The 57671-nt window shown below is 71.4% G+C and carries 46 protein-coding genes, 2 tRNA genes, 1 pseudogene and 1 riboswitch (1 of these 50 running past the window's edge); of the genes and pseudogenes, 31 read left to right on the top strand and 18 right to left on the bottom strand.

The genetic code is table 11. The annotated features are described in order from the left end of the window. The 5 genes from crcB to A6A29_RS21505 form a co-directional block, all read left to right on the top strand. Positions 1-99, top strand: the 3' end of a protein-coding gene (gene crcB / locus A6A29_RS21525) for a fluoride efflux transporter CrcB (RefSeq protein WP_073722068.1). The gene continues 276 nt to the left of window position 1, outside the view; the window shows 99 of its 375 coding nt (coding positions 277-375); the start codon falls outside the window, past its left edge; it ends in the stop codon at positions 97-99. A gap of 288 nt (positions 100-387) precedes the next feature. Further along, entirely contained in the window at positions 388-960 is a 573-nt protein-coding gene (locus A6A29_RS21520; protein ID WP_073722066.1) for a hypothetical protein, read from the top strand. 209 nt (positions 961-1169) lie between these two features. Then, positions 1170-3587, top strand: coding sequence for a DEAD/DEAH box helicase (locus tag A6A29_RS21515; protein WP_385731860.1), 2418 nt, complete (start codon positions 1170-1172; stop codon positions 3585-3587). A 260-nt stretch (positions 3588-3847) separates the two neighbouring features. Further along, positions 3848-5461, top strand: coding sequence for an amino acid permease (locus tag A6A29_RS21510; RefSeq protein WP_241838592.1), 1614 nt, complete (start codon positions 3848-3850; stop codon positions 5459-5461). Between the two features lie 123 nt (positions 5462-5584). Next, positions 5585-5658: transfer RNA gene (locus A6A29_RS21505), tRNA-Lys, on the top strand. 201 nt (positions 5659-5859) lie between these two features. On the opposite strand, the gene A6A29_RS21500 is transcribed toward A6A29_RS21505, so the two are convergent. Then, positions 5860-6174, bottom strand: coding sequence for a 4a-hydroxytetrahydrobiopterin dehydratase (locus A6A29_RS21500; protein ID WP_073722062.1), 315 nt, complete (start codon positions 6172-6174; stop codon positions 5860-5862). Between the two features lie 24 nt (positions 6175-6198). Further along, positions 6199-7452, bottom strand: coding sequence for a helix-turn-helix transcriptional regulator (locus A6A29_RS21495; RefSeq protein ID WP_073722060.1), 1254 nt, complete (start codon positions 7450-7452; stop codon positions 6199-6201). Between the two features lie 290 nt (positions 7453-7742). Here A6A29_RS21495 and tgmA point away from each other — a divergent pair, with 290 nt between their 5' ends. From tgmA to A6A29_RS21470, 5 genes and pseudogenes are all read left to right on the top strand, one after another. Next, positions 7743-8033 (top strand): putative ATP-grasp-modified RiPP, encoded by a 291-nt coding sequence (gene tgmA / locus A6A29_RS21490; RefSeq protein ID WP_073722058.1) that lies wholly within the window; start codon positions 7743-7745, stop codon positions 8031-8033. Next, the gene (locus tag A6A29_RS21485) at positions 8033-9034 is read left to right on the top strand and encodes an MvdC/MvdD family ATP grasp protein (protein ID WP_073722056.1); all 1002 of its coding nucleotides are present in this window, start codon (positions 8033-8035) and stop codon (positions 9032-9034) included. The genes tgmA and A6A29_RS21485 overlap by 1 nt, the downstream gene beginning before the upstream one ends. After that, positions 9034-10122 carry a methyltransferase domain-containing protein gene (locus tag A6A29_RS21480; RefSeq protein ID WP_107468278.1) on the top strand — a complete coding sequence of 363 codons (1089 nt, stop codon included), beginning with the start codon at positions 9034-9036 and terminating at the stop codon, positions 10120-10122. Before A6A29_RS21485 ends, A6A29_RS21480 begins: the two co-directional genes overlap by 1 nt. An 873-nt stretch (positions 10123-10995) precedes the next feature. Next, positions 10996-11154 (top strand): annotated as a pseudogene (locus A6A29_RS46765) (transcriptional regulator); the annotation flags it as partial. Between the two features lie 12 nt (positions 11155-11166). Beyond that, on the top strand, positions 11167-11748 hold the full coding sequence (locus A6A29_RS21470) for an HD domain-containing protein (RefSeq protein WP_073722054.1): 582 nt from the start codon (positions 11167-11169) through the stop codon (positions 11746-11748). Between the two features lie 78 nt (positions 11749-11826). Here the strand turns inward: A6A29_RS21470 and A6A29_RS21465 are convergent, their stop codons facing one another. Then, on the bottom strand, positions 11827-12138 hold the full coding sequence (locus A6A29_RS21465; RefSeq protein WP_073722052.1) for an immunity protein TriTu family protein: 312 nt from the start codon (positions 12136-12138) through the stop codon (positions 11827-11829). A 179-nt stretch (positions 12139-12317) separates the two neighbouring features. On the opposite strand from A6A29_RS21465, the gene A6A29_RS21460 reads away from it, so the two are divergent. Beyond that, complete coding sequence (locus tag A6A29_RS21460) at positions 12318-12785, top strand: NUDIX hydrolase (protein WP_073722050.1); 468 nt, start codon at positions 12318-12320, stop codon at positions 12783-12785. A 40-nt stretch (positions 12786-12825) separates the two neighbouring features. Continuing rightward, positions 12826-13047 carry a superinfection immunity protein gene (locus A6A29_RS48105; RefSeq protein WP_079182929.1) on the top strand — a complete coding sequence of 74 codons (222 nt, stop codon included), beginning with the start codon at positions 12826-12828 and terminating at the stop codon, positions 13045-13047. A 130-nt stretch (positions 13048-13177) separates the two neighbouring features. Here A6A29_RS48105 and A6A29_RS21450 read toward each other — a convergent pair whose 3' ends face one another. From A6A29_RS21450 to A6A29_RS44850, 3 genes are read right to left on the bottom strand one after another with little or no spacing between them, the layout of a single operon-like run. After that, complete coding sequence (locus A6A29_RS21450) at positions 13178-14197, bottom strand: hemolysin family protein (RefSeq protein ID WP_073722048.1); 1020 nt, start codon at positions 14195-14197, stop codon at positions 13178-13180. Next, the gene (locus tag A6A29_RS21445) at positions 14194-15510 is read right to left on the bottom strand and encodes a hemolysin family protein (RefSeq protein WP_073722047.1); all 1317 of its coding nucleotides are present in this window, start codon (positions 15508-15510) and stop codon (positions 14194-14196) included. Before A6A29_RS21445 ends, A6A29_RS21450 begins: the two co-directional genes overlap by 4 nt. 42 nt (positions 15511-15552) lie before the next feature. Then, complete coding sequence (locus A6A29_RS44850; RefSeq protein ID WP_143197022.1) at positions 15553-15879, bottom strand: hypothetical protein; 327 nt, start codon at positions 15877-15879, stop codon at positions 15553-15555. Between the two features lie 437 nt (positions 15880-16316). On the opposite strand from A6A29_RS44850, the gene A6A29_RS21440 reads away from it, so the two are divergent. Next, a complete protein-coding gene (locus A6A29_RS21440; RefSeq protein ID WP_073722046.1) occupies positions 16317-16538 on the top strand; it encodes a hypothetical protein in 222 nt (73 codons plus the stop codon). Positions 16539-16631: 93 nt separating this feature from the next. Continuing rightward, a complete protein-coding gene (locus tag A6A29_RS21435) occupies positions 16632-17714 on the top strand; it encodes a sporulation protein (RefSeq protein WP_073722045.1) in 1083 nt (360 codons plus the stop codon). A 52-nt stretch (positions 17715-17766) separates the two neighbouring features. On the opposite strand, the gene A6A29_RS21430 is transcribed toward A6A29_RS21435, so the two are convergent. Together A6A29_RS21430 and A6A29_RS21425 are read right to left on the bottom strand one after the other, a co-directional pair. Continuing rightward, on the bottom strand, positions 17767-18699 hold the full coding sequence (locus A6A29_RS21430) for a M56 family metallopeptidase (protein WP_073722044.1): 933 nt from the start codon (positions 18697-18699) through the stop codon (positions 17767-17769). A gap of 4 nt (positions 18700-18703) precedes the next feature. Then, positions 18704-19108, bottom strand: a complete 405-nt coding sequence (locus tag A6A29_RS21425; RefSeq protein WP_073722043.1) for a BlaI/MecI/CopY family transcriptional regulator — start codon at positions 19106-19108, stop codon at positions 18704-18706. Between the two features lie 258 nt (positions 19109-19366). Here A6A29_RS21425 and A6A29_RS21420 point away from each other — a divergent pair, with 258 nt between their 5' ends. The 3 genes from A6A29_RS21420 to A6A29_RS21410 all read left to right on the top strand — a co-directional run bounded on the left by A6A29_RS21420 (position 19367) and on the right by A6A29_RS21410 (position 21036). Further along, positions 19367-19942, top strand: coding sequence for a TerD family protein (locus A6A29_RS21420; protein ID WP_073722042.1), 576 nt, complete (start codon positions 19367-19369; stop codon positions 19940-19942). A 181-nt stretch (positions 19943-20123) separates the two neighbouring features. After that, positions 20124-20390, top strand: a complete 267-nt coding sequence (locus tag A6A29_RS21415) for a twin-arginine translocase TatA/TatE family subunit (protein WP_073722041.1) — start codon at positions 20124-20126, stop codon at positions 20388-20390. A gap of 64 nt (positions 20391-20454) precedes the next feature. Then, positions 20455-21036 (top strand): TerD family protein, encoded by a 582-nt coding sequence (locus A6A29_RS21410; RefSeq protein WP_073722040.1) that lies wholly within the window; start codon positions 20455-20457, stop codon positions 21034-21036. A 971-nt stretch (positions 21037-22007) separates the two neighbouring features. Here A6A29_RS21410 and A6A29_RS21405 read toward each other — a convergent pair. Next, positions 22008-22877 (bottom strand): fumarylacetoacetate hydrolase family protein, encoded by an 870-nt coding sequence (locus tag A6A29_RS21405; RefSeq protein WP_073722039.1) that lies wholly within the window; start codon positions 22875-22877, stop codon positions 22008-22010. Between the two features lie 216 nt (positions 22878-23093). On the opposite strand from A6A29_RS21405, the gene A6A29_RS21400 reads away from it, so the two are divergent. The 4 genes from A6A29_RS21400 to A6A29_RS21385 all read left to right on the top strand — a co-directional run bounded on the left by A6A29_RS21400 (position 23094) and on the right by A6A29_RS21385 (position 30071). After that, entirely contained in the window at positions 23094-23660 is a 567-nt protein-coding gene (locus A6A29_RS21400) for a TetR/AcrR family transcriptional regulator (protein WP_079182928.1), read from the top strand. Positions 23661-24063: 403 nt separating this feature from the next. Next, the gene (locus A6A29_RS21395) at positions 24064-24579 is read left to right on the top strand and encodes a VOC family protein (protein ID WP_073722037.1); all 516 of its coding nucleotides are present in this window, start codon (positions 24064-24066) and stop codon (positions 24577-24579) included. A 2-nt stretch (positions 24580-24581) separates the two neighbouring features. Continuing rightward, positions 24582-26249, top strand: coding sequence for an FAD-dependent monooxygenase (locus A6A29_RS21390; protein WP_158074433.1), 1668 nt, complete (start codon positions 24582-24584; stop codon positions 26247-26249). A gap of 102 nt (positions 26250-26351) precedes the next feature. Next, positions 26352-30071 carry an indolepyruvate ferredoxin oxidoreductase family protein gene (locus A6A29_RS21385; RefSeq protein WP_241838591.1) on the top strand — a complete coding sequence of 1240 codons (3720 nt, stop codon included), beginning with the start codon at positions 26352-26354 and terminating at the stop codon, positions 30069-30071. Positions 30072-30194: 123 nt separating this feature from the next. Here A6A29_RS21385 and A6A29_RS21380 read toward each other — a convergent pair whose 3' ends face one another. Both A6A29_RS21380 and A6A29_RS21375 read right to left on the bottom strand, forming a co-directional pair. Continuing rightward, the gene (locus A6A29_RS21380; RefSeq protein ID WP_073722144.1) at positions 30195-31574 is read right to left on the bottom strand and encodes an FAD-binding oxidoreductase; all 1380 of its coding nucleotides are present in this window, start codon (positions 31572-31574) and stop codon (positions 30195-30197) included. A 265-nt stretch (positions 31575-31839) separates the two neighbouring features. Next, positions 31840-32823 (bottom strand): TetR/AcrR family transcriptional regulator C-terminal domain-containing protein, encoded by a 984-nt coding sequence (locus A6A29_RS21375; RefSeq protein ID WP_073722035.1) that lies wholly within the window; start codon positions 32821-32823, stop codon positions 31840-31842. Positions 32824-33093: 270 nt separating this feature from the next. Here A6A29_RS21375 and A6A29_RS21370 point away from each other — a divergent pair, with 270 nt between their 5' ends. From A6A29_RS21370 to A6A29_RS21345, 6 genes are all read left to right on the top strand, one after another. Continuing rightward, entirely contained in the window at positions 33094-34212 is a 1119-nt protein-coding gene (locus tag A6A29_RS21370) for an FAD-dependent monooxygenase (RefSeq protein ID WP_073722034.1), read from the top strand. A 118-nt stretch (positions 34213-34330) separates the two neighbouring features. Continuing rightward, a tRNA-Met gene (locus A6A29_RS21365) sits at positions 34331-34404 on the top strand. 139 nt (positions 34405-34543) lie between these two features. Then, entirely contained in the window at positions 34544-35290 is a 747-nt protein-coding gene (locus A6A29_RS21360) for a MerR family transcriptional regulator (RefSeq protein WP_073722033.1), read from the top strand. A 134-nt stretch (positions 35291-35424) separates the two neighbouring features. Then, entirely contained in the window at positions 35425-36684 is a 1260-nt protein-coding gene (locus A6A29_RS21355; RefSeq protein ID WP_385731172.1) for a PP2C family protein-serine/threonine phosphatase, read from the top strand. A 241-nt stretch (positions 36685-36925) separates the two neighbouring features. After that, a riboswitch (cyclic di-AMP (ydaO/yuaA leader) is annotated at positions 36926-37078 on the top strand. A gap of 11 nt (positions 37079-37089) precedes the next feature. Further along, positions 37090-38121 carry a M23 family metallopeptidase gene (locus tag A6A29_RS21350; RefSeq protein ID WP_073722032.1) on the top strand — a complete coding sequence of 344 codons (1032 nt, stop codon included), beginning with the start codon at positions 37090-37092 and terminating at the stop codon, positions 38119-38121. A 274-nt stretch (positions 38122-38395) separates the two neighbouring features. Continuing rightward, entirely contained in the window at positions 38396-39349 is a 954-nt protein-coding gene (locus A6A29_RS21345) for an aldo/keto reductase (RefSeq protein ID WP_073722031.1), read from the top strand. Between the two features lie 40 nt (positions 39350-39389). Here the strand turns inward: A6A29_RS21345 and A6A29_RS21340 are convergent, their stop codons facing one another. The 4 genes from A6A29_RS21340 to A6A29_RS21325 form a co-directional block, all read right to left on the bottom strand. Continuing rightward, positions 39390-41012, bottom strand: a complete 1623-nt coding sequence (locus A6A29_RS21340; protein WP_079182927.1) for a PrsW family intramembrane metalloprotease — start codon at positions 41010-41012, stop codon at positions 39390-39392. Between the two features lie 210 nt (positions 41013-41222). After that, positions 41223-42146, bottom strand: a complete 924-nt coding sequence (trmB, locus tag A6A29_RS21335; protein ID WP_073722030.1) for a tRNA (guanosine(46)-N7)-methyltransferase TrmB — start codon at positions 42144-42146, stop codon at positions 41223-41225. Then, positions 42139-43395, bottom strand: a complete 1257-nt coding sequence (gene lhgO / locus A6A29_RS21330) for an L-2-hydroxyglutarate oxidase (protein WP_073722029.1) — start codon at positions 43393-43395, stop codon at positions 42139-42141. The genes trmB and lhgO overlap by 8 nt, the downstream gene beginning before the upstream one ends. A gap of 112 nt (positions 43396-43507) precedes the next feature. Beyond that, positions 43508-45103: a sporulation protein gene (locus A6A29_RS21325; protein ID WP_073722028.1), complete on the bottom strand. Its 1596-nt coding sequence runs from the start codon at positions 45101-45103 to the stop codon at positions 43508-43510. A gap of 859 nt (positions 45104-45962) precedes the next feature. On the opposite strand from A6A29_RS21325, the gene A6A29_RS21320 reads away from it, so the two are divergent. Beyond that, positions 45963-48074 (top strand): asparagine synthase-related protein, encoded by a 2112-nt coding sequence (locus tag A6A29_RS21320; RefSeq protein ID WP_107468277.1) that lies wholly within the window; start codon positions 45963-45965, stop codon positions 48072-48074. Between the two features lie 136 nt (positions 48075-48210). On the opposite strand, the gene A6A29_RS21315 is transcribed toward A6A29_RS21320, so the two are convergent. Continuing rightward, positions 48211-50235 carry a sigma-70 family RNA polymerase sigma factor gene (locus A6A29_RS21315; RefSeq protein ID WP_073722026.1) on the bottom strand — a complete coding sequence of 675 codons (2025 nt, stop codon included), beginning with the start codon at positions 50233-50235 and terminating at the stop codon, positions 48211-48213. Positions 50236-50571: 336 nt separating this feature from the next. Continuing rightward, positions 50572-51447 carry a TetR/AcrR family transcriptional regulator gene (locus A6A29_RS21310; RefSeq protein WP_073722025.1) on the bottom strand — a complete coding sequence of 292 codons (876 nt, stop codon included), beginning with the start codon at positions 51445-51447 and terminating at the stop codon, positions 50572-50574. Between the two features lie 344 nt (positions 51448-51791). Here A6A29_RS21310 and A6A29_RS21305 point away from each other — a divergent pair, with 344 nt between their 5' ends. Next, on the top strand, positions 51792-53279 hold the full coding sequence (locus A6A29_RS21305) for an NAD(P)/FAD-dependent oxidoreductase (RefSeq protein WP_241838589.1): 1488 nt from the start codon (positions 51792-51794) through the stop codon (positions 53277-53279). Positions 53280-53507: 228 nt separating this feature from the next. After that, complete coding sequence (locus A6A29_RS21300) at positions 53508-55289, top strand: ATP-binding SpoIIE family protein phosphatase (protein WP_073722023.1); 1782 nt, start codon at positions 53508-53510, stop codon at positions 55287-55289. On the opposite strand, the gene A6A29_RS21295 is transcribed toward A6A29_RS21300, so the two are convergent. Next, complete coding sequence (locus A6A29_RS21295) at positions 55283-56578, bottom strand: MFS transporter (protein ID WP_073722022.1); 1296 nt, start codon at positions 56576-56578, stop codon at positions 55283-55285. The genes A6A29_RS21300 and A6A29_RS21295 overlap by 7 nt on opposite strands. A gap of 133 nt (positions 56579-56711) precedes the next feature. Here A6A29_RS21295 and A6A29_RS21290 point away from each other — a divergent pair, with 133 nt between their 5' ends. Beyond that, the gene (locus A6A29_RS21290; RefSeq protein WP_073722021.1) at positions 56712-57269 is read left to right on the top strand and encodes a MarR family winged helix-turn-helix transcriptional regulator; all 558 of its coding nucleotides are present in this window, start codon (positions 56712-56714) and stop codon (positions 57267-57269) included. Positions 57270-57671: the final 402 nt, after the last annotated feature.

Genomic DNA, 57671 nt, shown 5'->3' with positions numbered 1-57671 from the left:
CGGGCCTTCCTTGCCGCGGCCAATGTGGTGGTGTCCCTGCTGGTGGGACTGGGGGCGGTCTTTCTGGGCGCGGAGCTGGCGGGCGGGTTCGGGACGTAACGCGGCCGGGCGGGCGGCGTGTCGGGCGTGTCTCCGGCGGGGGTTGGGGAGTTGGGCACGGCGCCGCTCCCGTACGGCCCCGTCGGCGTAGGTCCTCGCGGACCCACGGAGCTGTCCCGCCCCCGCCACCCGATGTGGCCGCCCCGAGCGGCCGTTCGGGGCGGCTGTTCTGCGCGGCCGTCGTGTGCGGTCGTGCCGTTCGGTCGCCGTTCCGCTCCGCCGTTCGCTCCGCCGTTTCCTCGCTCCGCCGTTCCGCTCCGCCGTTTCCTCGCTCCGGAGGTCCCACCCGTGCGCCAGTTTTCCGCTCCCGTCCGATGGGCAGCCGTCACCGCGCTGACGATCGCCGCGTCCACAGGCTGTATGAGCGTCGGTGACGACGACGCGAGGCCGGGGCCCTCGCGGTCCGCGGACGAGAAGGGCGGGGATGCCGAGCCGGACGGCACCGTGCCGGACTCCGGCACGGCCGGCGCCGGCCGTGGCCTCGCCCGCACGCACTCCGACCGGGAGATCCCGGGGGAGCCGGACCCGGACGCCTCGGGGGCCACCCCGTCGACCGCCCCGCAGGGCCCGCGCCGGACCCCGGGCACCCCGCCGCCCACCCTGGGAGGCCGGCCGCCGACTCCGACCCTTTCCGCGCCGGGGCCCGCGGAGCCGTCGCCGGTCACCCCGGAGCCGCCGAGCCCGTCGGCTCCCGGCCCCGATCCCGACCCCGATCCGAAGCCCCCGCAGCCCTCGGAACCGCCCACGCCACCCCCCTCGGCCTCGCCCGCCGCGCAGCTCCGTGCCGGTGCGATGACCGCACCGCGGCGGCCGGAGATGCTGCGGACTCCGGAGGCATCACCGCAGGTGGGGCCGGTGTAGGGACGCGAGGGGAGGGGATGGTTTGCGCAATGTGGGTGAGAGTGCGTATGGTGGTAGATCGTTTGATCCCATTGCCCGGCGCCGACACAGAAGAGCGCCGTGTGGCGCGTACTCTCCCTTGCCGTGGCTGGACCGCATTGAGGCGGTCGAAATTGCGAATCACGGAGTTACGGGCGCGTGCCGAGACTCCGGAAGGTTTCGCATTTCGCATGTCAATTTCCAGTTCTGACCACACCGTCATGCCCGAGAACGTCGACAACGCAGAGCTCGCTGAGCTCGCCGAGGCCGTAGTGGCCCAGGCTTCCCAGGCACCTCAGGCTTCCCAGGCCGACGAGATCGTCGCCGACACCATCACCGTCACCGCCGAGGTCGCTGAGACCGCTGCGGTTTCCGAGGTCGTCGAGGCCGCCGAGGTCGCTGAGGTCTCCGAGACGCAGACGGCCGCCGCCGAGGTCTCCGAGACCGTGGACGCGCAGCCCGTCGACGAGGCCGACGCCGAGCCGACCGTCACCTTCAGCTCGCTCGGACTGCCCGACGGCATCGTCCGCAAGCTCGCGCAGAACGGTGTGACCTCGCCCTTCCCGATCCAGGCAGCGACCATCCCGGACGCCCTGGCCGGAAAGGACATCCTCGGCCGTGGCCGTACCGGCTCCGGCAAGACCCTCTCCTTCGGTCTGCCGACCCTGGCCGCGCTGGCCGGTGGCTTCACCGAGAAGAAGAAGCCCCGCGCCGTCATCCTCACCCCGACGCGTGAGCTCGCGATGCAGGTCGCGGACGCGCTCCAGCCCTACGGCGACGTGCTCGGCCTGAAGATGAAGGTCGTCTGCGGCGGTACGTCGATGGGCAACCAGATCTACGCGCTGGAGCGCGGTGTCGACGTCCTCGTCGCCACCCCGGGCCGCCTGCGCGACATCATCAACCGGGGCGCCTGCTCCCTGGAGAACGTCCAGGTCGCCGTCCTCGACGAGGCCGACCAGATGTCCGACCTGGGCTTCCTGCCCGAGGTCACCGAGCTGCTCGACCAGATCCCCGGCGGCGGCCAGCGCATGCTCTTCTCCGCCACCATGGAGAACGAGATCGGCACCCTGGTCAAGCGTTACCTGACCAACCCGGTGAGCCACGAGGTCGACAGCGCCCAGGGCAACGTCTCGACCATGTCGCACCACGTCCTCGTCGTGAAGCCGAAGGACAAGGCGCCGGTCACGGCCGCCATCGCCGCCCGCAAGGGCCGCACGATCATCTTCGTCCGCACCCAGCTGGGTGCCGACCGCATCGCCGAGCAGCTCATCGAGTCCGGCGTGAAGGCGGACGCGCTGCACGGCGGCATGACCCAGGGCGCCCGTACCCGCGTTCTTGAGGACTTCAAGAAGGGTTACGTCCACGCGCTGGTCGCGACCGACGTCGCCGCGCGCGGTATCCACGTCGACGGCATCGACCTGGTCCTGAACGTGGACCCGGCCGGTGACCACAAGGACTACCTGCACCGTTCGGGCCGTACCGCCCGCGCCGGCAAGTCCGGTGTCGTCGTCTCCCTGGCGCTTCCGCACCAGCGCCGCCAGATCTTCCGCCTGATGGAGGACGCGGGCGTCGACGCCTCCCGCCACCTCGTCCAGGGCGCGGGCGTCTTCGAGCCGGAGGTCGCCGAGATCACCGGTGCCCGTTCGCTGACCGAGGTCCAGGCCGACTCCGCGAACAACGCCGCCAAGCAGGCCGAGCGCGAGGTCGCCGACCTGACCAAGCAGCTGGAGCGCGTCCAGCGCCGCGCCGGTGAGCTGCGCGAGGAGGCCGACCGCCTGGTCGCCCGCGCCGCGCGCGAGCGGGGCGACGACCCCGAGGCAGCGGTGGCCGAGGCCGCCGCCGAGGCGGAGGCCGCGATCGAGGCCGCCGTGTCCGTACCGGAGCAGCCGGCCGTGCGCGAGGAGCGCCGTGACGAGCGCGGCAACTACGAGCGCCGCGACAACCGCCGTGACGACCGCGGTGGCGACCGTGGCGGTTACCGCGGTGGCAACGACCGGGGCGGCTTCCGTTCCGGTGGTGGCGACCGTCGCGATGACCGCGGTGGCGACCGTGGTGGCCGTTCGTTCGAGCGTCGTGACAATGACCGTCCGTCGTTCAACCGTGACCGTGGTGGCGACCGTCCCACCGGTGGCTTCCGTTCCGGTGGTGGCGACCGTCGCGACGACCGTGGCGGCGACCGTGGTGGCCGTTCGTTCGAGCGTCGTGACAACGACCGTCCGTCGTTCAACCGTGACCGTGGTGGCGACCGTCCCACCGGTGGCTTCCGCTCCGGCGGTGGCGACCGTCGCGACGACCGTGGCGGCGAACGCCGTGATGACCGTGGCGGCGACCGTGGTGGCCGTTCGTTCGAGCGTCGTGACAACGACCGTCCGTCGTTCAACCGCGACCGTGGCGGCGACCGCCCCACCAGTGGCTTCCGCGCCGGCGGCAGCGACCGTCCGTTCAACCGTGACCGCCGTGACGACCGTCCCTCGGGCGGCTTCCGCGCCGGTGGCGCCGGCGACCGTCCGACCGGCCGCCGTGATGACCACCGTGGTGCCAACACCGGCACCAACACCGGTTCCTTCGGCCGCCGCGACGACAAGCCGCGCTGGAAGCGCAACGGCTGATCGCGCTCCGCTGAACTGTTGAGCTGCCGCGAGGCAGCTCGGCCGACCTGCTGAAGCGGGCCCGTCCTTCACGGACGGGCCCGCTTTGTTGTGTCTCCGGCGCTGCGCCCCCGGCGTTCGCCGCTGGCCGCTGGCCGCTGGCCGCTGGTCGCTCGTCGCTCGTCTTCGTGCTCGGCTCCGGCGGGGTCGCGGGGTCGCGGGGTCGTTTCCGGGCCACCCGGTACGCATGTCGGCTGCCCGGCAAGGGAATCGCTGGGGGCATGACAAACGACTCACCCGCGCCACACGCGGGACCCCCCGGCCCACCGGCATCGTCCGCCCCGCCCACCGACCGGCCCGCGTCCTCCGGTCCGTCCGCGTCCCCCGACCGGTCCGCGGCGCCCGGATCGGACGAGGCGCGGCTGGCCGAACTCGGCTACACCCAGGTCCTCGCCCGCCGTATGTCGGCCTTCTCCAACTACGCCGTCTCGTTCACGATCATCTCGGTGCTCTCCGGCTGTCTGACGCTGTATCTGTTCGGGATGAACACCGGCGGCCCCGCCGTCATCACCTGGGGATGGGTCGGGGTCGGCCTGATGACGCTGTTCGTCGGGCTGGCGATGGCGGAGATCTGTTCGGCGTACCCGACCTCTGCGGGCCTGTACTTCTGGGCCCACCGTCTCGCCCCGCCGCGCTCGGCGGCCGCCTGGGCGTGGTTCACGGGCTGGTTCAACGTACTGGGCCAGGTCGCCGTCACCGCCGGGATCGACTTCGGGGCGGCGTCCTGCCTCGGGGCGTATCTGAACCTCCAGTTCGGCTTCGAGGTCACGCCCGGCCGGACGATCCTGCTCTTCGCCGCGATCCTGGTGCTGCACGGTCTCCTCAACACCTTCGGCGTCGGCATCGTCGCGGTCCTCAACAGCGTCAGCGTCTGGTGGCACGTGTTCGGCGTGGCCGTCATCGTCGGCGCCCTGACCTTAGTACCGGACTCGCACCAGTCGGCGTCGTACGTGTTCACCGAGTTCGTCAACAACACGGGGTGGGGCAGCGGCTTCTACGTGGTGATGATCGGCCTGCTGATGGCGCAGTACACCTTCACCGGCTACGACGCCTCGGCGCACATGACGGAGGAGACGCACGACGCCGCGGTGGCGGGGCCGCGCGGCATCGTGCAGTCGATCTGGACCTCCTGGATCGCCGGTTTCGTCCTTCTGCTCGGCTTCACCTTCGCCATCCAGTCGTACGAGGGCGCCCTCACGTCCCCGACCGGCGCCCCGCCCGCCCAGATCCTCCTGGACGCCCTCGGCGCGACGACGGGCAAGCTCCTGCTGCTGGTGGTGATCGGCGCCCAGCTCTTCTGCGGCATGGCCTCGGTCACGGCCAACAGCCGCATGATCTACGCCTTCTCCCGCGACGGCGCCCTGCCGTTCTCCCACATCTGGCACACGGTCAGCCCCCGCACCCGCACCCCCGTCGCGGCGGTCTGGCTCGCCGCCCTGAGCGCCCTCGCCCTCGGCCTCCCGTACCTGATCAATGTCACCGCGTACGCCGCCGTCACGTCCATCGCGGTGATCGGCCTCTACATCGCGTACGTGATCCCGACCCTGCTCCGCCTCCTGCGCGGCGACGACTTCGCCCGCGGCCCCTGGCACCTCGGCCGCTGGTCGCGCCCGATCGGCATCGTGGCGGTGACGTGGGTCGTGATCATCACGGTGCTGTTCATGCTGCCCCAGGTGTCGCCGGTCACCTGGGAGACCTTCAACTACGCCCCGATCGCGGTCCTGGTGGTGCTCGGCTTCGCGGCGACCTGGTGGCTGGTCTCGGCCCGGCACTGGTTCCTGAAGCCGGACAACCCGGATCACAAGCGCACGATCTCCCCCGAACCCCCGCACTGACCCCTCCCCGCCCACACCCCGCACGCCCTCCGATCACCCTCCGACCGGGACGACAGGCCCCGGCACCCGATACCGGATCGGCTGCCGGGCTCGGGCGGGCTATGCTCGGGGGTGATTCGCCAGGGGCCGTTAGCTCAATTGGTCAGAGCAGCGGACTTTTAATCCGTTGGTTGTGGGTTCGAGTCCCACACGGCCTACGCGATGCAGGGACGGTCGCAAGCCCGTGACCTGTGAAGGAGCGCCCCGTCCGGCTGATGCCGGGCGGGGCGCTTCGGTGTTGCGGCGCTTGTGCGGTCCTGTACCCGCTGGTGTCGGCTGCCCGCCACCGAGGCCGAGACCGGCCGGCCATCGTGCCCGCCGCCACGGCGGTACGACCGTGCGGACGCTGAACCCGTCCGTCAGCCGTCCGACGAGCGGGCTCCGTGCTCGGTGGCGAGGGCGGTGAGGCGGGCGGCCATAGCAGTGTCGAGGGCGGTGATCGCGTCCCCGGCGTCGTGGGTGTTGAGGGCGAAGCCGATCGTCCCGTAGAGGATGGTGACCTCGGCGTGGTGGTTGGCCTCGTCCTCGGCGGTGGCGACGGCGCTGTAGAGGGCTGGGACGGCGGAGCGGTCGGCCTTGAAGGTCGCGGTGAGTTTCCCGTCCCGGACGCTCCAGTCGGGGAGGCCGGTGAGGGCCAGGTCGAGTTCGGCGTCGGACAGCGGGGTGGCGGTCAAAGGGGGCTCCTTCGTTCAATGGTTCTAAGCGGCGAGTGGCTCAAGGGCCTTGACCAGGCGGTCGCCGATGGGGTCATTGCGCCAGCGGCTCATGCTCTGGCGGAGGGCTTCCAACTCCTTGCGATGGCGGGCGGAGCGCGTCTGGGCGGCGATCTCGGCGGATTGGGCGGCCAGGGTGACGGCGTGTTCGGGTTCGCCGGTGGCGGCGTACGCGGCGGCCTGGCGGGCGAGGTACACGCCGGTGTCGCGGCGGGCGGCCGGAGGCATGTCGGCGTTGATCCGGTCCCAGATGTGCTGGGCCTCGGAGTGCAGCCCCATCCGCCCGTAGCAGGTGGCGCGCTGGACCTCGAAGAAGTACGCGTTGTGGTGGACCGCGCCCCAGGGTATGGACGGATCCACCACCTCGACCACTGCGGACGCTTCGTCCAGGAGCTGGTCCACAGCGGTCCGTTCTCCGAGCAACGAGTGGCCGTGGGCCTGTTGGTGCATGAGGTTGACGCGGATGCGGTGGGAGAGCCGGTGCCGCTCGCTCAGCCCTTGTCGGCACAGGTCGACAGCGGCCCGTCCGTCACCCAGGTCGGATCGGAGGCGGGCCATGTTGGAGAGGATGTACGCGGTCAGGTCGGTGTTCGCGAGCATCTGCGCGTCCATCTGGGCGATGCCGTGCCAGTACGCGGTCGAGTCCCACAGGCCGGCGTCCTGGTGGAGCCATCCGGCCAGCGCGGCGTAGGTCACCCCGACCTGGATCAGGTCTTCCCGCACGGTGCCCCTGGCCGCCCGGGTGAGATCGCTGATCAGCCGGTACTGCTCGGTGACGGTCCCTATGAGATCGCGAGGACCGAGCATCATGTCGGCGGTGTAGTGGCCACCGAGCTGCTGGTAGAAGTAGCCGACCAGGGCCGGGTCGATGTCCCGGGGCCTGAGGTCGGCAGGGCTCACCATGCCGAGCGCGGCCACCGATCCGGCAGCCAGGAAACTGCGGCGTTCCATGGACGATGCCTCCTCCGCGTGGCGCAGACGGGCGGGGTGGCCGGGTGGGGGAGTGAAGCCGAGATGTTCGGGGCCGAGACCGAAGGCCGCGCGCAGGGCGGCGGCGGTATCCGGCCGGGGCCAGCCCGGCCCGTCCGATTCCCAGCGCCGGTAGGTACGCACACTGACGGTGAAGTACGGGTCCCCGAGCGCGAGCCGGCCCGCCGTGCTGATCTCTTCGGCCGCCTTCTCCTGGGACAGCCAGCCACGGTCGAGCCGTGCCGCCCGCAGTCTGCCGTTGGTCCTCACCGTGTCCCCTTGCGTTCGACCTCTCCAACGTAGCGCCCAACTGATCGACTCATACCCGGCGTTACGGGTGTTCGGTGCGTCTGTTCGAAGTGGCCGGTGAATGGCCGCTCTGTGGCCGCCGGGCTTCCTGGCCGTCCGGCGGGGTCCAGCGGTTTCCTGGAACGGTTCCGCACCTCCTGAGACTGCCCCGGCAAGGGGCGGACCCACCCTCGGCCCGTCCGGAGCGCATGACTCCCTGGTCATCGATCCAGGGACCGCCTGAGCACCTTTACGACGGAAGGGAAACCCTGATGTCCTTGCTGCTGGAACGCGTCCCGTCCCTCTCCCACGAGATCGCCGCCGAGCCCGCCGGACCGGCCGAGACTCGTCCGTTCGGTCTGGACAGCCTGACCAACCCGGTGCCGCTCCACGGTCACCGTCCGGTGCTGACCGTGGACCCGGTCACCCAGCTCTCCCTGGTCGATGGTCTCCCGGTCGGCGCCCACCCCACCATGAGCAAGACCTCGTGCAACACCGAGTCCGACGGCAGGGACGCCATCGCCGTCGACACGGACCAGAACGACGACGAGTACGACGACTGATGGCGTTCCACGCCTGTCAGAGCACGCGCGGCGGGCTGCCGCCGCGCGTGCTCGTCGTGACACATGCCCTGGACCCCACCGCGGACTTCGTTCTACGGGAGCTGAACGAGCGGCGGGTGCCGTTCTGGCGTACGGACCTCGCCGACTTCCCCACCCGCACCACTCTCCGTACGGAGCTGGGGGCGGACGGCCGCTGGACCGGATCCCTCCACGACGACGCCCGGGGCATCGACCTATCGGAGCTGCGGGCGGTGTGGTGGCGCAAGCCCACCGTCCACGAGCTGCCGGAATCGATGGGTGGCCCAGAGCGCCGCTTCGCGGTCGGGCAGGCCAAGCGGGCGATCACCGTTCTCGGCTCGCTGCCCGGAGTGCTGTGGGTGAACCGGCCGCAGGCGAACGTCGACTGCACCAAGCCGGTGCACCTGGCCGCCGCCGTGGCCAGTGGACTCCAGGTGCCGGAGACGCTGATCACCAACGACCCGGCCGCCGTGCCGCCCTTCGCCCGGCGGTGCGGCGGGCGGATCGTGACCAAGGTGCTGGGCGGGATCGTCCACACCGAGGGCGGCACCCGGGGCCAGCTCTACACCTGCCGCGTTCCCGAGGAGCGCTGGGCCGATCCTCGGATTGCGCTGACCGCGCACCTGTTCCAGCGGGAGATCACAGACCGGGCGTACGAGGTCCGTGTCGCGGTCGTCGCCGGGAGGCTGTTCGCTGCGGCCATCCACGCCCCGGTCGGTCACCGCGGCCCGGACTGGCGCCAGGATTCCGATGCCTTCACCCACACCGCCATCCGCCTGCCCGCCTCGATCGGGGACGCGGTACGCGAGATGATGCGCCGCCTCGGCCTGGTCTTCGCCGCCATCGACTTCATCGTGGATGCCCAGGGCGTGCACTACCTGGTCGACGTCAACGCGGGCGGCCAGTGGGCCTGGATCGAGCCCACCCGCGAACCGATCACCCACGCCATCGCCGATCTCCTTCAGAAAGGCACCACCCGCTGATGACCGACGACCTCACGAATCGGGCCGCCAAGGCCCGCCGCGCCCTCGCCCAAGCTCTCACCGACGCGGGCGACCTCACCGACCCCCAGTGGCGCCGTGCCTTCGAAGAGGTCCCCCGCCATGTCTTCGTCCCGTACTTCTACGCACCCTGCGGTGACCGGATCTCCGGTGACGACCAGTGGTTCACCGCTGTCCACGAGGACCGCAGCCTGGTCACACACCGCACGGACGGGGCGGCGACCTCGTCCAGCTCACAGCCGTCCCTCATGGCGACCATGCTCGAAGCCGTCGCCGTGCAGGACGGGATGAGCGTGCTGGAGATCGGCGCCGGCACCGGCTACAACGCCGCCCTCCTCTCCCACCGCCTCGGCGACGACCATGTCACCACAGTCGACATCGCCGAGGACATCACCGGTCCCGCCCGCGAACGCTTGGCCGCCGCCGGATACCGACCGACCGTGATCACCGGAGACGGCTCCCTCGGCGTCCCCGATCGCGCCCCCTACGACCGCATCATCGTCACCTGTGGCCTCTCCTCTGTCCCCCTGGCCTTGCCCCAGCAGCTCACGGACGACGGCTTCCTTCTCGCCCCGCTCGGCAACGCCCTCGCCCGTATCCACCCCACAGGCCCGGACACCGCCACCGGCCGCTTCCTCCCCCACGGCGCCTTCTTCATGCCGCTGCGCCAGACCCCATCCGACGGCGTCCCCACCCGCCGCCCGCCGCTGCCCACCGGCCTTGGCCGTCCTTCCGCCCTCCCCGCCGAGGCCATCGCCGACAACCACTTCCGCTTCCTTGCCAGCATCGCCGTGCCCGGCCTCACCTGGCAGTACGACCTGAACGACAACAGGGAGATCACCGGCGCCCGCGTCTGGCACCCGGACGGCTTCATTGCACAACTCCGCTCCGATGGAACGGTCGTTGAGGCAGGCCCCCGATCCCTTTGGGCCTGTCTTGAAGACGCTCACCGCAGCTACCAAATCGCGGGCCGCCCCACCCCAGACCGTTACGGCATCACCACCGGCCCGGAGGGACAGGTCGTCTGGCTCGACGACCCGGACGGGCCGAGTTGGACGCTGGGCGAATGACTGGTCAAAAGCATCCCTCGCAGGCTTGAGGGCCTGCGAGGGATGCGCTGTCAGAACACAGCGGCGACAGCCACGCTGACGATGAGGTTCCACCACCCCGGATTGGACCACCAAGGATCCCGCCTCTTCAGTGTGATCACGAACATGTTCGCCCCCTACGGATATTTATTGGGCCACTCGCCTGGCGGCCTGTTCCGGGGTCAACGGGCGTCCGTATCTGGGGTTACGGGGAAGCGCGGAACAGTCTTCTTAGGTGTAGGTGAACATCATGGGCGGGTCGGGCTGGCAATCGAGAACCGCTCGCGCGTGTGCATCCGATGTCGGGGCAAGACGCACGTGGTCGCCAACCGAGGTTTCGGTATGGCGACCACGTATCGATAAACATCCCCGCGTGCGCGGGGACCAATCTGTGTCTTGGCCTGTCCAACTAAGCAGACTGGGACCATCCCCGCGTGTGCGGGGACGACTGCGCCAGCATCAGCGCAGCGTAGGCGTCGACAGGACCACCCCCGCGTGCGTGGGGATGTTCCATGTCAGGCTCTCAAAGATAGGTTCCAACAGTGCAGTGCTGGGCCATCTACCGGTGGCTGACTGCTGGTTACGGCGCCGCATCTGGTCCAGACGATTTTGCGTGAGCCGACGTGCCAGCACAGGTCTCTTTGAGTCGAACCGGATGGCATCGGTGGCCCTGCCTGCCGGATTTATACGGCCGACAGGGGTCAGGGGGGGCACCTCACCACAAAACGCCAGGTCTTTTAATCCGTTGGTTGTGACTTCGAGTCCCACGCGGCCTACCCCTCGGCCCCAGCCCAGAGCGTTGACCGGGGTGGGGCCGACGCGCTTCACCGTCGAGGCGGGGCTTTCGCCGGCCCCCTGTGGGCCCTGCTCGCCGCCCGCCCGAACCTGCTGCGGCCCGGCACCCCGACCGGCAAGGAACTGCGCCACGTCCTTCCCGTGATGTTGGATAGCCGGGCGCTGGCGCGCAGGGAGCTGGAGGGTATCCGGTACGCAATTCGCCTTGCCGAGGCGTGAGAGGAGAGCGTCGTGGCTGACGACCTGACCGCAGTGGGCCGCTTCCTGTACGAGGCGGGCACGCTCAAGCAGACCCGGCGAACCGGCTGGTGGATGGCTGGAGTCCGGGACCCGGAGAGCGTCGCCGAGCACTCGTGGCGCACGTCGCTGATCGCCACGATCATCGCGAAGCTGGAGGGCGCGGACCCTGCGCGCGCCGCGTTCCTCGCGGTGTGGCACGACACGCAGGAGACCCGCACCGGGGACGTGAACCACCTCGGGAAGAAATACGCGTCGGCAGGCGACCCGCAGGCGGTAACCGCCGACCAGACGGCAGGGATGCCCGAGGTACTGGCGTCGACAGTCCGCGAGCTGGTCGCAGAGTACGAGGCGAAGGAGTCGCCCGAGGCGGTCTGTGCCCGTGACGCGGACAAGCTGGAGTGCCTGCTCCAGGGCATCGAGTACAAGGCGCAGGGTTACGAGAACGCGCAGCGGTGGATTGACAACAGCCGTGGGCGTCTCGTCACCGAGACCGCGAACCGGTTGGCCGATGAGCTTCTGTCGCAGGGCGCCCTTGACTGGCTGCGCACCGCCCTGGGCGAGGGGAAGCAGTAGCTCCGGGGATGACGAAGTGTCCCGGCGTTTCCTCGCGAACAGCTTTGCCTGCCGGATGGAGCGGACTGTGGGGCGTCGTCATCCGTTCCCCGCGTGTGCCCATTCGAGGATGGTCCCGACGGCGTCAAGGAGTTCGCCCGGGGCACGGAGGTCGCGATGTTCCTGCCGAGACTGACCGCTCGCCAAGTCCACGTACTCCAGCTCAGCTTCACCGCTGCTCCAGACGATGAGCACAGCGGCATGGCCGTCGTTCTCCAACGTCATCCATGCGCTGGTCTTGGGCCGACCGTCATCGGGTGATCGCTGGATGGCACCCGTGACTCCACGTGATCGCAGTTGCCCCGCGTTCTTGGTGAACCAGGTATGGAGTATCTGCGGCAACTCGTTCATTCGGATCCGCCCCTTCTGTCACCAGTACGGGGACAATTCAACTGCGGCCCGAGTTGCCTGACTTCACTTGGACAGCGCATCCATAAAGTCGACCTCAACGGGCGTACTCGACAACTACGCTCGAAGTTGTATGGGCCGTCGCACGGCCCTGGACGCCTGACCAAGGGGGGCCTCTTCACATGGGCAGGACTGAGTACTACAACGATCCCGAGGCGCCCAAGGCGAACACGCTCATCCCCGCCAACAACCTGCTCGTCGTCGACGACAGCGGAGCCATACTCCTTCAGCGCCGTCGTGACACAGGCCAGTGGGCCCTGCCAGGCGGCGCTCAGGACATCGGCGAGACTGCGGCACAGTGCGCGGTACGGGAATGCCTGGAGGAGACCGGCATCATCGCCGAGATCACCGGCTTTCTGGGTGTCTACACCAACCCGCGCCACATCGTCGCCTACGCCGACGGTGAGATCCGTCAGCAGTACGAGAACACCTACATCGGCCGCCCCGTCGGCGGCGAGCCCACCATCAACGAGGAGGCCGACGGCGTCCGCTTCATCCAGCCGGGCGACCTCGACCAGTACGACATCCACCCCAGCATGCGCCAACAGATCGGCGATTACCTCGCAGGCACGTACCCCTACCTGGGTTGACTGGCCGGGACACCCTCCGCGTCGGCGAGCTCCTTGAAACATTTCGGCGACCGAAGTATTCGGCCTTCTCGCCGGGGCGATCCACCCGCTTCCGTCCCTGATCGCCCTCGGCCGGCAGACGGACAACCGATGGCTGGTCCTGGCCACCAACGTGTTATTCGGTACGACGACAGTGAGTTGGGTGCCTGCGCTCGTCCTGGGCTCACGTAGGCCCAAAATGGCTGCTGCGGCCCGGCTTTGGTTCTCGACAACTCGCCGGTGACGGGTTTGTGCTGTTGCTGCACACCGTCGCAAGGGTTACGACCCCCACCGCCGTCGGCCCCGCCTCCGCACGGCACGCGAACAGCCCTTCCCGCGCGTCCGGGAAGGGCTGTTCGCGCAGTCCGGTCTCTCTAGGCGGTCTGCGGGTGGAGCAGCCGGGCCAGTAGGTCGTCGAGGCTGATCAGGCCCGTGAGGCGGCCGTGGTCGTCGCGGATGACGGCCAGCGACGCGCGGTTGCGGCGCAGTTGTTCCACCGCGTGGGAGATGCTGTCGGCACTCTTCAGCTCGGGTACCGGCCGGGCCAGTTGGCGGGCGGTGGTCGAGCGGTCGTGGGCGCGGGCCACCAGGGCGTCGCGTGCGTGGATCGAGCCGAGCACCCGGTCACCGTCCCGTACCAGGAGGCGGGTGCGGTCGGCGGTGGTCGCTCGGGCCAGGATCGCGTCGAGGCCCGCGTCGGCGGGGACGGTGATGATGTCGCCCGCCGGGATCCGGAGCTCGGAGACCGGGGTCTGCGGTTCGGTCAGGGAGCGGGTGATGAGCTCGGAGTCGGTCTTGTTGATCAGGCCGAGGCGCTCGGACTCGGCGACCAGGTGCGTGAGCTGTTCGCGGTTGTGGACGGAGGTCAGCTCGTAGCGCGGCTGGACGCGGCACAGACGTACGAGGGCGTTGCTGATCGCGTTGAGGAACCGGATCAGCGGGCGCACGGTCCTGACCAGTGCGCGGAAGGGCGGCGTGAGCAGCATCGCGGAGCGCTCGGGGTGGGCGATGGCCCAGGACTTCGGCGCCATCTCACCGACCACCATGTGCAGGAAGACGACGAGGAGCATGGCGAGGGCGAAGGCGATGCCGTAGCTGAGGCCGCTGGGCAGGCCCAGGTCGACCAGCAGCGGGTCGATCCGGTGCGAGATGGCGGGCTTGGAGAGGGAGCCGAGGCCCAGGGTGCAGATGGTGATGCCGAGTTGGGCGCCCGCGAGCATCAGGGACAGCTCGCGCATTCCGGCGAGGGCCGCTCCGGCGCCCCGCTGTCCTTCGGCGGCGGCTTTCTCCATACGGTGGCGTTTGGCCGCCACCAGGGCGAACTCGGCGGCGACGAAGAAGCCGCTGCCGATGAGCAGCAGGACGGTGATGAGGAGGGCTACGGGGAAACTCATGCCTGTGCCTCCTCGGCCGGGCGCTCGGCCGGCTCGATGCGTACGCGTTCGGGAACGTGCCGGTCCAGACTCAGTACCTGGATGCGGACGCCGTCCGTGGTCAGGCGGTCGCCGATGGCCGGGAAGCGGCCGAGCCGGTCGATGATCAGGCCCGCCACGGTGTCGTAGTCCTCTTCCCCGGGAAGCGCGATGCCCGTGGCCGACTCGACCTCGTCCAGGCGTCGGCCGGCGTCCACGAGCCAGCCCGCTCCGTCGGCGACCGCGAGCTCGACGACGGTGTCGCTCTCGTCGGCGATGTCGCCGACCAGTTCCTCGGCGATGTCCTCGTACGTGACGACTCCCGCGATGCCCCCGTGCTCGTCCAGGACGACCGCGAACTCGTCGTCCCGCTCCCGCATCCGCGCCACCGCGTGCGGCAGCGGAAGCGTGTCGGGCAGCAGCAGCGGCCGGTGGGCCACCTCGCCCGCGGTGGTGCGCTCGAACCGGGCGGCGGGCAGCCGCATCAGATCCCGTACGCCGAGGACTCCCGCGACGTCGTCGGGGTGATCGCCCACCACCGGGTAGTTGGAGTGGCCGTGCCTGGCGATGAGTTCGACCGCCTGCGCGGCGGTGGCGTCCTTGCGGACGAACACGGCGTCGGCGCGGGGCACCATCACCTCGTCCAGCGTGCGCTCGGAGAACGCCAGTGCGTGGTCGAGGAGTTCGGCGGTGTCGGCGGGCAGATGCCCCTGCTCGTGGGACTCGCCGATGAGATGGCTGAGCTCTTCGAGGGTGGCTCCGTGGTGCAGTTCCTCGACCGGCTCGATCCGCACGGTGCGCAGCAGCTTGTTCGCGGCCCCGTCGAAGACGCGCACCACGGGGCCCACGATCCTCAGATAGACGAGGGTGGACGAAGCCAGGGACTTGGCCAGCCGTTCGGGTACGGCGAGTGCCAGATTCTTCGGCGCCAGCTCACCCAGCACCATCTGTACGAAGGTGGCGAGGACGAAGGCGAGCACGACGGAGATCGCGGAGACGGCTCCGTCCGGCAGACCGAGGCCCTCCAGCACGGGCCTGAGCAGCGCGGAGACGGACGGCTCGGCGAGGAAACCGACCACCAGCCCGGTGACGGTGATGCCCAACTGGGCGCCCGAGAGCATGAACGAGAGCCGCCCGAGCACCTTCAGGGCGCGAGCGGCCCGCTTGTCGCCCGCCGCGGCCTCGCGGGCGAGTGCCAGCCGGTCGACGGCGACGTACGCGAATTCCTGAGCGACGAAGTATCCGGTGCCGGCGGTCAGTACGACCACGGCCAGCAGCCCCAGTACGGCGCTCATCGGCAGGTCGCTCGCGTGAGGGCACCCTGCCGCCGCCGTGCGTCACGGCTGGGGGCGGGCGGTCGCGGACTGTGCCCCGGCGAGTCGGGTGCCGTCGGTCTGGCGGACAAGGAGCGCTCCTTCTGGAGGGGTGGAGAGGGCGGAAGGAAGAGAGCCCAGTGCCGGGCGGGGTGTTGAGCCCGGTGTGGGGCCGGGGAGGGCGTTGAGCCTCGTGTCGAGCCGGGCGCCCGGCGGGGTGTTGAGGCGCACGCCCGGTGGGGTGTTGAGCCTGGTGTCGGGCCGCGCGCCCGGCGGGGTGTTGAGCCCGGTGTCGGGCCGGATGCCGGGCGGGGCGCTGAGCCGGACACCCGGCGGGGTGCCGAGGCGCACGCCGGGGCGTCGGAGGGCCGGTTCGCGCGGGGCCTTCAGGCACAGCTTCGTTCACCGTGCCACTCCCGTCCCGTGGTTCCTGCGCGAGAGGCGGGGAGTGGCACGGCCGGTACTGGGAGGCTCACCCATCGCGGGTCCGTGGCTCCTTGTCAGGGGTCAGATCAGTGGGTGCCGAAGGGGCGTACTTCTACACTCACTGTAAAGGAACGGCAAACGGACCCTGCGGGGGACGGCGCTCCGCAGGTCTTCGGGTTCGGACCCGGACGGCATCTTCCCGGCCCTATGCTTCTACACGCGTGTAGAAGAAGTGTGGGGCGGCCCGGACTTCCGGCTTCGCCCTGCGCGCGAACGGAGATCCGACGGGGGCGCACGACGACCGGTCCCCGGCCCGGACCGGTCGCACGCACCATCCATCCGAATTCCGTGGGAGGACCGTCGTGGCTTCGATCGATCTGGACAAAGTGCTGGACAAGGCATGGGCGGACAAGAGCCTGCCGGAGATCCTCGACGCACCCGTATCCGCGCTGAAGGGGGTCTCCGACCGGGGCGGTGAGCTGCTCCAGGAGGCGTTCGGCGTCAAGACCGTCGCCGATCTGGCAGAGCTGAAGTACGCGCGCTGGGCGCAGGCCCTGGCGGCACTGGGCGCGACCGCCAAGTAGGCATGGTGTGCGGGCCGGTGCCCCACGGACGCCCGTGGCGCACCGGCCCGCCGCTCCGGAATCACCCGCAGAGAAGAAGGAGTGAACGCCACGATGGTGTTCAAACGGCTGCTCGGCTCACTCGGCGTGGGCGGGCCCACGGTGGACACGGTCCTCGACGCGGGCGCGTTCGCGCCCGGCGGCAGCCTCGACGGGCAGGTCCATCTCCAGGGCGGCGACGCCGACTTCACCATTGAGCAGATCACCCTGGAGCTGGTCGCCCGGGTCGAGGCCGAACACGAGGACGGCGAGCACGAGGGCACCGTCGTCTTCGACCGCTTCGCCGTCGGCGGCAACTTCCGCCTCGTCGCGGGGGAGCGGCGCAGCGTCCCCTTCGGTGTGACGCTGCCGTGGGAGACCCCCGTCACCGAACTCCACGGTCAGAGTCTCGGAGTGGTCCTCGGTGTGCGTACCGAACTGTCGGTGGCGGGCGCCAAGGACAAGGGCGACCTGGACCCGCTCGCGGTGCGCCCCCTGCCCGCGCAGGAGGCGATCCTCGAAGCCTTCGGGCAGAGCGGCTTCGGCTTCAAGTCCGCAGACCTGGAACTGGGGCGGATCAGCGGGACCGGCCAGCAGCTGCCCTTCTACCAGGAGGTCGAGCTCACCCCCTCGGCGCGGTACGCGCACGCGGTCAACGAGATCGAGGTGACCTTCCTCGCGCATCCGGGCGGGATGGAAGTGGTCCTGGAGGCCGACAAGCGCGGGGGACTCTTCGCCGAGGGCCACGACACGGTGACCCGCTTCACCGTGAGCCACCACGACGTCGGCCGGCGTGACTGGAACGCCGAGGTCGACGCCTGGATGGGTCAACTGGTCGAGCACCGTGCCTCGTACGGCACGCACGCCTCGCACGGCACCCATGGCACCCATGACGCGTACGGCTCACATGGCACGCATGGCTCGTACGGGCACCAGGATCCGTATCAGGCGGACCGCTTCGGCCATGGTGAGCCTCACCACGGGGAGGGGCACGGTCACCGCTCCGGCCCCGGGATGGGCACCGTCGTCGCAGCCGGTGCGGCAGGACTCGCCGTCGGGGTGGTCGGCGGGATCGTCGCGGCCGAAGTGGTCGACGAGATCGGTGACGCCTTCGAGGGCGAGGACGAGGAAGAGGAAGAAGGGGGCGAGGAGGGCTGAAGCGGCCCTGACGTCCCGCGAGCGCCGCGAGGCCCCGGCCCCGGCCCCGCTTCTACATCGGTGTCGCGGCGTGCAGGACGAAGTACAACGTGATGGCCGAGTTGGCGGAGGACAGCGCCGAGACGGTGGTGCCCGCCGCCGCTCCCCAGGCCGCCAGCCCCACCGTGGTGAAGACGGACGGCCACACGCGCGCGGCGGGGGCCGGTCCGAGCAGGGCGGCCACCCGGCGCGGCACCGGTCCGGCCGCCGCGAAACCGGCGAGCGTGGCGACCGGCGCTCCGCGTGAGACCAGGGCGGTCTTGCCAATCGCGCGGGCCACGGTGCGCCGGCTGCCGATCGCCGCCGCCGCGTCCTCGTCCGCCCACCGTTCGGCGGTGTAGATCACGGCGGTACGCAGCGGCCGCAGGAACGGGTTGGCCCGCGCGGCCAGCTGCACGGCCAGCAGGAAGCGATGGTGGCGCCCGGTCAGATGGGCACGCTCGTGGGCGAACAGGGCCCGGCGCTCCGGGGCGTTCAGACCGGCCAGGATGCCGGTCGTCACGACGATCCGGTCGCGGCGCCCACCCGGCAGGGCGTACGCGTACGGCGTCTCGTCCGGCAGCACCGCCACCGGCCTGCTGGGCAGCCACGCCAAAGCCTGTCCGGCCCGGCGCCGCACCCGGTGATGCCGCCATGCCGTCCTCGCGCACGCGATGAGTACACAGAACAGGGCGGGGATCGCCACCTTGCCCGCCACCTCGTCGTACGGCAGGGCCTCGCGCACCTCCGGGTCCGACCAGGCGTCCGGCAACGGGTTGCCGGGCAGCTGCGCCGTACCGACGACCATCAGCAGCGCCAGGCACAGCGTGCTGCAGACCGCGAGCACGGCGGCGACCGCCGTCAGCAGCAGGGTGGCGGCGCGCGGGTGGAGGTGCTGCTCGGCCAGGCGCGCGATCGGCCATGCGCTTAAGGGCAGTACGAGCGGCAGGAAGACGAAGACCCCCATGACGTCAGTCTTCCGCGTCGTCGGTCGTCTGGGCGAGCAGGCCGCGCAGCAACTGTTCGTCGCCGGGGGACAGGGCGGTGACGAAGCTGGCGAGGACGGCCTCGCGGTCCGACTCCCCGTCCAGCACCTTGCGCATCCGCAGGGCGGCGAGCCCCGCCTCGTCGGCGGCCGGGGTCCAGGCGAAGGACCGGCCGGTCCGCTCGCGGGCGACCGCGCCCTTGGCGTGCAGGCGCGTGAGGATGGTGATCACGGTGGTGTACGCGAGGTCTCCGACCAGCCGCTCCTGCACCCAGGCGGCGTTCACCGCGCCCGGTGCCTGGCGCAGCGCGGCCAGGACCAGTGCTTCCAGCTCTCCCTGACCCCGGCGGCGGTGATGCCGGCCGATACCGTCCTGGCGCTGTTCCGTCATGCCGTCTCCCGCCCGCCTCGTGGCCTCGCCTGCCGCCGCGGGGCGGTTCATCGTACTGACTGATGGCCCGGCCCTTCGCCTCCGTTCGGCCGTCGTCGGTGCGGATGCCCTGCCACAGGGCCCGGGGGAGCGGCCGGCAGCGTTCCGTATCGGGCCCCCCAATGGTTTCTACAGTGCTGTAGATTTTGGGATGTCACTGGGAACCGGGTAACGGACCCGGCTCCTTCGCACGGGATACACGCGGGATAGGGGTACGACATGGGTGTCAGCCTGGCCAAGGGCGGCAACGTCTCGCTCAGCAAAGAGGCTCCGGGCCTGACCGCCGTACTGGTCGGTCTGGGCTGGGACGTCCGTACGACCACCGGCACCGACTACGACCTCGACGCCAGCGCCCTGCTCGTCGACGAAGCCGGGAAGGTCCTCTCCGACCAGCACTTCGTCTTCTTCAACAACCTCAAGAGCCCCGACGGCTCGGTCGAGCACACCGGCGACAACCTGACCGGTGAGGGCGAGGGCGACGACGAGGTCATCAAGGTCGACCTGGCCGCCGTCCCCGCCGAGGTGTCGAAGATCGTCTTCCCGGTCTCCATCCATGACGCCGAGAGCCGCGGCCACAGCTTCGGCCAGGTACGGAACGCCTTCATCCGGGTGGTCAACCAGGCGGGCGGCGCGGAGCTCGCCCGCTACGACCTGTCCGAGGACGCCGCCACCGAGACCGCCATGGTCTTCGGCGAGCTCTACCGCAACGGTGCCGAGTGGAAGTTCCGCGCCGTCGGCCAGGGTTACGCGAGCGGGCTGGCCGGTATCGCCAAGGACTTCGGCGTCAACATCTGACCCGCACGGCGGCACCGCGCACGGCGGCACCGCTGCCACCGCCGTACCGCCGCCACCGCGGCACCGCCGTCACTGTCACACCGCCGCACGCACGGGGCACGGAACACGTTCCGCGCCCCGTGCGGTATGCCCCGCCCCGTGCTCCTCGTCCTTCACGGCCACTTCAAGAAAGCGGATTCCAGTGCTCGGACTCAGCGAACTCGCCATCCTCCTGATCGTCGTTGTCGTCTTCCTCGGCGCCAAGAAGCTCCCGGACCTGGCCCGTAACGCGGGAAAGGCGGCGCGCATCCTCAAGAGCGAGACCAAAGCGATGAAGTCCGAGGCGAAGACGTCCGGGACTTCCGCGGCCGACCCGCGATCGCCGTCCCCCCATGTCATCCGGGTGCGGCCCGGGGACACCACCGTGCGGCCGGGCGGCGGCACGGACGGCCCGCCCGCCCGGAACTGAACCCGCACCCGCGCACTCGCGCACCCACGCCCTCTGCCCACCCGACCGAACGAAGAGGCGGCACATGTCCGTAAACCTGACCAAGGGCCAGCAGATCAGCCTCAGCAAGTCCGACGGCGGCGCGCTGAGCGTCGTACGGATGGGGCTCGGCTGGAAGTCCGCGCCGCGCAAGGGGTTCCTCGCCAGGCTCACCGCCCGTGAGATCGACCTGGACGCCTCCGCGGTGCTCTTCGCCGACAAGCAGCCGGTGGATGTCGTCTTCTTCCAGCACCTGGTGAGCGACGACGGTTCCGTACGCCACACCGGCGACAACCGGGTCGGCGGAGCGGGCCAGGGCGGTGACGACGAGTCGATCGTCGTGGACCTGCAACGCGTCCCCGTCCACATCGACCAGATCGTCTTTACGGTGAACTCCTTCACCGGCCAGACCTTCGAAGAGGTCGACAACGCGTTCTGCCGCCTCCTCGACGAGAGCAACGGCCAGGAACTGGCCCGCTACACGCTCACCGGGGGCGGGCGTCACACCGCTCAGATCATGGCCAAGGTGCGGCGCAGCGGCACGGGTTGGGAGATGGCGGCCATCGGGAGCCCGGCCGACGGACGCACCTTCCAGGACCTCATGCCGGCCATCACCCCGCATCTGTAGCGGTCCACCGCACCTGTACCGGCACTCCGATCCGCTGGTCAGGTGTCCGTAGCTGTTCCTGTTTGTCTTTTTGCGGACAGCAAATTGATACGTAGTGTTGTGTTTTGACCCGAAGCAAGAAGCGAACTGTGTGGGGAAGCGGTGTCCTTCGAACAGGAAGGGGCCGCGCACAAGAACGAGGCGGCCATGCGCCTCAACGGGACCGGCGGTGGGCAGGGCGGCGGGGACGCCGATCTGAAGACGAACAACACCGGCAAGGCCGCCGCGGTGAGCGCGCTGACCAACCAGATACAGCCCGGCGCGGGGAAGACGCCCGCCTTGGCGACCATGTCCGTGACGGCCTTGCACAGCGTGACGAACTGGGTGTGCGCGTCCCTCAGCAGGGAGGCGACGGCCTTCGACTCGGCGGAGCGGGCCCAGGCCGCCGACGGGCTGGGCCGGGCTCCCGACAGCCCCGGGCACGGCACCGAGAACTGGGACGTTCCCGCCCGCAGGACGGCCACCGGGCTCGGCGCCTTCAACGCGATCGGCGCCGACATCATTCTCGATGAGCGCGACGACCGGAAGGCGTGGGCCGACGACGTGGCCCGCTACAGCTACCACCTCGGCGGTACGCCCCTGACGATGATCCCCGGGGTCGGTGACACCGTGCAGCGCATGCTCGACGCCGCCACGTACGAATGGTCCAAGGACATCAAACCGCGCCGCCGACCCGAAGCTCCAGCGGGCCGCGCTGAAGACCTTCGCCACGAACTCGGCCCGGCGTCACGGCTGTCCGGCTCCGGTGTCCCCGGCGGCGGAGTAGGGGCGGGGCGGTTCCGGTGTCTCCGGCCTCGGAGTGGGGGAGCGGGGGCGGTCCCGGTGTTCCGGTTGCGGAGTAGAGGGCAGGGGCGGTCCCGGGTGTCCCCGGCCGCCGAGCGGGGGCGGCGGCGGTCCCGTCAGGCCGGGGAGCGGGGCCTGCGGCGGTCCCGTCAGGCCGGGGCCGCCACCCGGTTGCGGAGCGTCCCGATGCCGTCGACCTCCACCTCCACCACATCGCCGGGGCGCAGGAAGCGTTCGGAGAACACCCCGGCGCCGCTCGGCGATCCGGTGCAGATCACATCGCCCGGTTCGAGGGTCTGATAGCGGGAGAGGTACGAGATCAGCTCGGGCAGGCCGTGGATGAAGCTGCTCGTCCGGTCGTCCTGGCGCGGCTCGCCGTTGACCCGGGTGCGCAGCCGCAGGTCGAGCGGCTCCTCGAACTCCTCCTCGGTCACCAGACAGGGGCCGAGGGGCTTGAAGGTGTCGAAGCTCTTGGCGACGCCGATGGAGGCGGTCGGGTCCCCGGTCATCGCGCGGCTCTGGATGTCGCGGGCCGACACGTCGTTGGCGGCCGTCAGACCGGCGAGATGGTCCCTGGCGTCGGCGGGGGAGACGGCCGTGGCGGTGCGGCCGATGACCGCGGCCACCTCGCCCTCGTAGTCGACCCGGGTGGCCGCGACCGCCGGAAGCGTGATGTCCTCGCCGTGCGCGATCACGGCGGAACCTGCCACGACCTGGAAGTTCGGCTCCTCGGGGAGGGCGATGCTCCCCATCCCCATGGCGGCCATTCTCTCCAGCGCCTCCGCCGCGTGGCTGCGGTAGTTGAGGCCGACGATGAGGACCTTTCCCGGCCGGCGTACCGGCGCGTGCACCCGTACGCGGCCGAGCGGGACGCGGCGGGTGACCGGCGCCGCCCTCGCCGCCTCGGTGCCGGGGCCCCGCAGGAGCGCGTCCAGGTCGGCGAAGGGCAGGCCGAGCAGTGCCAGCTCGCCGGGCCTGTCCTCCCTGGCGATGCCCAGATCGGTGCTGTACAGACGCATCACGAACCCCTTTGTCCGGTCGGCCGACTCTCTTGTTTCACAGTCAAGAGTCTTCTTGTTCCAGAGTCAAGGGGAGGGGGGTGCTCGTCGAGAGGTGTTCACGTACCGCGTCGGGGGGTGTGCGTGTGCGGCGTCGGGAGGTGTTCACGTACCGCGTCGGGAGGCGTTCATGTGCCGCGGCCGGGGGGCCGCCGCCTTCGGCATAGGCTCCGTGTCATGCCACGTAACCGACAGCAGATCCCCAAGGCCGAGCGCGAGGCCGCCATGGTCGAGCACGCGTGGGAGCTCTTCGCGGCCAAGGGGTACAAGGCGACCAGCGTGGCCGAGGTCGGCCGCGCCGCCGGGGTGGCCGCCAACGCCGTGCGCTGGTACTTCCCGACCAAGGACGATCTGTTCGCGGCGGCGATCGACCGTTTCTTCGCGCAGGAGCGGGCGCGCGTCGAGTCGGACCCCGGGATCGCCGGGGATCCGCAGCGCGAACTGGTCGCCCTCCTGTCCGGCATGGAGCCCTACCGGGGGCTGCACCGGGAGGCGTACGAGCGGATCGTCGAGTCGAAGGCCCTCGGCGAGACGTACACCCGGATTCAGGAGTGGCTGGAGGAGCGCCTGCTCGCGGCCATCGCGACCCGGCTGCCCGCCGGTGCCGATGTCGGGCTCGTCGCGGACACCGCGCATGTGCTCTTCGAAGGTCTGCTGGTCAGTGTGCGCAGGAGTGACCGCGCGACCGGCGAACTCGTCGAGCTGCTGACCGACGCGCTGGTGGCGGCCGCCGCCGCGCGCTGAGGCGCCTTCGCGCCGACCGTGGAGTCCTTCCCGTATGCCGTGAGCGCCGTGGGCGACCGGCGGATCACTCCTGTCCCCTTGCGCTGCGGGTGACCGGCGGATCACCCCTGCCCCGATCGTGCTGCCGACGGCTGGCGGCTCACGCCTGCCCGATCGCGCTGCGGGCGGCCGGTGGATCACCCCTGCCCCGACTCGGCGCGCCCACTTCCGTACCCCGCCCCGCACTCCCCGCGCCCCACGCCCCGCCCCACGCCCCTTCCCCCTCTGCCCCGCCCCGCGCCCCTTACCTCCCACTCCGCCTCATCGCGGCCCCTTCTCTTGACTCCCGTACAAGAGCGTCTCTATGCTCCTCTTGTGCGGCAGCCAAGAAGGCTGTTCTGCCCTCGATGAGGAGGTTGCTCTCATGGCTTCTCCAGGCAAACTCGCCCACATCGTTCTCAAGACCGGTCAGCTGACGGCGATGACCGAGTGGTACACAGGAGTTCTCGAAGGCCGCGTCACGTTCGCCAATGACTTCATCGCCTTTCTGACCTACGACGACGAGCACCACCGGGTCGCGCTCGTGGGCACCGGTGCCTCCGAGCACCCCGGCGAGGCGCACACCGGTCTGCACCACGCGGCCTTCACGTACGACACGCTGGCGGACCTGCTGGGCACCTACGGCCGGCTGAAGGCGGACGGGGTCCATCCGTTCTGGTGCATCAACCACGGGCCGACCACGTCGATGTACTTCGCCGACCCCGACGGCAACCACATCGAGCTCCAGATCGACAACTTCGCCACGGAGGCGGAGCTGCACGAGTGGTTCCGTTCCGGAGCCTTCGCGGCCAATCCGATCGGGGTCGAATTCGACCCCGACGAACTGGTCCGCCGGTTCGCGTCGGGTGAGCCCTTCGCGGAACTGGTCAAGCAGTCATGACCGTGACCGACACCCCCGTCGTCATCGTCGGCGCGGGCCCCGTGGGGCTGGCCACCGCTCTGGTGCTGGGCCGGCACGGCGTTCCCAGCGTGGTCTGCGAGCGGTACTCCGGCGTCAACCCGCACCCGCGGGCCCACGTCGTCAACACCCGGTCCATGGAACTCCTGCGGAGCTGGGGCCTCACCGAAGCGGTGCTGGGGGACGCGGTCGACCCCGAGTGGACCCTCAACATCCGCTGGAAGCAGACCCTTTCCGGGCCCGAGCTCGGCCGGATCAACTTGGCCGAGGGGCCCGCCGAAGACCTCCGGCGCCGCGTGGAGGCATCCCCCGAGATGCTCACCTCGTGCGCCCAGGACCGTGTGCAGCAGCACCTGCTCGACGCGGTCCTCGCCCAGGGCATGGCCACGCTCCGCTACGACACCACCGTCCTCGACGTGGCCGACCGGGGCGGAAGCGTCGAGGTGTCCGTGGAGAGCGGGCAGCGGAGGGAGACGATCCGGGGGCGTTACGCGGTCGCGGCGGACGGGGCGACCGGCGTGATCCGCGACGGGTTCGGGATCGGGTTCGAAGGGTCCCCGGTGCTGGGCCACCAGCTCAACATCTACTTCCACGCCGACCTGTCCCCCTGGACGAGCCGCGATCCCGCTCTGCTCATCTGGGCGATCAACACGGTCTCGCCCGGTGTCTTCATCGGGATGGACGGAGACCGCCGGTGGACCTTCCAGCGGAGCTTCGACCCGGCCACCGAGTCACCGGCCGACTATCCGCCCGAACGGTGCGCGCAGATCATCCGCGACGCGGTCGGCGTGGACGAACTCGACGTACGGATACGGGCCGTGGGGCCGTGGATCATGGCGGCGCGGACCGCGGAACGCTACCGGAGCGGCAGCGTCTTCCTGGTGGGTGACGCCGCGCACCAGTTCCCCCCGACGGGCGGACTGGGCATGAACACCGGTCTCGCCGACGCGGACAACCTCGCGTGGAAGCTCGCCGCGGTGATCAACGGGTGGGCGCCCGAAACCCTGCTCGACAGTTACGAGGGCGAGCGCCGCCCGGTCGCCGTGGACAACGCCCGCCACAGCGTGCTCAACGCGCTCAAGATGGCGGACGCGGGCATCGGACCGGACACCGGGAACATCGCCGCACGCCTCGAAAGCCCGGACCCGGCGGTGGCGGCGGAGGAACGCGGGCGCCTCGCCGCGGCCATCCCCAGCCAGCGACCGCACTTCGACGCGCTCAACCAGGAGATCGGCTACGTCTACGGGCCCGGTCGGCACGCGGACGGAGCGACGGGCGCCCCGCTGTCGGCGACCGACTTCCGCCCGTCCGCGGTGCGCGGCGCCCGGCTGCCGCACGCCTGGGTCGTACGGGACGGCGTCCGGGTGTCGACCCTGGACCTGCTGATCCCCGGCTTCACGCTGATCACCGGCCCCGAGGGCGCGGCCCGGGCCGACACGTTCGCGACGGTCGCCGAGAGCGTGCCGTCGCACACCGTCGTGCTCGGCCGGGACGTCATCGGCGACGACGGAGTCTGCCCGGCGCAGCTCGGCATCCCGGCGGACGGAGCCGTCCTCGTCCGGCCCGACGGCCACATCGCGTGGAGCAGCGCCGAGGGGACCGGCTCGACCCTCGAAGCGGCGCTGTACGAGGCGCTGACCGCGGGGCGCTGACTGCGGGGCGCCCACCGCAGGTCACTGATTCGGGGCGCGAAGCCGCCCGGCCCGCAAGCCCGGCCGAACAGCGGCACAGCCGTAACGCGGAGGGAAACGCACATGGATCACACGGATCACACGGATCACACGGATCACCTGGACCGCACGGACCGCACGGACCGCACGGACCGCACGGACCGCACGGACCGCACGGACCACCTGGACCGCATGGACCGCACGGACCACCGGGCCGGCCGTGACACGCAGAAGGCGGCGCGCCCGACGCTTCAGGACCGGTACGTGCGTGAGGAGGGCAGCCTCCACCTCACGGGTATCCAGGCGCTCGCCCGGCTGACCCTGGACCTGCGCCGGGCGGACCTGCGGGCCGGACGGCGTACCGCCGGGTTCGTGTCCGGCTACGAGGGCTCGCCCCTGGCGGGCTACGACATGGAGCTGGAGCGCTGCCGGGACCTGCTCGACGAGTACGGCATCGTCTTCCGCCCCGGCGTCAACGAGGAACTGGCGGCCACGGCGGTCCAGGGGACCCAGCTCGCCGCCATGCAGCCGGACAAGCGCGTCGATGGCATCACGGGCATCTGGTACGGCAAGTCGCCGGGTCTGGACCGTGCGTCGGACGCTCTGCGGCACAACAACCTGATGGGGACGCATCCCGACGGCGGCGCGCTCGCCCTGGTCGGCGACGACCCCGGCGCGAAGTCCTCGACGGTGCCCGGCGCCTCCGAACTGCTCCTGGCCGACCTCGGGATCCCCACCCTGTACCCGGCCGACCCGCAGGAGGCGCTCGACTTCGGCCTCCACGGCGTGGCCATGTCGCGGGCCAGCGGGCTGTGGGTCGCGCTGAAGATCGTGACCGCTGTCGCCGACGGTTCCGGCACGGTCGACGTGACGGCGGGACGCGTCTCGCCGGTCGTGCCGGATCCCGACATCGACGGCACCCCGTTCCGGCACGGTGTGGCCGCCCGGATGGTGCAGCCGGCACTCGGCGAACTGGAACGGAGCAGGGACGGCGCCCGGCTGGAGATCGCCCGGCGCTACGCCGCCGCCAACGGCCTCGACCGGATCACCCGCACGGGGCCGGACGACCACGTCGGGATCATCGCCCCCGGCAAGACGTACCTCGACCTCCGGCAGGCGTTGCGCGGTCTCGGTCTCGACGACTCCGCACTCGCGGAACGCGGCATCCGCCTGCTGCACCTCGGCATGATCCATCCCCTCGAACCGTCGGTGGTCGAACGGTTCGCGGCAGGACTGGCCCACATCGTCGTGGTGGAGGAGAAGCGCCCGCTGATCGAGACCGCCGTCAAGGACCTCCTGTACGGCTCCGAGGCCATGCCTACGGTCTCCGGCAAGCGCGCCCCGGACGGCAGCGCGATGTTCCCGGCCGACGGAGAACTCGACCCGGACACGATCGCCGCACGGCTCGCCCCCGCACTGGCGGCCCTCGGCGTCCGGCTCGTCGGAGTCCCGCCCCAGGGCACGCAGCCCATCGGGACCAAGGGCACGCGCACGCTTCTGCCGCTGCTGACCCGTACCCCGTACTTCTGTTCCGGCTGCCCCCACAACGTATCGACCAAGGCTCCCCAGGGGTCGACCGTCGGTGCCGGGATCGGCTGCCATGCCATGGTCACGCTCATGGACCCGGCGCAGGCCGGAGACGTGATCGGTATGACGCAGATGGGCGGCGAGGGCGCCCAGTGGATCGGCATGGAACCGTTCCTCGACCGGAACCACCTGATCCAGAACCTTGGCGACGGTACCTTCCACCACTCCGGAAGCCTCGCCGTCCGGGCGGCGATCGCGGCCGGGGTGAACGTCACGTACAAGCTGCTGTACAACTCGGCGGTCGCGATGACCGGTGGGCAGCGCCCGGCCGGTGTGATGCCGGTGCCCGCCATCGCCGGGGCGCTCCTCGCCGAGGGGGTCGCCCGGATCATCATCACCACCGAGGACGTGAAGCGGTACCGGAAGGTGAAGCTCCCCAAGGGCGTACGGGTCTGGCACCGCGACCGGCTGCCCGAGGCGCAGGAGACCCTCGCCGCGATCCCCGGCGTCACCCTGCTCATCCACGACCAGGAGTGCGCCACCGAACTCCGCCGCCGACGCAAGCGCGGGCTCGCCCCCGACCCCGTGGAACGGGTCGTGATCAACGAGCGGGTGTGCGAGGGGTGCGGCGACTGCGGCAAGAAGTCCAACTGCCTGTCGGTCCAGCCCGTGGAGACGGAGTTCGGCCGCAAGACCCGGATCGACCAGTCCTCGTGCAACAAGGACTACTCGTGCCTGGCCGGTGACTGCCCCTCCTTCCTCACGGTCGTCCCGGCGAAGGGGAAGGCCGGTGCGGCTCGGAAGGCTGGTGCGGCCCGGAAGGCCGGTGTGGCCCCGACCGCCCGGACCGCCCCGATGCCGGACGTCACCGCGCTGCCGGATCCGTCGTACCGGCCCGCCGCTTCGCACACCACGCGGATCACCGGAGTGGGCGGTTCCGGCGTCGTGACCCTCGCGCAGATCCTGAGCACGGCCGCCATGCTCGCCGGGCAGCACGTCCGGGCCCTGGACCAGACGGGGCTCGCGCAGAAGGGCGGCGCGGTCGTCTCCGACATCAAGATCACCGCTGAGCCCACGCAGCAGGCCGGCAAGGCGGCCGAGGGGGAGTGCGACCTCTACCTCGGCTGCGACCTGCTCGTCGCCGCGGACCCCGGACACCTCGCGGCGGCGGCACCCGCCCGTACGGTGGCGGTCGTCTCCACGGCGGAGGTCCCGACCGGGCAGATGGTGATCGACCCGGAGGCGTCGTTCCCCGACGCCGGACCGATCAGGGACCGTATCGGCGCGGCCGTCCGCACGGCCGTGTTCCTCGACGCCCGGCACCTGGCCAACACCCTGCTGGGAGCGGACCAGTACGCCAACCTGCTGCTCACCGGCGCGGCCCACCAGTCCGGCGCGCTGCCCCTGCCCGCAGAGGCCGTCGAGGAGGCGATCACCCTCAACGGGGTGAAGGTCGAGGACAACCTCAAGGCGTTCCGCTACGGCCGCCTCGCCGTCGCGGACCCCGACGGCTTCGCCGCGATCCTCGCCGGGGCGGAAGGCCCGAAGGCCCCCCGGCGTACCGTGCCCGCCGCCGCACCCGGACTGATCGCAGAGGTCGGCGCGGCACCGGGCTCGGAGCTCGCCCGGCTCCTCGACGTCCGGGTGCCCGACCTCATCGCGTACCAGAACACCGCCTACGCCACGCGCTACGCACGCTTCGTCGCACGCGTGCGGCGGGCCGAGGACGAACGGGTCCCCGGCTCGACGGAACTGACCGAGGCCGTGGCCCGGCACCTGTACAAACTGATGGCGTACAAGGACGAGTACGAGGTGGCGCGGCTCTCGCTGGACCCCGATGTGGAGCAGGACGTGAAGGCCCGCTTCGGCGCGGGCGCACGGGTGTCCTACCGGCTCCACCCGCCCGCGCTCCGGGCACTCGGAATGGACCGCAAGATCGTGCTCGGCCCGTGGTTCACACCGGCCTTCCGGCTCCTCGCCGCGCTGCGCCATGTCAGGGGCACCCGGTTCGACCTGTTCGGCGCGGCCTCCGTACGCCGCACGGAGCGGGCGCTGATCACCGAGTACGAGGCCATGATCACGGAAATCTGCGGCACGCTGAGCCCGGCCGCTCTCCCGTCGGCCGTGGACATCGCGTCGCTCCCCGACGCGGTGCGCGGATACGAGGACATCAAGATGGCGTCGGTCGCCGAGTACCGCACGCGGGCGGCCGAACTCATGGGCCGCTACGCCGGACCGGACTTCGCCGCCGCCCACGGGGGCACGCCGAAGTCGTAGGGCCCGAGGGCCAAGGGCTCGGGGGGCTCCGGGGACTCAGGGGGCTCGGGGGGCTCGGGGCTCAGGCTTCTGAAGCCCCGAGCCTTCTGAAGCCCCGGGGTCCCGCGGCGGTGGCCCCGCTGCTCAACCGGCCGGTGCGATGTTCTGGTTGGCGTGGAAGAGGTTGTGCGGGTCGTACGTCTGCTTGACGGCGGCCAGCCGGTCGTAGTGGCCGCGATAGGTGGCCCGGACACGTTCCTGACTCTCGCCCGCGCCGATGAAGTTCACGTACCCGCCGCCCATGGAGTGCGGGTGCAGTTCCTCCCAGTAGTCCACCGCCCACTGCCGGATCGCCGCAGCGTTGGCCGGGTCGGGGTCGATGCCGCCGATGACCCCGGACCAGACGGCGTCCCGGTAGGCCCACGCGGTGTCGTCCGGGTCCACCCGGCCGGCCGCCGCGTCGACCGGGTAGAGGTGCATGGTCGTCAGGTCGCTGGGGAGGCGGCCGGCGTACTTGGCGTGCACATCGATCGCGCCGTCGGTGATCCGGTCGAAGAAGTCCCCGCGCCAGTACCACTGGAGGCCCTTCGGGATCAGCTCGTCGAACATGGTCTGGAGCACCGGGTAGGGCATCGGCGTCGTGAAGTGGAAGGCGGGCGGCCCGGGTTCGTTCACGGCGGCCAGCGCCTCGTCCAGACCGGCGGGGTCGCCGGTCGAGCACCAGACCACACCGCACATCGGCTGCCCGTGGATCTCCTCCGGGAACGGCGGGCCGGGCGGGACGGTCAGCACGGCGAAGAACCCGTTCAGCTCGTCGGGCGCCAGGGGCAGGAACTCGCGGTACCACTGGAGGACGTCACGCATGAGGTCCAGCGGCCACAAAGTGATCGCGACCCCCACGGTGTCCACCGGATGCAACCGGAAGCCGAACGACGTGACGATGCCGAAGTTCCCGCCGCCGCCGCGCAGCGCCCAGAACAGGTCGGCGTTCTCGGATGCGCTCGCGGTGACGAAGCTGCCGTCGGCGAGGACCACGTCGGCGGAGACCAGATTGTCCACCGTCAGCCCGTACGCGCGGGTGAGGTGGCCGTGCCCGCCGCCGAGCGTGAGGCCGCCGACGCCGGTGGTCGACATGATGCCGGCCGGGGTGGCCAGCCCGAAGGCGTGGGCGGCGTGGTCGAGGTCGCCGAGCTGCGCGCCGCCGCCGGCCTCCGCCGTCCTCGCGGCAGGGTCGACGCGTACGCCGCGCATCGGCGACAGGTCGATCGTGACCCCGTCGTCCACCAGGCACAGGCCCGCGCCGCTGTGCCCGCCGCCGCGCACGGCCGCTTCGAGGCCGTGTTCCCGTACGAAATCGACGGCGGCCATCACATCGCCCGCGTCGGAACACCGCACGACGGCTGCCGGACGGCGGTCGATCATGGCGTTGTAGACCGTGCGGGCCTGCTCGTACTCCGGGTCCTGCGGGCCGATCACCGGCCCACGCAGCGTGGTTCTCATCGCTTCGAGCGTGGCGGCGTCCATGACTTTCTCCTCGGTGACGCGCGGACCGCGGCGCGCACCCGGCTGCTTCCCCCTGCCGCGGTGCCGGTGATCGGTCTGTTCGTACGCCGGCGCTCCGGCACCCCGAGAGCCGGCGGCGTCGTCGGACACCGCAGGGCTGATACATCACGTACGTCAAGCCTCTCGCCGGTCGGCGGCGCCCGCAATTCGTCCGGTGCCGGCAATTCGTCCGGTGCGGCCTTCCGTCCGGTGCCCCGTCTTCCGTCCGGTGCGCCGCGAGCCGCCGTCAGCCGGGGCGGGGGCCCTCGACGATGCCCGCGAACCCGTCGAGCAGCGGCCCGAGCCCGAACTCGAACAGGACGTCCAGGTCCAGGTCGTAACCGTCGGCGAGGGCGGCGGTGACCTTGGCGAACACGGGGTAGCCGGCCGATCCGGCGATCGCGCGAAGGGATTCCACCTGGTCGGCCATCCATTCGTCCTCGGTGAGTCCGGTGGCGGCCTCGGCCTGGGCCTCCTGCTCCAGGCTGACGGCCAGGCCCTGGACATAGCTGTAGAGCAGGACATGGACGTCCATCATGGTGGCCGGCTCCAGCCCGTGACCGTCCAGCGCGCCGAGCGCGCACTCCGCGTGCACCATCAGGTTGGGCAGCACCAACGGGCGCGACAGCGGCGCGAGTTGGGCGAGCCACGGATGCCTGCGGTACACCTTCCAGAGGGTCCGGGCGCACAGTTCGAGGCGGGCGCGCCAGCCTTCGGGGGGCGTGGCGGGGTACGTCTCCTCGCCGAAGGCCGCGTCGGCCATCAGCAGGATCAGGTCGTCCTTGCTCTTCACGTACCGGTACGGGGACATCGCGGCGACCCCGAGCCGGGCGGCGACCCCGCGCATGGACAGGCCGGACAGCCCTTCGGCGTCGGCGATGTGCATCGCGGCACGGACGATGCGGTCGCGCGTCAGGTCGGGGTCGTGGTCGTGGTCGGGGGCGGCGGAGGAGGAGGGTACCGGCGAAGGGGAGAGCGGTGCGGGAGGCGCGGAAGCCGCGGTCGGTGTACGCGTGGCGACCACCGTGCCGATCCGGGGGCGGGTCTCCACGTACCCCTCCAGGCGCAGGGTGGTCAGCACCTTGGTCGCGGTGGCCAGGGCGACACCCCAGTCCTTGACGATCTGCCGGGTCGAGGGCACCCGGTCGCCGGGGGCCAGCTCGCCGGAGGCGATGCGGCGGCGGATCTCGCCGACGATGCGCCGGTAGGGGGGTTCGGGTGTCGCGGCCATGCCCTGCTCCTTCTTCTTTCTCTCCGGTTTCTCTCCGGTTTTTTCTCTCCGGATCGCTCTGCGGATTTCTTTTTCTTTTGAAGCTGTACTAGTGCAGAGGCTACCAGGAGTGCGGTCGGGAAATCGGGCTCTGTCCTAGTTCAGATACGGGAAAAGTGCACTTGGCGGACGTGCGCGTACGTCGTACATTCAGCACGCGTACACCGTACTGGGCGGGCTTGAACAGCTCCGGCAGCTCAAGCCACCCGAAGGAATCGAAGGGGTTTCGCCATGAGGAAAGTGCTCATATCCGGCAGCGGTGTCGGCGGCTCGGCGCTGGCGTGCCTGCTGCGCGACCGGGGCTTCGCCGTCACCGTCGTGGAGCGCGCCCCCGCCCCGCGCAGGGGCGGGCAGGCCATCGACATCCGTGGCGTCGCGCTCGGCGTCGTCGAGCGGCTGGGTCTGTTGGAGCAGGCGCGAAGCGCCCGTACCCGGATGCGGGGCATGTCCGTTCTCGACGGGGACGGCAACGAGCTCCACCGCTCCACCGAGGCCACCCTCAGCAGTGGCCGGTTCGACAGCGGTGACATCGAGGTGCTCCGCGACGACTTCGTGCCGATGCTGCACGAACGCCTCGGCGGCGGAGCGGAGTTCTTCCACGGGGACCGCATCACTGCCCTGGAGGAGGGCGGGGACGGCGTGCGCGTCACCTTCGAGCGCGGTGCTCCGCGCACCTTCGACCTGGTGGTGGGTGCCGACGGGCTGCACTCGGGGGTGCGGCGGCTGGTCTTCGGCGCCGAGGAGGAGTTCGTCCGTCACCTGGACATGCACATCGCCATCTTCAGCGTGGAGAACTTCCTGGACCTCGACAACTGGCAGGTGTGGCACCGGGAGGGCCCGGCCGGCTACGGCATCTACCCGGTGCGCGACAACACCGAGCTGCGGGTCACGTTCGGCTTCGAGGGCGGGCCGCTCGGACCCGGCGCCCGGACCCGGGAGCAGTACCGGGCGCTGGTCGCCGAGCGGATGGCGCCCCTGCGCTGGGAGAACGCCCGCCTGCTCAAGGCGATGTGGGACGCGCCCGACTTCTACGCCGATGCGGTGGCCCAGGTCCACATGGACAGCTGGTCGCGGGGGAGGGCGGTGCTGCTGGGCGACGCGGGGTACTGCGCGTCCGTGCTCTCCGGGCAGGGGACCAGCCTCGCTCTGGTGGGAGCGCAGGTGCTGGCGGACGAACTGGCGCGGGCCGGTGACGACCATGCCGCCGCGTTCGCCCGGTACGCGGAGCGGATGCGTCCGTTCGTCGCGGTCAACCAGGCCCTGGTGACGGAGAACGGCGGCGGCGAGGCCGGCCCCGAGTCCTGGGAGGCGGTCGACCGGGCCAAGAACGCGATCTCGCTGGACGCCTGACGCCTCGCCTCATGGGTGCCTTCACGGGGGCCTTCACGGGGGGAGGCGGGCTGCCCGGCGGTGGCGTCGGGCGCGTGGTCAAGAGCGCGCCCAGCATGCCGTACAGTTGTGTTTACGACGCGGGGTGGAGCAGCTCGGTAGCTCGCTGGGCTCATAACCCAGAGGTCGCAGGTTCAAATCCTGTCCCCGCTACTGAAGGCCCAGGCCCGGAACGCACACAGCGTTCCGGGCCTGAGTCGTTTCCGGGCCCCGGCAGGCCGTGGGCCCGCCGGGGCCCGCCGCATCCGCCGCGCTTGACCTTGACGCAGCGTAAAGATCTAGCGTTTCCGGCATGGAGTGGTCCATCCAGGAAATCGCCAGAAGGGCCGGCACCACGAGCCGCACGCTCAGGCACTACGGAGACTTCGGTCTTCTCGCGCCGATCCGGGTCGGGAGCAACGGCTACCGCTACTACGACCAGGACGCCCTCGTCCGGCTCCAGCGCATTCTGCTGCTGCGGGAGCTGGGGCTGGGCCTGCCCGCCATCAAGGACGTACTGGAGGGGCAGCGGGACACGGCCGGGGCTCTGCGGGCACACCTGCGGCTGCTGGAGCGGGAACGCGAGCGCATCGGGCGGCAGATCGCCTCGGTGCGGACCACTCTTCACAAGACGGAGGAGGGGACGGCACTCATGGCCGAGGAAGTGTTCGACGGCTTCGACCACACCGCCCACGAGCAGGAGGTGACCGAGCGCTGGGGCCGCGACGCGTATGAGAGGGGCGACCGCTGGTGGCGTTCGCTCGGTCCGGCGGAGAGACGGGACCACATCGCCTCGCACGAGGCCATCGCCGCGGACTACGGGCAGGCCCGGAAGGACGGCCTGGCCGCGGGCGACGGGGCCGTGCAGGACATCGCGCGCCGGCACTGCGCCTGGCTTTCGGTGACGACGGCGCCGACCCGGTCCTATGTGACCGGGCTCGGCGAGATGTATGTTGCCGATCCGCGCTTCGCGAAGAACTACGATCAGCACGGGGACGGCACCGCCGCCTTCGTACGGGATGCACTGACGATCTACGCGGAACACCGGCTCTCCGACTGACCTCCGGAAGGCCGGGCCTGCCGCACGCTCCCCCCTTTGGCCGATGAGGAGTCGCCGCACGGCGCGGCTCCGGCAAGCCTGGACGGGGCGCGGTACCGTCCGCAGCCGTGGGCGGACCGGGCAGGAGTGCACACGTGGGGAAGCGGGACAGACGGCGTGGGGGACCTGCCGGGCTGCCCCGCGCCTGGAGCCGAAGGGTTCCGGGTCTTCCGGCGCGCGGCCTGGGAGGTTCCGCCTTCGGTTTCCCGGCGCGTGGCGGCGGGGGGCGCCCAGGAGGCCGCGGCGCCCGGCGGTTCGTGCGTGCGCTGCCCGCCCTGATGATCGGCGGCGGACTGCTCTTCGACATCGGGACCCCGCCCACCTTCACCGCCGTACCGCTGTTCGTGGCGGCACCGCTGATGGCCGCACCGTTCTTCTCGCTGGCCAGCACCGTCCGTACCGGAGTGGCGGCGGTCCTGGCCGTCGTCGGGCTGCACGCGTACGCCGGGACGCTGACCCGGGCCGTCCCGGTCACCGAGCTGGCCACCGTGCTCACCGCCTCGGTCCTCGCCCTGGTCATCAACGGCGTCGTGCGGCGCGGCAACGAGCAGCTGGCCTCGGCGCGGTTCATCGCGGCGACGGCCATGCGGGCCGTGCTGCCGACCCCGGACGACCGCATCGGCGGGCTGCATGTCGCCGCGCGGTACGAGGCGGCGCAGGCGGACGAGTTCGTCGGCGGTGACCTGTTCGCCGTCGCGGACACCCCGTACGGGGTACGTCTGGTGGTCGGCGACGTACGGGGCAAGGGGCTGGACGCGGTCGAGGCGGTGGCGGTGATCATCGGGGCGTTCCGGGAGGCCGCCGAGCAGGAGCGTTCGCTGGAGGGGGTCGCGCAGCGGCTGGAACGGGCGCTGGCGCGGGAGGGGACGCGGCGCGGCGGGCTGGACGCGATGGAGGGGTTCATCACGGCCGTGCTCGCGGAGATCCCGCCCGGTTCGACGAACCTGCGCATCGTCAACCGCGGGCACCCCGAGCCGATTCTGCTCCACTCCGACGGGGCGGTGGAGGTGCTGGCTCCGGCCGTGCCGGCGCTGCCGCTCGGCATGAACCTGGGTGTGTGGCCCGACCGGGCCGATGAGTGGGCGCTGCCCGCCGGGGCGACGCTGCTGGTGTTCACGGACGGCCTCTCCGAGGCCCGGGACCCGTCCGGGGCCTTCTACGACCCGGCGACGCGGCTGCGGGGCCGGATCTTCCCGGGTCCCGAGGAACTGCTCTCCGCGCTCACCGACGACGTACGGCTGCACACCGGTGGCCGGTCCACTGACGACATGGCACTTCTCGCGGTGGGGCGGCCGGCCGAGGGACAGCCCGAGCGCCGGACGACGGTGAAGATCGTGGGCCGCGGCGGCGGATGAGCCGGGGGGCGATACCACCGTACGTGACTGAAGGACGCCGCTCCGCATAACATTTGACGCAACGTCAGAAACTGGGTAATGGTCAAGCTCGATTCAACTCGCCCGATTCCGCCCCTTTGTACCCGTTAAGTCCAGGCCAAAGTCATGAACGATCAGTGGGAAGAGCTTGGAATAGGGCCCATCAGTCTATTAACGTTCGATAACGCAGCGCGGTCGTCCCAGTCGTCGCAAGAGGCGGCACCGTGCGCGAGCGCCGAATCCCGCAAGGGAACCGGGGAACCACCTACATGGGGTGAATCGGACACCTGTGTCTCGTGAGAGGCAGAGGAGCCCGTAGGAGACCTTCCTGCTCCGAACCCGTCAGCTAACCCGGTAGGCGAGAAGGAAGGAAAGGAGTGCGCCCACGTGGCGTCCAACAAGCCTGCCCCCGAGGCCCCGTCACCCTTCGCCACCGACAACTTCGGTGACGCGGACAGGACCTGGGAGGAATGGAATCCCACCGAGGAGTCCATCCGGCCCGTACGCGGCAGGCACCGCGTAGCCAAGCAGCGGGGACTCGCCCGTAGCTCCACCGTCCTCGGCGTCGGTGTCATCGCGGCCGTCGGCGCGGGCGGCATGGCCACCGCGCAGAGCAAGCCGCCGGTCTCCATCTCCCTTCCTGACTCCCTCGCGGACAACCTCCCCGATGCCAAGTCCCTTCCCGGCGTCGGCGCTTTCATGTCCGACGACGCGGACAAGACCCCGGTCTCGGCGGCTCCGCTCACCTCCGCGGGCATCACCAGCGCCGAAGCCGAACAGGGCACGACCGACGCCGGTGAGGCGCTCCGCGCCCGCATCCTCCAGCAGGCCGAGCAGCAGCAGGCCAACGCCGACGCCGAGGTCAGGGCCGCGGAGGAGAAGGCGGCGGCCGAGAAGGCCGCGGCCGACGCCAAGAAGCAGCAGGACAAGGCCGAGGCCAAGATCGCCGCCGAGAAGAAGAAGGCGGAAGAGGCGGCGAAGAAGAAGAAGGAGGCCGAGCGCCTCGCCAAGCTCGCCGCCAGCTACGCGCTGCCGACCTCCTCGTACAGCATCAGCTCGACCTACGGCCAGTCCGGCCCGATGTGGTCCTCGGGCCACCACACCGGCCTCGACTTCGCGGCGCCGACCGGCACCCCGGTCAAGGCCGTGCACAGCGGCACGGTGAAGTCGGCCGGCTATTCCGGTTCGTACGGCTACCGCACTGTCCTCGAACTCGATGACGGCACGGAGATCTGGTACTGCCACCAGTCCACGATGAATGTCACGGCCGGCCAGAAGGTCTCCACCGGCGACACCATCGGGCGCGTCGGTGCCACCGGCAATGTGACCGGTGCCCACCTCCACCTGGAGGTCCACACCGGGGGCGGCGCGGGCATCGACCCGATGAGCTGGCTGCGCAGCAAGGGGCTCACGGTCTGAGCCCCCGCGCCCGCCCCGCGGGCGCACCCGAACCCCGGCAGCCCTGACGCACACCCCCCGACGTCAGGGCTGCCGGTCCGCTGTCCGCAGGAGAACAGCGCGTGGCGTCCGCCGTACGGGTGATGGGGGCACAACGCCCGGGGCCCCGCCTCCGCAGACGGATGACGGCGGAGTTGATGACGGCGGACCGATGACGGCGGACGGCGGACGGCACCGGCGCAGAGGCTCCCGCCCACGCGGAATAGTCCTCTCCGGTGCTCTCGTTGAACCCATCATGACTTCTGCGAATTCTCTGCGCCCGCTCGGCTCCTCCGGCCTCCAGGTCTTCCCCCTCGCCCTCGGCGGCAACGTCTTCGGCTGGACAGCGGACGAGGCACAGTCCTTCGCCGTCCTGGACGCGTACACCGCGGCGGGCGGCAACTTCATCGACACCGCCGACGCCTACTCCTCCTGGGTCCCGGGCAACGAGGGCGGCGAGTCCGAGACCGTCATCGGCAAGTGGCTCGCCTCGCGCGCCGACCGGTCCGACATCGTCGTCGCCACCAAGGTCGGCGCCCACCCCTCGTACAAGGGGCTCTCCGCCGTCACCATCAAGTCCGCCGCCGAGGAGTCGCTGCGGCGGCTCGGCACGGACCACATCGACCTGTACTACACGCACTTCGACGACGAGACCGTCCCGGTCGAGGAGATCATCACCGCCCTCGACCAGCTGGTGAAGGACGGCAAGGTGCGCGAGATCGCCGCCTCCAACATCAGCCCGGAGCGGCTCCAGGCATCCCTGGACTTCTCCGAGCGCGAGAACCTGGCCCGCTACGTCGCCCTCCAGCCGCACTACAACCTGGTCTCCCGCGACACCTATGAGGGCGCCCTCCAGGACACCGCCGCCCGCGCCGGGCTCGCCGCCGTCCCGTACTTCGCCCTGGCCTCGGGCTTCCTCACCGGCAAGTACCGTCCGGGCACCTCGGTCGACAGCGCGCGCGCCGAGAAGGCGGCCCAGCACCTGGAGTCCGAGCAGGGCCGCAAGGTGCTGGTCGCCCTGGACCGGATCGCCCAGGAGCGCGAGGCCGAGATCGCCACGGTCGCCCTGGCCTGGCTGGCCTCCCGGCCGACCGTCGTCGCGCCGATCGCCTCGGCCCGTACGGTCGAGCAGCTGCCCGCGCTGGTCGCGGTCGCCGAGCTGCGCCTGACGGACCAGGAACTCGCGGAGCTCACCGAGGCATCCGCCTGATCCACCCCCTGATCCACCCGCCCGGACAGCGGGCGCCGGGCTACTGCGGAGGACGCAGGTAGGGGTTGTGGCCGCCGTACTGGGGGTGCGGCGCGCCGTGCGGCTCCGTCCCGCGCTGCTGAGGCATCGGGAACGTCTGCGGCACCGGCCCGTACGGATACGGCTGCCGCGGTGCCGCGCCGTGGGGATACGGCTGCGGGGCAGGGCCCGCGTTCGGGTACCCGGAGGGGTACGTCTGCGTCCCCGGGCCCCCGTACGCGTACGTCTGCGTCTGGGTCTGCGGTGCCCCGTACGCGTACGGGGGCCGTTGCGGGAACGGCCCGCCGTACGGCGGGACCGGGGGGCGGAGGTGTGCGCGCAGCCGGCCCGTGGCGTGGGCCGCGTACGTCAGCGCCGGGCCCGCGATGTCCCTGCGCTGCCAGAGGTGATGCAGCAGCTCCCGTTCCCGCGCGGCGAAGTCCGGGCCCGCCGTGTCGCGGCGGGCCCGTCGGCGCAGTACGGCCAGGGACGTCGCGAACGACTCGTACTCGGCGACCGCCCGTGCCGCCGCCCTGCCGCGGTTCCGGTCCGGGTGGCCGTGCCAGTGGCGGGCCAGATCACGGGCCATGCCACGCGCCCGCATCGAGGAGAGCGCGAGCGGCTCGGCGGGGGTCAGCCAGCCCGCCGCCGCGTACGCGGGCAGCTCGGCGGAGAGCATACGCAGCTCCCGCTGGCGCGAGAACACCGCCAGCCAGGTCACCAGCCCGAACGCCGGGACCATGAAGACCCCGTACACCGCGTAGAAGCCGTACGGGCCGAAGGCCGACGAACCGTTCCACAGGGCGTGCAGGCCCATCGCGAGGACCAGGCCCAGTACCGGCAGCGCGATCCGGCGGACCCGGTGGCGCCGCGCGCCGACCGCGGCGAACCCGAAGCCGATGCCGGTGAGCACCGTGAACAGCGGGTGCGCGAACGGCGACATCACGATCCGTACGAAGAACGTCCCGGCGGTCACCGAGGCGAACCCGGTCATCCCCAGCTGCTGGTCCTCACCGAAGGCGTTGCCCAGATAGAGGATGTTCTCGGTGAAGGCGAAGCCGGTCGCGGTGAATCCGGCGACCACGATGCCGTCGACGATGCCGCTGAACTCCCGTCTCCGGAACAGGAAGATCAGCAGGACCGCGGCCGCCTTGGCGCTCTCCTCGACGACCGGGGCGATCACCGTGGCACCCAGGGTGTCGGCGCTCGCCGGGTCGGCGGTGGCCGTGGCGATCCAGCGGGTCGCGAACGAGTTGGCGATGATCGCGACGAGTGCGGCGGCGCACGCGCCCCAGGCGAAGGAGAACAGCAGATTCCGCCAGGGGCCCGGTTCGACCCGGTCCAGCCAGCGGAAGGCCGCCATCAGCAGCGGCACGGGCAGCACGGCCAGCCCGAGCCCGACCAGGAACCCCTCCGTGCCGGTCTGCTCACGGACCAGGGACAGGATCACCAGCCCGCACAGCGCGAGCGCGACGATCACCGCACCTGCGCGGAAGGCCTTGCTGCGCCACACCATGCCGACGCGGCGCGGCCGGTATCGCCAGCCACGCTCCGGCACGGCGCCCAGGATCTCGCCGAGCTGACGCTCCTGGAGAACCGGGACGGCCGGCTGCGGCTGCTGATGCTGCACGGACCCGTCGGACACCCCATGACCCTAACGAGCGGGACCGACACCTGACCACGGGCGCCGGGGGACACGGCCGGTTCGCAACGGTCCCCGGCCGTGCGCCGCGTCGGTCCATATGCCGACCCGGCCGTATGCCGACCCTGCCGTGCGCCGGGTCGGACCGTGCGCCGGGTCTGCCCGTGTCCCGGCCCGGACCGTGCGCCCGCGTCTGCCCGCGTGCCGCGTCGGTCAGACGCGGGCGAACAGCAGGTCGTGGACGACGTGCCCCTTGTCCAGACCCTGCCCCTCGAAGCGGGTCAGCGGCCGGAATGCGGGCCGCGGGGCGTAACCGCCGTCCGCCACGGTGTTCTCGAAGAGGGGGTGCGCGGTGAGGACGTCCAGCATCTGTTCCGCGTACGGCTCCCAGTCCGTCGCGCAGTGGATCACGGCTCCGGGCTTCAGCCGCTGGGCCACCAGGTCCAGGAACTCCGGCTGGATCAGCCGCCGCTTGTGGTGCCGCGCCTTGGGCCAGGGGTCGGGGAAGAACACCCGGAGTCCGTCGAGCGCGTCCGGCTTCAGCATCTCGCGCAGCAGGATCACCGCGTCACCGTTGGCCACCCGGATGTTGGTCAGGCCGTTCCGGTCCGCGAGACCGAGCAGATTGCCCTGGCCGGGGGTGTGCACATCGACGGCGAGGATGCCGGTGCCCGGATCGTCGGCCGCCATCTGCGCGGTGGCCTCGCCCATGCCGAAGCCGATCTCCAGGACGACGGGCAGCCCGTCGAACATCTCGGCCGGGTCCAGGACGCGGAGCCCGTCGATGTCCAGGCCCCACATGGGCCACAGCCGCTGGAGGGCGTCCTCCTGCCCGGTCGTGACCCGGCTGCGGCGCGGCTGGAAACTGCGGATCCGGCGCTCGTGGTGCGAGCCCGCCGGGTCGGCGGCGGGACCGCCGGGGAAGCGGGGCTCCTGGCGGAGCCTGCGCTGCCGCTCGAAGGAGGCGGCACGCCGGGCAGCGGCGTCGTCCGCGGTATCGGCCACATCGTTCGCACCGGGGGCATCGGCCACGTCGTTCGCGCCAGGGGCGCTAGCCACGTCGTCCGCACCGGTGGTACCGGGGGCACCGGGTGCGTCAGGGGCATCAGGAGTGGGGTTCACAGGCTGCTCAGACACAATGACCCGATTCTACGGCGGGCGGCTTCCACCCCGCGCCGCGAGCCCGCAGCAGTGCCCGGCGTGCCACCTCCCTGCCGATGGGCAGCGAGGCCGTGGCGGCGGGCGACGGGGCGTTCAGCACGTGCACGGTGTGCGGGGCCTCGCGGATCAGGAAGTCGTCCACCAGCGTGCCGTCCCGCAGGACCGCCTGGGCCCTGACCCCGGCGGGCGACGGCCGTAGATCGTCCTCGCTCACCTCGGGCAGCAGCCGCTGGACGGCCAGAGTGAACGCGCGCTTCGACAGCGAACGGTGCACCTCGCCCGCCCCGTACCGCCAGTGCCGTCGGGCTATCCGCCAGGAGCCCGGCCAGCTCAGCGTCTCCATCAGCTCACGGGGGCGCACGACCTGCCAGCCGTACCCCTCCCGGGCGAGGGCCGGCACCGCGTTGGGCCCGACGTGGACGGAGCCGTCGAAGCCCCGCGTCAGATGCACCCCGAGGAACGGGAACGCCGGGTCCGGCACCGGATAGACCAGCCCGCGCACCAGCTCCGGCCTGGCCAGCTCGTAGTACTCCCCCCGGAACGGCACGATCCGCACTCCCGGGTCGTCGCCCGCCAGCCGTGCCACCCGGTCGCAGTGCAGCCCCGCGCAGTTGACCAGCACCCGGGCCCGGACGACGAGGCCGTCCGCCGTTCGCACCGCGACACCCCAGGGGCGCCGGTCGATCGCGGTGACCTCCGCCCCGTACCGGATGAGGCCGCCGGCCGCGGTGACCTCCGTCGCGAGCCGTGCGGCGACCGCCTTGAAGTCGCACACCCCGGTCGTCCCGACCCTGATCGCCGCGAGTCCGCGCACATGGGGTTCGTACTCGGCGATCTGCGCCGGGCCCAGCTCCCGCACCGGCAGTCCGTGCTCCCGGCCGCGCTGCACCAGGCCGTGCAGCCGGGGCAGCTCGGACCGCTCGGTCGCGACGATCAGCTTGCCGGTCACCGCGTGCGCGATGCCGTGCTCCGTACAGAAGTCGACCATCTCGGCGGCGCCGCGCACCGCGTAGCGGGCCTTGAGGGAACCGGGGCGGTAGTAGACGCCGCTGTGGATCACCCCGCTGTTGCGCCCGGTCTGATGGCGGGCGGGGCCCCGTTCCTTCTCCAGCACCGTCACCCGGGTGCCCGGAGCGGACCGCGTGATCGCATACGCGGTCGACAGACCGACGATCCCGCCGCCGATCACCAGCACATCGCAGTCGTACGCCGCGTGCGTCATCATCACGCCACCTCCCACCCCGATAGTGCACTGACCCACTGACAACCGGCTCAAACCCGGGACGGGCAGGACGTGGCGCACATCCCGGCCCCGCGGACCCGGGGCGGGCGCCGGATCAGACCGGGGCCACCAGCAGCGGCCGGGCCCGTTCGCGCAGCTCAGCGACGCGCGGCTCGTCCCCGTACGGTTCGAGCCGGTGCAGCAGATCGCGTACGTACTCCGTGGTCCGCGCCGAGGAGATCCGGCCCGCCACCTCGACCGCCCGGGTCCCCGCCGCGCACGCCGCGTCCAGATTGCCCGACTCCAGCTCGGCCACCGCGGAGACGACGAGCCGCAGTCCGTGCGAGCGGACGAACTCCTCGGTCGGCTGGGACAGGGCCTGCTCGGTGAAGCGCCGCACCTGCCGGGGCGCCTTGAGGTCGCGGTAGCACTCGGCGGCGTCGGCCGCGAACCTGTCGTACGAGTAGAAGCCGAGCCACGACGGGTCGGCATCCCCCGCCCTGGACCGTTCCAGCCAGCCCTCGGCGGCCTTGAGCGCGGCCGCCGCGGCCGCCGCGTCCCCCGCCTTCGCGTGCGCCCGCGCCTCCACCAGCCGGAAGAAGCTCATGGTGCGGGCGGTGGCGAGCCCGCGGTTGCGTTCGACGGCGGCCTGCGCGAGGTCGACCCCTTCGTCGGCGAAGCCGCGGTAGGTCGCCTGGAGGGACATCGACACGAGCACATACCCGCCGAGCGGTACGTCGGCGGCGGCTCGGGCCAGGCGCAGGGCCTGGATGTAGTAGCGCTGGGCGGCTTCCTGCTGGCCGGTGTCGAAGGCCATCCACCCGGCCAGCCTGGTCAGTTCGGCCGAGGCGCCGAAGAGGGCGCGGCCCACCTCGTCGCTGTAGGAGCCGAGGAGCAGCGGTGCGGCGTCGACCCGTAAGCACTCCGGAACCATGGAGGAACGCCAGTCCCCGCCGCCGTACTTGGAGTCCCAGCGGCGCGCGTCCTGGGCCGCCTCGCGCAGCTTGGCCACATCGCTGTGGCCGACCCGCAGCGGCGAGGCGTCGGGCGCGGACTCCGGGCCGGGCTGCAGGGGCACGGACCCCTGCGCACCGTGTCCGATCAGTGCGCCGGGCATGCCCGGCGCGCCCGACGGGCCGAGTGCGCTCCGCAGGTTCTGAGCGCCGTGCGCGCCCTGCGCGCCCTGCGCGCCCTGCGCGCCCTGTGCGCCGAGGATGGCGACCCGGGCAGCCGCGGAGTCCCGCGCCACCGAGGGATCGGCGGGGGTTATCAGCCATCGGGAGGCAGGGGTCGCGTACGCGCTGACGGCGAACGACCCCGCCAGCGACTGCCAGATTCCGCCGCCGCCCCGCCGCCCGGCCAGATCCAGTCGGTACAGCTCGGTCGCCGACCGCACCGCTTCGCCCACGTCACGCGGGAAGGCGAGTCCGACCTCGGGCGCCGGGTCGGCGTCCGCGAGCCCGATCTCGTGCAGCGGGACCGGCCGGCCGAGCTTGGCGCCGATCGCCGCAGCGATGAGATGGGGCGCGGCGCCCTGCGGCACCATGCCCTTGGCGACCCACCGGGCCACCGAGGTCTTGTCGTAGCGAAGTGTCAGACCGCGCTGTGCTCCGAGGTCGTTGACCCGCCGGGCGAGCCCGGCGTTACTGATTCCCGCGAGGGCGAGAACCGTGCCGAGCTTCTCGTTCGGCCCGCGTTGCTCCCTGGACATGCGCCACCCCTCGACACACAGACAGCCGCCGCGACACCGAGGGCGGCGCGCGGCATTCGTGCCGATGCCTCCCCAGGTTCGAACCCCGTCACTCCGGCTGCACACGCATTTGGCCGAGCCCCGGGGAATATGCCGCCCTGCTGAGAACATCAGTAAACCCAGCGTAGTTCGCCGCATCCCTACCGTTAAGGGGCGAGCGTCCGGATGGCGGGATTGTTGTCCGTGCGGGCGGCCGGTGTTCGAATCCCGGGCGTGTGCCGGGCAGGGTCCGGCGTGCTCCTGTTGTGTGGCCGTGCGCCCGGCCGTGCGCTCTGGCCCGGCCCGCTCCGGGAGGGCTTCCATGGATGCTGCGTGGGTCGGCCCGCTGTACTGGACTCAGTGGGCTGGGGGATACTGCCGCCCCATTCCCCGCGGGCGGCGGACCGGTCCGGGAGGTGAGGCCCACCTCCCGGGCTGTGCGTGGAGCCGCTCGGCGCGGGGGGTGAAAGCGGACAATCGCCGGTTGCGGCGCGCGCCGAGAATGGCTGAATGACGACGCTGGGGTGATGCTCTGGTCAACGGTCCGACTATGGCCGGATTTCGACCGCTCGTGCGGGCGGTCAACCGGGCGGCCGGAACGCCGCACCGGCCATTCGGGGCTGACGCTTCGGCTCCACAACACCCGGAAGCCATCGTTCCGTTGTGGATACGCCGCCGCTCGCCCCCGGGAAGCGGTGCCGGGCCCTTGCCAGGGGCGCATGCCCTTCCGGCGTGCGCTGCCCGTACCCCCTCCCGTACGCCGTTGTCGTGGCAGCATGTCCCGCAGCGGTGTCCCGATTCTCCATGTGCGCCGCTTTGTCCACAGCCTGTGGAGGCGGCGATGCGTTGGTTGGTGGGGTGGAGCAGTATCGCCGCGAGTTTCGGCACCGTCGGCGCGGTCGGTGCCGGCGGGGAGGGGCGCACGGTCCAGCCCGTGGGCTCCCAACTCCTGTGGGGAGACCCCGATCCGCTCTGGGCCGTCGGTGACTGGCGCCCCGACGAGATCCGCGTCATCAACGCCGCGACCCCCGAAGGCGCCCCCACCGCGCGCCTCGCCGTCCTCGGCTGCTGCGGGGCCACCGACGAACAGCTGCGCGTCGGGCTGCTCTCCGCACGCGGCGGGGCGATGCGGCATCTCACCGCCTGGCCGGGCAGTTACACGGCCGTCGTGCAGATCGGCCGCCGGATCACCGTCGCGGGGGACCTGGCCGGAGCCCGGCCCGTTTTCCATACGCCCTGGGCCAACGGCACCGCCTACGCCACCGCGGCCCTTCCCCTCGCCGACCTCATCGAGGCCCAGCTGGACATCGGCCACCTGGCCGCCCTGCTCGCCTGCCCCGAGACACCGGAGGCGCTGGGCGACGGCACACCGTACGTCGGTGTGAAGCGGGTCCCGCCGGGACACGCGCTGATCCTGCGCGAGGGCTCGCGCGAGATCACCGGGTACGAGGCGGTGGCCTCGCTCGCCGTCGCGGCACCCCAGGCCGACCCGGTGCACGCCGTCGAGGGCGTACGGGACGCGCTCGTCGAAGCGGTACGCGCCCGGCTCACCGCCCCGCGCCACGCCCCGGAAACCCTGCCGCCGGACCCCGGACCGGTCCCCGGCATGGGACCCGCCGAACGCCGCGCGGCGCGCGGCGCACCCGTACCGGGCGTCGGCGCCGACCTCTCCGGAGGCAGCGCGTCCGCCACCCTCGCGCTGCTGGCCTCCGGACTGCCCGGACTGCCCGGCACCCTCCTCGGCCACGGCACGGGGGCGGGGGAGCGGCTGCTCGCGGTCACCTTCAACGACCTCACCACCCGCGGCCACGAGGACGAACTCGAACGCGCCCGGGCCATCGCCGCCAACCCGCGCCTGCACCATGTGGTGGTCGCGGCGGGCGAGGAGGCACTGCCGTACGCGGCGCTGGACAGCGGCCCGCTCACCGACGAACCGGCCCCCTCCCTGGTCGTCTCCGAGCGTCACCGCCGCCGGCTCGCCGCGGGCAGCGCCGACCACTTCGTCGGCCACGGCGCCCGGCAGGTGCTGGACGCGCACCCGGCCCGCCTCGCCGACCTGCTGATGGACCGGCGCAGACGCCACATCCTGCGCCCCGTGGTGGCCCTCACCAAGGCCGAAGGCCCCTCGGCGCGCTCCCTGTTCGTCCCGCTGACGCTCTACCGCGCGGCGCGGCGGCTGGCCCGTACGTCGTACCGCACCGGCCTGGAGACGGCGGCCGACCGGCTGCCCGACGCCAACCGTTACGCCCCCGACCTCGACACCCCGGCCGACGCCTCGCTCGCCGCCCTCGCCTGGTCGCGCCCCGGACCCGCGGCGCGCTGGCTGACGGGGGAGGCCCTGGCCGAAGTGGCGGTTCGTCTTCAGGAGGCGGCGATCCGGCCGACCTCCGTGCAGCGCCCGGGAGAGGCCCGCGCCCGCGCCGCCCTCGCCCGCAGCGCCGCCGACCACCGCATCCTGGAGCAGGCCGCCGAGGTCCGCAGCCAGCGCCTCCACGCCCCGTTCCTCGACAACCAGGTCGTCCGGGCCGCCCGCGCCCTTCCCGAATCCCTCCGCGTCCAACCAGGCGCACGGGCCGCGATCCTGCGCCGGGTCCTGGGCGGCGCGGGCATCCACGACCTCCCGCCCGGCTGGGGAGCCCCGTCCCAGGCCACCTCGGCCGTCGCCACCCGCACCGGTCTGCGCGCCGCGCTCCCCGAGCTGATGGCGCTGTTCGACGCCCCGCTGCTGGCGGACGCGGGCCTGGTCGAGGCACGCGTCGTACGCAAGGCCCTGCGCGCCGCCTCCGAGGGCGAACCCCTCCCGCTGGACGGGCTGGCCGACCTGGCCTCCACGGAACTCTGGCTCCGCCGCCTCCTCGCCCGCCGAGGCACCTGCTGGACGGGCACGGCGGCTCCACGCCAACGCGCGGTGGCGGGCGGAGTGGTCCCTTCCGGACGCACCCTCCAGCCGTGACCGTCCGCGGCCCGGTTCACCGGCGGCCGACGCTCCGGCTCACCGCTTCCGGCTCGGCGCCGCTCGGTCACCGTTCCCGGCCCGGCCCGTCCCGGTCACCGTTTCCGGCTGCCGCTGTCCGGTCACCGCTGCCGGTTCACCGGCAGCTGATCCTCGACTCCGCCCAGTTGGCCAGTCCCACGCCGCCGAGCGGCGACTGCGCCTCCACGACCAGCCGGATCGACGACTGACCGCCGATGCCCACGCTCACCGGAACGGCGGGCTCGCCGCCCTCCATGACCGGGGACTGCCAGAGCCGGACACCGGCCCCGTCGAAGACGGAGAAACGCACGGAGCCGAGCCCCATCGTCAGATCGTCGATGCCGACCTTCGCCTCGTAGCGGGTGCACTCCCGGTTCAGCTGGATGGTGACCGATGAATTGGCGTGCACCGTCACCCCGGGCGCGTACGAGGTGGACGCGATCGACACCTGGGAGCGCTGCCAGAGCCAGCTGCTGTCGCCGAACACCACCTCGGGCTCGGTGTGGTCCCCGAGCAGGGTGTAGCCGAGTTCGCTGACCTGGTAGACGGTCGGGGCGGGTGGCGGCGGCTTCGGGCTGGGCGGAGGCGTGGGCTTCGGCGCGGGCGGCTTCGGCGCCGGGGGCGTGGGTTTCGGTGTGGGCTTGGGCGTGGCTTTCGGCGTAGGTATGGGCGTAGGTGTGGGCGTGGGCTTCGGCTTCGGTTCGGGCGGCGGAGCCGGTGCCGGCGGCGCGGGCGCCGCCGGAGGCTTCGGCTTCGGCGGCGGTGCGGGAGCCGGCACCGCGGGCGCCACCGCGGGCGGCTTGGCGACGGGCTTCGGTTCCGGCCGGTCGTCGCCGACCAGCGCCCACACCAGTCCGGCGGCGGCCGCCACGGCCACCGTCGCGGCGATCCCGGCCTTCACCGGAGCCCCGAGCCCTTCCGCGGCGGCACCACCGGCCGCACCTCCGGACGCGCCTCCGCCGGTCGCCGCGGCGGCGGCCCCGGCGCCCGCGGCTCCCGCCACGCCGCCCGCGACGATGCCCGCGGCCTTGAGCGAGTACCCGGCGGCGAACCACCCGATGACCGCGACCGGGAGCAGCGCCGGAATCCCGGCGTTCACATGGTCCAGCTCGCCCACCGCGACCCGGCACCGCGCGCACTCGTCCAGGTGCTTGCGCAGCCCGCGCTCGGCCCGCATCCGCAGACCGCCCCGGGCATAGGCGCCGAGCCGGTCGGCGTACTGGGCGCAGTCGCCGCCCGTCGTGAGCGCTTGGCTCACATGGGCCTGCAAATACGCCTGCTTGAGTCCCTCACGGGCCCGGCTGGCCAGAACGGCCGTGGCGTTGGCGGTCAGACCGAACAGCGGGGCGATCTCGCTCGGCGACTCCTCCTCCACGGTGGTGTGCCACAGCACCGCCTGCCAGCGCTCCGGCAGACTGCGGAACGCCTGCATGGCCATCGTCTGTTCGGCCTCGTGCATCGCCATCACGTCGGCGCCGAGGTCGAGGGTGTCGTCGTCCGACAGCTCGGAGGTACGCGACGCCTGCGCGGCGAACACCGCGAAGTCATCGACCAGATGCTCCCGCTTCGCGCTCTTCGTCCAGGCGGCGGCGACATGGCGGACAGCGGTCATGAGGTAGGCCCGAACCGCTTCCTGCGGCCCCTTGCCACCGCGTACCGCCTGCAGCGTCCGTGCGAAGACCTCCGCCGTCAGGTCGTCGGCGGTGTGCCCGTCCCGGCAACAGCTGCGGGCGTAGCGGCGCACCGCGCCCGAGTGCCGCCGGAACAGCTCCTCGTACGCGCCGTCGTCACCGGCCCGCATGCCCTGGATCAGCTGGACGTCGGACAGCCCGAGGTCGGCGGCACCGCCGCGGCCCTCCCGCTGCGACGGAACGGCGATCCCGGCACTGCCCGCCGGGCCGGTGGAGGAGGAGTCGGAGGAGTCGGGGGAGGACAGGCCGTCGGCGGACGGGGCGCTGTCGACCGGCGCGGGCCACGGGCCGGGCAGCACGGTGCCGCCCTCGGCATCATCGTCCGACCGTACGCGTCCGGCCTGACTCGGCACCTGCCCCGAGGGCAGCCCACCGGTCTCCGTCCCCGTGCCTCCGCTCGCGGCAGCGATCCCGTCGAGCGGTTCTTCCTGTTGCCCGTCACCGCTCACAGCGGAAGCCCCCGTATGCACCCTTCGGACCCGAACACCGGGCAAGAGTGCCACACGGCCCCATGGCCATGAACGGTCAGCCCTGCCAACCACTCATCCGGGGCGTTTTTCCGAATGGGAGCACTAGCCATCCCTCATTCGGGGAATGCTTCTCGGCGATCTTCAGCCGCCGGGTGCCGGTCCACCGGGTGCCGGTCCACCGGAGCGGGGCCGCCGCACGGTCCGTCCCGCCCGTGCCCGGCCGACCGAAGCCGACCGACCGGGCCGAACAGACACCGACCGCGCAGGAACCGTCACGCAGGAAACCGTCACGCGGACACGGTCACGCAGACACGGTCACGCGGGGCGGGACCGCAGCCCCTCCAGCAGAATGTCCAGCAGCCGTGTCGAAGCGGCTGCCTGCTGAGCGGCGTCGGGCAGCGAAGGCGCGGCCGTGGCGATGACCAGGAGCACGTCGGCCACCGTCACATCACCGCGCAGCTCACCCGACTCCCGCGCACGGTTCACCAGTCGGCCCACGATCTCCAACAGCTCGGCCGCTCCCGAATCGTCGTCGTCCAGACCGTCCACGGCCGCGGAGCGCTGCGGGACCACCCGGAGATCGGGCTGGCCCAGGCTCTGCCGCTGCTGCGGAACACGCGTCTCGTCGCCGATGTCGCCGGAGACCGGACCCACCGCCGCGCCGGGCTCGTCCGCGGCGGCCCCGACCCGCAGCACCTGCGGCGGCAGCAGCCGTCCCGCACCCGACGCCACGGATGTCCGCAGGAAGCGGGAGAGCGCGGACCAGGGCTCGTCCTCCTGCCCCAGGGCCGTCCGCGCCTGCTCGGTCAGCCGGGCGGTCTCCTCCTCGGCTATCCGCCGTACCAGCACGTCCTTGCTCGGGAACCGCCGGTAGACGGTGCCGACCCCGACCCTGGCGCGGCGTGCCACGTCTTCCATCGGAGCGCCGTACCCCAGTTCGCCGAACACTTCACGTGCGGCTCGCAGGACATGTTCCAGGTTGCGCTGTGCGTCCACGCGGAGCGGCGCCGAACGCGGCGTGCCCCCGTTGCCTCCGGCCGACGGAACGGTCACGGCCGATCCGACCGGTCCCACCGCCCCGAGCGGTGCCGCCGAACCTATGGTTCCGACCGCCCCCACCGAGCTCAGCCGCCCGTTGCCCTCGGACGAGGACGAGACAGCAGCCTGCCAATGCGAATCCTGAATGTGCATAACTTCCCCCGGTTATGACGTCTCCCCCCGGAGACTTCCCCGCCGTGTCGGTCGGGGAGCGGATCACAACCTAGTCCGAACCCGACACCCCGACGGGTTACGAACATAGTTGAGCCCGGGTCAATTCAGAAGGGGGTAGTTCCGCACGGAGCGCCCCCCGATCGGAGCAAGGGCCGGTTGGTTCCCGATTCCACCCCATCCCCTCGTGCCTCCCGCAAGGTCTGACCTGCGCAACTGCACCTTTCCGCGGTGTGTGGTCCCCGATGGGCCGTCAGGATCCTCCGGTCACACAATTTGCCGGGGCTGTGGACAAACCCCCGACTCCGTTGCGTCATGGGGTGGTGATGGCTCCAGATTTCCGGGGGACGACCCCCGGCACCCGGCCAAGTGTGCGCATTCTCGTCGTCGGCGGCGGCTACGTCGGGATGTACACAGCGCTGCGTCTCCAGCGGAAGCTGAAGCAGAGACTCAAGAGCGGAGACGCCGAGATCGTTGTCGTCACGCCCGAGCCGTACATGACCTACCAGCCGTTTCTTCCCGAAGCGGCCGCGGGCTCGATCTCACCGCGCCATGTGGTCGTGCCGCTCCGCCGCGTCCTCGGCCAGTGCAAGATCGTCATCGGTGAGGCGCAGCGCATCGACCACGCCAAACGGATTGCGACCGTCACCACCCTCGCCACCGGCGAGGAGGGCACCGGTGCCGTGGAGATCCGTTACGACGAGATCGTCATCGCCCCCGGCTCCGTATCGCGCACCCTCCCGGTCCCCGGGCTCGCGGAGTTCGGCATCGGCTTCAAGACCGTCGAGGAAGCCATCGGCCTGCGCAACCACGTCATCGAGCAGATGGACATCGCCTCCGCCACGCGCGACCCCGCCATCCGCGACGCCGCCCTGACGTTCGTCTTCGTCGGCGGCGGCTACGCGGGCGTCGAGGCGCTGGCCGAGCTGGAGGACATGGCCCGCTACACCTCGCGGTACTACCACAACATCAAGGCCACGGACCTCAAATGGATCCTGGTCGAGGCGTCCGGACGCATCCTTCCCGAGGTCGGCGAGGCAATGGGCACGTACGCCGTCCGGGAGCTGCGCGGCCGGAACATCGACGTACGCCTGGAAACCCGCCTGGACACCTGCGTGGACCGCGTCGCCGTCCTCAGCGACGGCTCCCGCTTCCCGACCCGCACGCTCGTGTGGACCGCGGGCGTCAAACCGGCACCGCTCCTGGCCGCCACCGACCTGCCGCTCACCGAGCGCGGCCGGCTCCGGTGCACCGCCACGCTCGGTATCGAGGGCAACGAGCACGCCTGGGCGGCGGGCGACGCCGCCGCCGTACCCGACCTGACCGCGGCCGAACCGGGTACGGAGACCGCGCCCAACGCCCAGCACGCGGTCCGCCAGGCGAAGACCCTCGCCGAGAACGTCCTCGCGTCCATCGACGGCCGGCCGCTCACGGAGTACCGGCACGCGTACGCGGGATCGGTCGCCTCGCTCGGTCTGCACAAGGGCGTCGCCCACGTCTACGGTCGCCAGCTCAAGGGCTACCCGGCCTGGCTGATGCACCGTACGTACCACCTCAGCCGAGTCCCCACGTTCAACCGGAAGGCACGCGTCCTTGCTGAATGGACCCTGGCGGGACTCTTCAAGAGGGAGATCGTCTCCCTCGGCTCCCTGGAACACCCACGCGCCGAGTTCGCCCTCGCGGCGGGCGACCCCGGAAACCGTCCGGGCCCCGGAAACCACCCGGCCCCCGGAAACCGTCAGGCACCCGGTAGCACCCCGCCCCACGGAAGCGACCCTTCCCAAGGCGACGGACCGCCGAAGACATCCGGCTGAACGGCGGCTGTCAGTACGGTCGGTCACACTGGACGTGTGACCATAGGTGGGCCCACGCCTGCACAGAGTGACCCGGCCGACAGTGACCAACAGTGCCCAGCCGCGACGCACCAGCAGCATGACGAGGCCCGGCTGCGCCTTCCCGGGGTCCGGCCCCCGGCGCCCCGACCCGGCAGAAGAAGCAGCCCGCCCGAGCGGACCAGACCGACACACGAGGCCAGAGATTCCGTGAACTTCACGCGTTGGAGCGCCCGCCTTCCCGGAACGCAGCGTCGCGCCGCCGCGCGGGACGACCGCAGTTCCGTACCCGCGGCGCGAGCCGAGTACGCCCGGCCGGAGAGCCCGCCCGCCCCACCGGACGGCGAGCCCACCTCGCCCTCCCCTTCACCCGCCGAGGTCACACCCGCACCGGAACCGGCACCGGCGGTCGCCCCCGGCCTCGACGACCTTTCGGCCCGCGAGATCCTCGGCACGCTTCCCGCGCCCGTCGCCCTGCTCCACGGCCCCGACCACCGCATCGCCTACGTCAACGACGCCTACGAGGCCGTCTTCGGCCCCCGCCCGTCCGGCGTCCCCGCCGCCGAGGCCATGCCGGAGCTCGCGGAGCTCAGCGTCCTCCCGCTGATGGACCAGGTCTTCCGCAGTGGCACGCCCCGCACGGTCAAGTCCCGCAAGACCGCCGACGGCGGCTCGTACACCGTGACCTGCACCCCCGTGGCCGCGAGGGACGACGCGAGCGAAGAAGAAGGCACAGCGAAGGGGAGGGCGAAGGCGAAACCCAGGGACAAGGAGAAGGACAGGAAGGGCGCGGGCAAGGGTGTGGGAGGCGTCCTCGTGTACGCCGCCGATGTCACCGACCACGCCGAAGCCGCCGAACGGCTCCGCACCAGCGAGCGCCGGCACCGCGAAACGGCCGTCACGCTCCAGCGCTCCCTGCTCCCGCAGGAGCTGGAGCAGCCCGATGACCTGCGGATCGCCGCCACCTATCAGCCCGGCGGCACGGACGCGGCCGTCGGCGGCGACTGGTACGACGTCATCACCCTGGGCGCGGGCCGCACCGCTCTGGTGATCGGGGACGTGATGGGCCGGGGGGTCCGCGCCGCCGCCGTCATGGGACAGCTGCGCACCGCCGTGCGGGCGTACGCACGGCTGGACCTGCCGCCCCACGAGGTGCTCCAGCTCCTCGACGGACTCGCCGCCGAGATCGACGCCAGCCAGATCGCGACCTGCGTCTACGCGGTCCACGACCCGAACGAGGGCCTGCTCGTCTACTCCTCCGCGGGCCACCTCCCGATCCTCGTGCGCGACGAGGAAGGCACGGTCCACCGGGCCGCGGACCCCACCGGACCGCCGCTGGGCACCGGTGGCTGGGTGCACACCTCGGGCACGATCCCGCTGCCGCCCGGCTCCACCGCCGTCCTCTACACGGACGGCCTGGTCGAACGGCGCAGCGAGGACATCGACGAGGGAGTGGCCTCCCTGGCACGTGCGCTGTCCGGCGCCAAGGGCTCGCCGCAGGTGGTGTGCGACCGGCTGATCCGTTCCCTCGGGGTGACCGCCGAACACGACGACGACGTGGCGGTCCTGGTGGTCCAGCACCCCGCCCGCACGGGGTCGAACGCGGAGCTGTTCCACAACGCGTCGCTCGATCTGCTCGGCGGCATAGAAGCGGCGCCGCGCGCCCGCGCCTTCGCCACCGGCGTCCTGACGTCCTGGCGCTTCCCGGTCGAACTGTGCGACCTGGGGGTCCTCGCCGCGAGCGAGCTCGTGGCGAATTCGCTCCAGCACGGCACCCCGCCGATGCGCCTGGGGCTGCGCCGCACGGACCGCCGCCTGATCATCGAAGTGGCGGACGGTGACGACCACCTGCCGCGCCGCCGCCGCGCCGAACCGGCGGACGAGGCGGGACGCGGCATCTCGATCGTCGCGACGATCGCCTCGTCATGGGGCAGCCGGCGCACCCCGGGCGGCGGCAAGGCCGTCTGGTGCGAGTTCGCGCTGCCTCAGTGAGCGGCGGCGCGTGCCGCCGCGGGCTCGGTCTCCGGTACGGAGACGGCGACCACCCGCGACGGCACCGCCGCGAGCGACGGCTGATCCTGGAGGGGGGTGAGCCGACGGCCCAGCCGCAGCGCCAGCACGGTGATACCCAGGGAGAACAGCACGAACGTCACGATGTACGGACCGTGCAGCGCCGCCCCCATCGGCCCGCCCACGGCCGGACCGACCGCCAGCGCGAGCTGCTTGCACAGGGCGAACGCGGAGTTGTACTGACCGACCATCGACTCGGGCGCCAGATCGGCGACCAGCGGAGCCACGGTCGGCGACAGCATCGCCTCGCCCAGCCCGAACAGGGCGTACGTCGAGATGAACGCGGCCGTCGCCATGGTCTGGCTCCCGTGCCCGAGCCCCGCGTATCCCGCCACGATCCAGGCGAACGCCCAGATGAGGCCGACCCACGCGATCACCCGGCTGCGCCGCCGCCGCTCGACGAGCCGCAGGACGACGAACTGCGCCACGACGATGACGGCGGTGTTGGCGGCCAGCGCGATCCCCAGCGTCGACGGCTGGATCCCGGCGGCCTCGGTCCCGTACGCCGCCAGCCCGGACTCGAACTGTCCGTAGCAGGCGAAGAACAGCACGAAGCCCATCACGCACAGCTGCACCATGGCCCGGTGCGAGAGCAGCGCCCGCAGCCCGCCCTTCGCCGCGGCCCCGTCGCTCGGCCTGGCGCCGGAGAGGGAAGCGCGGGGCATCCGCACGCTTCCCGCGACGACGCCGAGCACGATGAACATCACGGCCTCGATCAGGAACAGCAGCGTGAAGCTCGCCGGCCTGCTCGTGTCGACGATCTGCCCGCCGACGAGTCCGCCGAGGCCGAGCCCCAGGTTCTGCAGGAAGAACTGCGTGGCGAAGGCCCGTGTACGGGTGGCGGTGCTGGAGCACCACACCAGCATGGTGGCGAGGGCCGGCTGCATGACCGCCGTGCCCGCACCGAGGACCGCGGCCGACAGGACAGCGGTCGTCACACTGCTCGAAAAGCCCAGCGCCGCGGCCCCCACGGAGGCCACACCGGAGGCGACGACCAGCACGGGCAGCGGCCCGCGCCGGTCGATGACCCGACCGGTGAACGGCAGTACGGCCAGCGCTGCCATGGCGAAGACCGCCAGTACGACCCCCGCCGTACCGGCACCCAGATCCCGCACCTGCGCCACATAGACGTACAGATACGGGACGGTGAACCCGAGGCCGAACGCGCTCAGCGCGCTCCCCACCTGGATTCGCCGCAGCGCTGCGCCCATCTCCCTGGTCACACTCACCTACCTCAAGATCTTGAAGGAATCAGACTCGAAGACTTTAGCACTAAAATTAGAACCTTAACAATACAGATAGAAGGACTTCGATGGCGATGAAGGGCGTGCCATACTGCCCGCCATGTCTGACACCACCGAGCAGCCCGGCCTCCACGAGCCGAGCCTCGACGAGCAGATCGCCGCCTACCAGCGCGAATTCCGCGACCTGGACCTCCAGGTCGAACAGGTCGTCTCGGCCCTCGGCCGCCTCAACCGGCGCATGAACGTCGCGTACGGGAGACAGCTCGCCGCCCTCGGCATCAGCAATGCCGAGTGGGAGGTCCTCAAAACCCTCGTCCTGGCCGGCACCCCCTACCGGCTGGGCCCCGGTGAACTCGCGAAGCGCCTCGGCCTCACCCCGGCGGCCATGACCCACCGGATCGACCGCATGGCCGGCGAGGGCCTGGTCACGAGGGACAGGGACGAGAACAACCGCGTCCGCGTCATCGTCGAACTGACCGACGAGGGTCGTACGAAGTGGCTTGAGGCGATGCGTATGGCGAGCGACTTCGAGGAGGACCTTCTCCAGGACCTCTCCGGCGACGAGCGCGGAGTCCTCGGCGAGATGCTGATCAGGCTGCTGCGCCGCGTGGAGCACGCCCAGCCGGACGCGGGCGGCCGGCTCACCGACCTGGACTGACCCCTTCTGAGGCCGCCACCGAAGGGGCTCCGAGGGGTCTCCGGCGAGGCGCTGAAGAGGGGCTCCGGGCGGCCCCACGGCGGGGTTGACACAGTCCCGCCCGATCCGTAAGGTTCTTCGAGTTGTCACGGGGCCGGAACGGTTCTGTGACAGCCGATCCCGCCGCGAACGCGGCAACCAAAACTCAGCACGATCTCCCACCGGGGAGAATTTCGGCATGCCGGAATTCATTTCGAGGCTCGATTATGAGCCGCCGGGAGAATCCGCTAGAGTTTGAGCGTCGGAACGGCCCAACAGCCGGGAAGACAAGCCCCGCTGACTGGGAATCAGGCCCGAAAGGATCTGATAGAGTCGGACTCGCCGGAAAGGGAAACGCGAAAGCGAAGAACTGGAAAGCGAAAA

This window comes from Streptomyces sp. TSRI0281, from assembly GCF_001905125.1.
Taxonomy (GTDB): Bacteria; Actinomycetota; Actinomycetes; order Streptomycetales; family Streptomycetaceae; genus Streptomyces.
The sequence above is the reverse complement of the archived record's forward strand: the minus strand, read 5'-3'. Positions and strand labels throughout refer to the sequence as shown.

Excerpts from the sequence above, each read along its gene's own strand:
- A6A29_RS21515 (WP_385731860.1), top strand. The coding sequence starts at position 1,170 with ATGTCAATTTCCAGTTCTGACCACACCGTCATGCCCGAGAACGTCGAC.
- A6A29_RS21510 (WP_241838592.1), top strand. The coding sequence starts at position 3,848 with ATGACAAACGACTCACCCGCGCCACACGCGGGACCCCCCGGCCCACCG.
- tgmA (WP_073722058.1), top strand. The coding sequence starts at position 7,743 with ATGTCCTTGCTGCTGGAACGCGTCCCGTCCCTCTCCCACGAGATCGCC.
- A6A29_RS21485 (WP_073722056.1), top strand. The coding sequence starts at position 8,033 with ATGGCGTTCCACGCCTGTCAGAGCACGCGCGGCGGGCTGCCGCCGCGC.
- A6A29_RS21480 (WP_107468278.1), top strand. The coding sequence starts at position 9,034 with ATGACCGACGACCTCACGAATCGGGCCGCCAAGGCCCGCCGCGCCCTC.
- A6A29_RS21465 (WP_073722052.1), bottom strand. The coding sequence starts at position 12,138 with ATGAACGAGTTGCCGCAGATACTCCATACCTGGTTCACCAAGAACGCG.
- A6A29_RS21460 (WP_073722050.1), top strand. The coding sequence starts at position 12,318 with ATGGGCAGGACTGAGTACTACAACGATCCCGAGGCGCCCAAGGCGAAC.
- A6A29_RS21450 (WP_073722048.1), bottom strand. The coding sequence starts at position 14,197 with ATGAGTTTCCCCGTAGCCCTCCTCATCACCGTCCTGCTGCTCATCGGC.
- A6A29_RS21445 (WP_073722047.1), bottom strand. The coding sequence starts at position 15,510 with ATGAGCGCCGTACTGGGGCTGCTGGCCGTGGTCGTACTGACCGCCGGC.
- A6A29_RS21435 (WP_073722045.1), top strand. The coding sequence starts at position 16,632 with ATGGTGTTCAAACGGCTGCTCGGCTCACTCGGCGTGGGCGGGCCCACG.
- A6A29_RS21430 (WP_073722044.1), bottom strand. The coding sequence starts at position 18,699 with ATGGGGGTCTTCGTCTTCCTGCCGCTCGTACTGCCCTTAAGCGCATGG.
- A6A29_RS21425 (WP_073722043.1), bottom strand. The coding sequence starts at position 19,108 with ATGACGGAACAGCGCCAGGACGGTATCGGCCGGCATCACCGCCGCCGG.
- A6A29_RS21420 (WP_073722042.1), top strand. The coding sequence starts at position 19,367 with ATGGGTGTCAGCCTGGCCAAGGGCGGCAACGTCTCGCTCAGCAAAGAG.
- A6A29_RS21410 (WP_073722040.1), top strand. The coding sequence starts at position 20,455 with ATGTCCGTAAACCTGACCAAGGGCCAGCAGATCAGCCTCAGCAAGTCC.
- A6A29_RS21405 (WP_073722039.1), bottom strand. The coding sequence starts at position 22,877 with ATGCGTCTGTACAGCACCGATCTGGGCATCGCCAGGGAGGACAGGCCC.
- A6A29_RS21400 (WP_079182928.1), top strand. The coding sequence starts at position 23,094 with ATGCCACGTAACCGACAGCAGATCCCCAAGGCCGAGCGCGAGGCCGCC.
- A6A29_RS21395 (WP_073722037.1), top strand. The coding sequence starts at position 24,064 with ATGGCTTCTCCAGGCAAACTCGCCCACATCGTTCTCAAGACCGGTCAG.
- A6A29_RS21385 (WP_241838591.1), top strand. The coding sequence starts at position 26,352 with ATGGATCACACGGATCACACGGATCACACGGATCACCTGGACCGCACG.
- A6A29_RS21380 (WP_073722144.1), bottom strand. The coding sequence starts at position 31,574 with ATGGACGCCGCCACGCTCGAAGCGATGAGAACCACGCTGCGTGGGCCG.
- A6A29_RS21375 (WP_073722035.1), bottom strand. The coding sequence starts at position 32,823 with ATGGCCGCGACACCCGAACCCCCCTACCGGCGCATCGTCGGCGAGATC.
- A6A29_RS21370 (WP_073722034.1), top strand. The coding sequence starts at position 33,094 with ATGAGGAAAGTGCTCATATCCGGCAGCGGTGTCGGCGGCTCGGCGCTG.
- A6A29_RS21360 (WP_073722033.1), top strand. The coding sequence starts at position 34,544 with ATGGAGTGGTCCATCCAGGAAATCGCCAGAAGGGCCGGCACCACGAGC.
- A6A29_RS21345 (WP_073722031.1), top strand. The coding sequence starts at position 38,396 with ATGACTTCTGCGAATTCTCTGCGCCCGCTCGGCTCCTCCGGCCTCCAG.
- lhgO (WP_073722029.1), bottom strand. The coding sequence starts at position 43,395 with ATGATGACGCACGCGGCGTACGACTGCGATGTGCTGGTGATCGGCGGC.
- A6A29_RS21325 (WP_073722028.1), bottom strand. The coding sequence starts at position 45,103 with ATGTCCAGGGAGCAACGCGGGCCGAACGAGAAGCTCGGCACGGTTCTC.
- A6A29_RS21320 (WP_107468277.1), top strand. The coding sequence starts at position 45,963 with ATGCGTTGGTTGGTGGGGTGGAGCAGTATCGCCGCGAGTTTCGGCACC.
- A6A29_RS21310 (WP_073722025.1), bottom strand. The coding sequence starts at position 51,447 with ATGCACATTCAGGATTCGCATTGGCAGGCTGCTGTCTCGTCCTCGTCC.
- A6A29_RS21305 (WP_241838589.1), top strand. The coding sequence starts at position 51,792 with ATGGCTCCAGATTTCCGGGGGACGACCCCCGGCACCCGGCCAAGTGTG.
- A6A29_RS21295 (WP_073722022.1), bottom strand. The coding sequence starts at position 56,578 with ATGGGCGCAGCGCTGCGGCGAATCCAGGTGGGGAGCGCGCTGAGCGCG.
- A6A29_RS21290 (WP_073722021.1), top strand. The coding sequence starts at position 56,712 with ATGTCTGACACCACCGAGCAGCCCGGCCTCCACGAGCCGAGCCTCGAC.